This window comes from Kribbella sp. NPDC026596 (genome assembly GCF_040638415.1).
Lineage (GTDB): Bacteria > Actinomycetota > Actinomycetes > Propionibacteriales > Kribbellaceae > Kribbella.
On the sequence record NZ_JBEZYF010000055.1, the window covers coordinates 1 to 56,262 of the forward strand.

Annotated in this window: 57 protein-coding genes (1 of these 57 only partly in view); 47 read left to right on the forward strand and 10 right to left on the reverse strand. The window is 69.1% G+C overall.

Translation table 11 applies throughout. From position 1 onward, the window contains the following. Nucleotides 1–54: 54 nt before the first annotated feature. Nucleotides 55–657, reverse strand: a complete 603-nt coding sequence (locus AB0E63_RS33745) for a hypothetical protein (protein ID WP_360375202.1) — start codon at nt 655–657, stop codon at nt 55–57. 106 nt (nt 658–763) lie between these two features. Here AB0E63_RS33745 and AB0E63_RS33750 point away from each other — a divergent pair, with 106 nt between their 5' ends. The 5 genes from AB0E63_RS33750 to AB0E63_RS33770 all read left to right on the forward strand — a co-directional run bounded on the left by AB0E63_RS33750 (nt 764) and on the right by AB0E63_RS33770 (nt 6,514). Next, nucleotides 764–1,561: a GNAT family N-acetyltransferase gene (locus tag AB0E63_RS33750; RefSeq protein ID WP_360375204.1), complete on the forward strand. Its 798-nt coding sequence runs from the start codon at nt 764–766 to the stop codon at nt 1,559–1,561. 45 nt (nt 1,562–1,606) lie between these two features. Further along, nucleotides 1,607–4,093, forward strand: coding sequence for an accessory Sec system translocase SecA2 (gene secA2, locus AB0E63_RS33755; RefSeq protein ID WP_360375206.1), 2,487 nt, complete (start codon nt 1,607–1,609; stop codon nt 4,091–4,093). A gap of 75 nt (nt 4,094–4,168) precedes the next feature. Next, nucleotides 4,169–4,831 (forward strand): VC0807 family protein, encoded by a 663-nt coding sequence (locus AB0E63_RS33760; RefSeq protein WP_360375208.1) that lies wholly within the window; start codon nt 4,169–4,171, stop codon nt 4,829–4,831. A gap of 10 nt (nt 4,832–4,841) precedes the next feature. Beyond that, nucleotides 4,842–6,209, forward strand: a complete 1,368-nt coding sequence (locus AB0E63_RS33765; RefSeq protein ID WP_360375210.1) for a replication-associated recombination protein A — start codon at nt 4,842–4,844, stop codon at nt 6,207–6,209. After that, nucleotides 6,206–6,514 carry a nuclear transport factor 2 family protein gene (locus tag AB0E63_RS33770; protein ID WP_360375212.1) on the forward strand — a complete coding sequence of 103 codons (309 nt, stop codon included), beginning with the start codon at nt 6,206–6,208 and terminating at the stop codon, nt 6,512–6,514. The genes AB0E63_RS33765 and AB0E63_RS33770 overlap by 4 nt, the downstream gene beginning before the upstream one ends. 58 nt (nt 6,515–6,572) lie before the next feature. Here the strand turns inward: AB0E63_RS33770 and AB0E63_RS33775 are convergent, their stop codons facing one another. Continuing rightward, a complete protein-coding gene (locus tag AB0E63_RS33775) occupies nt 6,573–7,199 on the reverse strand; it encodes a hypothetical protein (RefSeq protein WP_360375214.1) in 627 nt (208 codons plus the stop codon). 158 nt (nt 7,200–7,357) lie between these two features. Here AB0E63_RS33775 and AB0E63_RS33780 point away from each other — a divergent pair, with 158 nt between their 5' ends. The 9 genes from AB0E63_RS33780 (at nt 7,358) to AB0E63_RS33820 (ending at nt 16,561) form a co-directional block, all read left to right on the forward strand. Then, a complete protein-coding gene (locus AB0E63_RS33780) occupies nt 7,358–7,768 on the forward strand; it encodes a DUF948 domain-containing protein (protein WP_360375216.1) in 411 nt (136 codons plus the stop codon). After that, entirely contained in the window at nt 7,765–8,001 is a 237-nt protein-coding gene (locus AB0E63_RS33785; protein WP_360375218.1) for a DUF6167 family protein, read from the forward strand. Before AB0E63_RS33780 ends, AB0E63_RS33785 begins: the two co-directional genes overlap by 4 nt. A 5-nt stretch (nt 8,002–8,006) precedes the next feature. Then, nucleotides 8,007–10,676, forward strand: coding sequence for an alanine--tRNA ligase (gene alaS / locus AB0E63_RS33790; protein WP_360375220.1), 2,670 nt, complete (start codon nt 8,007–8,009; stop codon nt 10,674–10,676). A gap of 10 nt (nt 10,677–10,686) precedes the next feature. Then, nucleotides 10,687–11,145 carry a Holliday junction resolvase RuvX gene (gene ruvX / locus AB0E63_RS33795; RefSeq protein ID WP_360375222.1) on the forward strand — a complete coding sequence of 153 codons (459 nt, stop codon included), beginning with the start codon at nt 10,687–10,689 and terminating at the stop codon, nt 11,143–11,145. Further along, entirely contained in the window at nt 11,142–12,338 is a 1,197-nt protein-coding gene (mltG, locus tag AB0E63_RS33800; protein WP_360375224.1) for an endolytic transglycosylase MltG, read from the forward strand. The genes ruvX and mltG overlap by 4 nt, the downstream gene beginning before the upstream one ends. Nucleotides 12,339–12,461: 123 nt before the next feature. Continuing rightward, entirely contained in the window at nt 12,462–13,286 is an 825-nt protein-coding gene (locus AB0E63_RS33805; protein WP_360375226.1) for a shikimate dehydrogenase, read from the forward strand. After that, nucleotides 13,273–14,745: an FAD-binding oxidoreductase gene (locus AB0E63_RS33810; protein ID WP_360375228.1), complete on the forward strand. Its 1,473-nt coding sequence runs from the start codon at nt 13,273–13,275 to the stop codon at nt 14,743–14,745. Before AB0E63_RS33805 ends, AB0E63_RS33810 begins: the two co-directional genes overlap by 14 nt. A 30-nt stretch (nt 14,746–14,775) precedes the next feature. Beyond that, complete coding sequence (locus AB0E63_RS33815; protein ID WP_360375230.1) at nt 14,776–15,822, forward strand: DUF2330 domain-containing protein; 1,047 nt, start codon at nt 14,776–14,778, stop codon at nt 15,820–15,822. Nucleotides 15,823–15,853: 31 nt separating this feature from the next. Then, nucleotides 15,854–16,561: an A24 family peptidase gene (locus tag AB0E63_RS33820; protein ID WP_360375232.1), complete on the forward strand. Its 708-nt coding sequence runs from the start codon at nt 15,854–15,856 to the stop codon at nt 16,559–16,561. A gap of 3 nt (nt 16,562–16,564) precedes the next feature. Here the strand turns inward: AB0E63_RS33820 and AB0E63_RS33825 are convergent, their stop codons facing one another. Then, a complete protein-coding gene (locus AB0E63_RS33825; protein ID WP_360375234.1) occupies nt 16,565–17,674 on the reverse strand; it encodes an ADP-ribosylglycohydrolase family protein in 1,110 nt (369 codons plus the stop codon). Between the two features lie 124 nt (nt 17,675–17,798). Between AB0E63_RS33825 and AB0E63_RS33830 the strand changes: the two genes are divergently transcribed. From AB0E63_RS33830 to AB0E63_RS33850, 5 genes are all read left to right on the forward strand, one after another. Further along, the gene (locus AB0E63_RS33830) at nt 17,799–17,999 is read left to right on the forward strand and encodes a hypothetical protein (RefSeq protein ID WP_360375236.1); all 201 of its coding nucleotides are present in this window, start codon (nt 17,799–17,801) and stop codon (nt 17,997–17,999) included. 48 nt (nt 18,000–18,047) lie between these two features. Further along, a complete protein-coding gene (aroC, locus tag AB0E63_RS33835; RefSeq protein ID WP_360375238.1) occupies nt 18,048–19,253 on the forward strand; it encodes a chorismate synthase in 1,206 nt (401 codons plus the stop codon). After that, complete coding sequence (locus tag AB0E63_RS33840; RefSeq protein ID WP_360375240.1) at nt 19,250–19,759, forward strand: shikimate kinase; 510 nt, start codon at nt 19,250–19,252, stop codon at nt 19,757–19,759. Before aroC ends, AB0E63_RS33840 begins: the two co-directional genes overlap by 4 nt. Next, nucleotides 19,756–20,856 (forward strand): 3-dehydroquinate synthase, encoded by a 1,101-nt coding sequence (gene aroB / locus AB0E63_RS33845; RefSeq protein WP_360375242.1) that lies wholly within the window; start codon nt 19,756–19,758, stop codon nt 20,854–20,856. The genes AB0E63_RS33840 and aroB overlap by 4 nt, the downstream gene beginning before the upstream one ends. Nucleotides 20,857–20,944: 88 nt before the next feature. Beyond that, entirely contained in the window at nt 20,945–22,027 is a 1,083-nt protein-coding gene (locus AB0E63_RS33850; protein WP_360375244.1) for a Gfo/Idh/MocA family oxidoreductase, read from the forward strand. On the opposite strand, the gene AB0E63_RS33855 is transcribed toward AB0E63_RS33850, so the two are convergent. After that, nucleotides 21,994–24,024, reverse strand: a complete 2,031-nt coding sequence (locus tag AB0E63_RS33855; protein ID WP_360375246.1) for a UvrD-helicase domain-containing protein — start codon at nt 24,022–24,024, stop codon at nt 21,994–21,996. The genes AB0E63_RS33850 and AB0E63_RS33855 overlap by 34 nt on opposite strands. Before the next feature lie 55 nt (nt 24,025–24,079). On the opposite strand from AB0E63_RS33855, the gene AB0E63_RS33860 reads away from it, so the two are divergent. The 3 genes from AB0E63_RS33860 to AB0E63_RS33870 all read left to right on the forward strand — a co-directional run bounded on the left by AB0E63_RS33860 (nt 24,080) and on the right by AB0E63_RS33870 (nt 26,017). After that, nucleotides 24,080–24,670, forward strand: coding sequence for a TetR family transcriptional regulator (locus AB0E63_RS33860; RefSeq protein ID WP_360375248.1), 591 nt, complete (start codon nt 24,080–24,082; stop codon nt 24,668–24,670). Nucleotides 24,671–24,689: 19 nt separating this feature from the next. Beyond that, nucleotides 24,690–25,127, forward strand: coding sequence for a type II 3-dehydroquinate dehydratase (gene aroQ, locus AB0E63_RS33865; RefSeq protein ID WP_360375318.1), 438 nt, complete (start codon nt 24,690–24,692; stop codon nt 25,125–25,127). A 221-nt stretch (nt 25,128–25,348) separates the two neighbouring features. Further along, a complete protein-coding gene (locus tag AB0E63_RS33870; protein ID WP_360375250.1) occupies nt 25,349–26,017 on the forward strand; it encodes a response regulator transcription factor in 669 nt (222 codons plus the stop codon). Here AB0E63_RS33870 and AB0E63_RS33875 read toward each other — a convergent pair. After that, complete coding sequence (locus AB0E63_RS33875; protein ID WP_360375252.1) at nt 26,014–26,913, reverse strand: EamA family transporter; 900 nt, start codon at nt 26,911–26,913, stop codon at nt 26,014–26,016. The two genes, AB0E63_RS33870 and AB0E63_RS33875, sit on opposite strands and share 4 nt — an antisense overlap. A 73-nt stretch (nt 26,914–26,986) precedes the next feature. Between AB0E63_RS33875 and AB0E63_RS33880 the strand changes: the two genes are divergently transcribed. Both AB0E63_RS33880 and fxlM read left to right on the forward strand, forming a co-directional pair. Then, the gene (locus AB0E63_RS33880; RefSeq protein WP_360375254.1) at nt 26,987–27,484 is read left to right on the forward strand and encodes a MarR family transcriptional regulator; all 498 of its coding nucleotides are present in this window, start codon (nt 26,987–26,989) and stop codon (nt 27,482–27,484) included. Nucleotides 27,485–27,490: 6 nt separating this feature from the next. Continuing rightward, nucleotides 27,491–28,687, forward strand: coding sequence for a methyltransferase, FxLD system (fxlM, locus tag AB0E63_RS33885; RefSeq protein ID WP_360375256.1), 1,197 nt, complete (start codon nt 27,491–27,493; stop codon nt 28,685–28,687). Here fxlM and AB0E63_RS33890 read toward each other — a convergent pair. Continuing rightward, nucleotides 28,671–29,342 (reverse strand): hypothetical protein, encoded by a 672-nt coding sequence (locus tag AB0E63_RS33890; protein WP_360375258.1) that lies wholly within the window; start codon nt 29,340–29,342, stop codon nt 28,671–28,673. The genes fxlM and AB0E63_RS33890 overlap by 17 nt on opposite strands. Nucleotides 29,343–29,475: 133 nt before the next feature. On the opposite strand from AB0E63_RS33890, the gene efp reads away from it, so the two are divergent. Continuing rightward, entirely contained in the window at nt 29,476–30,039 is a 564-nt protein-coding gene (gene efp, locus AB0E63_RS33895) for an elongation factor P (protein WP_360375260.1), read from the forward strand. A 29-nt stretch (nt 30,040–30,068) separates the two neighbouring features. Next, a complete protein-coding gene (nusB, locus tag AB0E63_RS33900) occupies nt 30,069–30,479 on the forward strand; it encodes a transcription antitermination factor NusB (protein WP_360375262.1) in 411 nt (136 codons plus the stop codon). Nucleotides 30,480–30,643: 164 nt separating this feature from the next. Here nusB and AB0E63_RS33905 read toward each other — a convergent pair whose 3' ends face one another. Beyond that, nucleotides 30,644–31,156, reverse strand: a complete 513-nt coding sequence (locus tag AB0E63_RS33905) for a transcriptional regulator (RefSeq protein ID WP_026163359.1) — start codon at nt 31,154–31,156, stop codon at nt 30,644–30,646. Between the two features lie 205 nt (nt 31,157–31,361). Here AB0E63_RS33905 and pyrR point away from each other — a divergent pair, with 205 nt between their 5' ends. The 9 genes from pyrR to AB0E63_RS33950 all read left to right on the forward strand — a co-directional run bounded on the left by pyrR (nt 31,362) and on the right by AB0E63_RS33950 (nt 42,166). Further along, nucleotides 31,362–31,967, forward strand: a complete 606-nt coding sequence (gene pyrR, locus AB0E63_RS33910; RefSeq protein WP_360375264.1) for a bifunctional pyr operon transcriptional regulator/uracil phosphoribosyltransferase PyrR — start codon at nt 31,362–31,364, stop codon at nt 31,965–31,967. After that, nucleotides 31,967–32,908 (forward strand): aspartate carbamoyltransferase catalytic subunit, encoded by a 942-nt coding sequence (locus tag AB0E63_RS33915; RefSeq protein ID WP_360375266.1) that lies wholly within the window; start codon nt 31,967–31,969, stop codon nt 32,906–32,908. The genes pyrR and AB0E63_RS33915 overlap by 1 nt, the downstream gene beginning before the upstream one ends. Continuing rightward, entirely contained in the window at nt 32,905–34,197 is a 1,293-nt protein-coding gene (locus AB0E63_RS33920; RefSeq protein ID WP_360375268.1) for a dihydroorotase, read from the forward strand. The genes AB0E63_RS33915 and AB0E63_RS33920 overlap by 4 nt, the downstream gene beginning before the upstream one ends. Next, nucleotides 34,194–34,688: a hypothetical protein gene (locus AB0E63_RS33925; protein ID WP_360375270.1), complete on the forward strand. Its 495-nt coding sequence runs from the start codon at nt 34,194–34,196 to the stop codon at nt 34,686–34,688. Before AB0E63_RS33920 ends, AB0E63_RS33925 begins: the two co-directional genes overlap by 4 nt. Next, nucleotides 34,685–35,827, forward strand: coding sequence for a glutamine-hydrolyzing carbamoyl-phosphate synthase small subunit (carA, locus tag AB0E63_RS33930; protein WP_360375272.1), 1,143 nt, complete (start codon nt 34,685–34,687; stop codon nt 35,825–35,827). Before AB0E63_RS33925 ends, carA begins: the two co-directional genes overlap by 4 nt. Continuing rightward, nucleotides 35,827–39,129 carry a carbamoyl-phosphate synthase large subunit gene (carB, locus tag AB0E63_RS33935; protein WP_360375274.1) on the forward strand — a complete coding sequence of 1,101 codons (3,303 nt, stop codon included), beginning with the start codon at nt 35,827–35,829 and terminating at the stop codon, nt 39,127–39,129. Before carA ends, carB begins: the two co-directional genes overlap by 1 nt. Beyond that, on the forward strand, nt 39,122–40,165 hold the full coding sequence (locus tag AB0E63_RS33940) for a quinone-dependent dihydroorotate dehydrogenase (protein ID WP_360375276.1): 1,044 nt from the start codon (nt 39,122–39,124) through the stop codon (nt 40,163–40,165). Before carB ends, AB0E63_RS33940 begins: the two co-directional genes overlap by 8 nt. A gap of 1 nt (nt 40,166) precedes the next feature. Further along, the gene (gene pyrF, locus AB0E63_RS33945) at nt 40,167–41,021 is read left to right on the forward strand and encodes an orotidine-5'-phosphate decarboxylase (protein ID WP_360375278.1); all 855 of its coding nucleotides are present in this window, start codon (nt 40,167–40,169) and stop codon (nt 41,019–41,021) included. A 122-nt stretch (nt 41,022–41,143) separates the two neighbouring features. Next, complete coding sequence (locus AB0E63_RS33950; RefSeq protein ID WP_360375280.1) at nt 41,144–42,166, forward strand: DUF4037 domain-containing protein; 1,023 nt, start codon at nt 41,144–41,146, stop codon at nt 42,164–42,166. On the opposite strand, the gene AB0E63_RS33955 is transcribed toward AB0E63_RS33950, so the two are convergent. Continuing rightward, a complete protein-coding gene (locus AB0E63_RS33955; RefSeq protein ID WP_360375282.1) occupies nt 42,108–42,989 on the reverse strand; it encodes a LysR family transcriptional regulator in 882 nt (293 codons plus the stop codon). The genes AB0E63_RS33950 and AB0E63_RS33955 overlap by 59 nt on opposite strands. Before the next feature lie 68 nt (nt 42,990–43,057). Here AB0E63_RS33955 and AB0E63_RS33960 point away from each other — a divergent pair, with 68 nt between their 5' ends. From AB0E63_RS33960 to AB0E63_RS34005, 10 genes are all read left to right on the forward strand, one after another. Beyond that, entirely contained in the window at nt 43,058–44,056 is a 999-nt protein-coding gene (locus AB0E63_RS33960; protein ID WP_360375284.1) for an EamA family transporter, read from the forward strand. An 18-nt stretch (nt 44,057–44,074) separates the two neighbouring features. Next, nucleotides 44,075–44,434 carry a hypothetical protein gene (locus AB0E63_RS33965; protein ID WP_360375320.1) on the forward strand — a complete coding sequence of 120 codons (360 nt, stop codon included), beginning with the start codon at nt 44,075–44,077 and terminating at the stop codon, nt 44,432–44,434. Between the two features lie 109 nt (nt 44,435–44,543). After that, on the forward strand, nt 44,544–44,918 hold the full coding sequence (locus tag AB0E63_RS33970; protein ID WP_360375286.1) for a hypothetical protein: 375 nt from the start codon (nt 44,544–44,546) through the stop codon (nt 44,916–44,918). 150 nt (nt 44,919–45,068) lie between these two features. Further along, nucleotides 45,069–45,383: an integration host factor, actinobacterial type gene (gene mihF / locus AB0E63_RS33975; RefSeq protein WP_360375288.1), complete on the forward strand. Its 315-nt coding sequence runs from the start codon at nt 45,069–45,071 to the stop codon at nt 45,381–45,383. Then, nucleotides 45,380–46,066 carry a guanylate kinase gene (gene gmk, locus AB0E63_RS33980; RefSeq protein ID WP_360375290.1) on the forward strand — a complete coding sequence of 229 codons (687 nt, stop codon included), beginning with the start codon at nt 45,380–45,382 and terminating at the stop codon, nt 46,064–46,066. The genes mihF and gmk overlap by 4 nt, the downstream gene beginning before the upstream one ends. Nucleotides 46,067–46,068: 2 nt before the next feature. After that, nucleotides 46,069–46,374: a DNA-directed RNA polymerase subunit omega gene (gene rpoZ, locus AB0E63_RS33985; protein ID WP_360375292.1), complete on the forward strand. Its 306-nt coding sequence runs from the start codon at nt 46,069–46,071 to the stop codon at nt 46,372–46,374. A 33-nt stretch (nt 46,375–46,407) separates the two neighbouring features. Further along, the gene (gene coaBC / locus AB0E63_RS33990) at nt 46,408–47,706 is read left to right on the forward strand and encodes a bifunctional phosphopantothenoylcysteine decarboxylase/phosphopantothenate--cysteine ligase CoaBC (protein WP_360375294.1); all 1,299 of its coding nucleotides are present in this window, start codon (nt 46,408–46,410) and stop codon (nt 47,704–47,706) included. Between the two features lie 41 nt (nt 47,707–47,747). Then, a complete protein-coding gene (locus AB0E63_RS33995) occupies nt 47,748–48,860 on the forward strand; it encodes a winged helix DNA-binding domain-containing protein (RefSeq protein WP_360375296.1) in 1,113 nt (370 codons plus the stop codon). Nucleotides 48,861–49,042: 182 nt separating this feature from the next. Continuing rightward, on the forward strand, nt 49,043–50,236 hold the full coding sequence (metK, locus tag AB0E63_RS34000; RefSeq protein WP_360375298.1) for a methionine adenosyltransferase: 1,194 nt from the start codon (nt 49,043–49,045) through the stop codon (nt 50,234–50,236). A gap of 93 nt (nt 50,237–50,329) precedes the next feature. After that, the gene (locus AB0E63_RS34005; protein ID WP_360375300.1) at nt 50,330–52,354 is read left to right on the forward strand and encodes a primosomal protein N'; all 2,025 of its coding nucleotides are present in this window, start codon (nt 50,330–50,332) and stop codon (nt 52,352–52,354) included. Here AB0E63_RS34005 and AB0E63_RS34010 read toward each other — a convergent pair. Beyond that, on the reverse strand, nt 52,351–53,340 hold the full coding sequence (locus AB0E63_RS34010; protein WP_360375302.1) for a helix-turn-helix domain-containing protein: 990 nt from the start codon (nt 53,338–53,340) through the stop codon (nt 52,351–52,353). The genes AB0E63_RS34005 and AB0E63_RS34010 overlap by 4 nt on opposite strands. A gap of 72 nt (nt 53,341–53,412) precedes the next feature. Here AB0E63_RS34010 and AB0E63_RS34015 point away from each other — a divergent pair, with 72 nt between their 5' ends. Beyond that, complete coding sequence (locus AB0E63_RS34015) at nt 53,413–54,627, forward strand: MFS transporter (protein ID WP_360375304.1); 1,215 nt, start codon at nt 53,413–53,415, stop codon at nt 54,625–54,627. Here AB0E63_RS34015 and AB0E63_RS34020 read toward each other — a convergent pair. Then, a complete protein-coding gene (locus AB0E63_RS34020; RefSeq protein ID WP_360375306.1) occupies nt 54,560–55,888 on the reverse strand; it encodes an MFS transporter in 1,329 nt (442 codons plus the stop codon). The genes AB0E63_RS34015 and AB0E63_RS34020 overlap by 68 nt on opposite strands. A gap of 97 nt (nt 55,889–55,985) precedes the next feature. Between AB0E63_RS34020 and AB0E63_RS34025 the strand changes: the two genes are divergently transcribed. Then, nucleotides 55,986–56,262, forward strand: the start of a protein-coding gene (locus tag AB0E63_RS34025; protein WP_360375308.1) for an AsnC family transcriptional regulator. 698 nt of this gene lie beyond the right edge of the window; 277 of the gene's 975 nt are visible here — the first part of the coding sequence; its start codon is at nt 55,986–55,988; its stop codon lies off the right edge, out of view.

Genomic DNA, 56,262 nt, shown 5'->3' on the forward strand with positions numbered 1-56,262 from the left:
GTCGCCCGGGAGGAGGACCCGGGCGACCGCTGGGTGAGGGCTTTACCAGTGGGCTTACCAGTGATGCGCGACGTCGATGACGAGCCTGGTGTCAGAACCTGGGCCGGCCAGCGTGAAGACGCGGAACGGGAGCCGGGCACGGACACCGAGCCCGATCGTCGTCTGCCCCTCGAAGCTGCCGGCGGAGGCGACCTGGCGGAACGTGCTGTAGCCCGCGACGTTCGTCAGCTCCTTCGGGTTCTTCGGCTGGTACGTCGTCGTGCCGGCCGAGCTGTACGACGGGGCGCGCACGACGATCTGCAGTTTCGCGCCACCCCGCAGCGGGACCAGGAAGCCGGCTCCATCGGTGTACACGTTCTTGACGTAGCGGACGTCGTACCCGGCGGCGGGCCGGCCGGCCAGCTCGACGACGAGTCGGTCGAAGCAGGCATGCCGACCGGTGCGGACGGTGGTCACCGGGGCCTGCGACATCCGGCTGTTTGCCTCGGGCAATGATCCCCAGCCTCGCGGGCACGAGGCGGTGGTCGAGGCGGTCGAGACGGTGCGGGGGGCGGAGGACGAGCCGACGATGGTCGGCGCGGCGATCGCGGCTGCGGGGATCGCCATGATGGCGACGGCGGCAAGGATCGTCTTGTGAGTGATGTGGTGGATGTTCATGATGTGGTTCCCCCTTGTATGGACAATTACTTGGACGACACCAGTTGCCAACTGGTTTGCTTTTTATCCTGGTGATTTCAGGTAGTCGATCGGGCACGATGTGCGGATGACCCCTGACGAGTTGCTCGAGGTGTTCCACCACCGGATCCGGTTGCCGGACGCCGATGCCATCCCCGGCTGGAAGCAGGAGCACGACGGCCTGGTCCATCGCTCGTACGTCGAAGGGCCGGACGGTGCCGGGTTCGTCGAGACGCCCCGCGGCCTGGGCGACGACCCGGACGCGGTGATCGCGGGCCAGGTGGAGTTCTTCCGTGACCGTGGGTTGCCGTTCGAGTGGAAGACGTACGCGTACGACGAACCGGCCGATCTTGGTGAGCGGCTGGTCCGGGCCGGGTTCAGCCGGGAGGAGCGGGAGACGCTGATCCTCGGTGAGGTCGACCGGATCCTGGAGCGGCCGTCCGCGCTGCCGTCGAAGGTGCGGCTGCGGGAGGCTGAAGGACCGGACGACTACCGCCGGATCGCCGAACTCACGAACACCCTGTGGGACAGCGGGCTGGCGCGCATCGTGGAGCAGTTGCAGGGCGAGGCACGGATGTTCCCGGACCGGCTGTCGGTGTTCCTGGTCGAGGACGCGCTGAAGGGGCCGGACGGGCCGGCGGTGTCGGCCGCGTGGATCCGGTTCCATCCCGGGACCGGGTTCGCGAGCCTGTGGGGCGGCGGAACGTTGCCGGAGTGGCGGCGGCAGAGGCTCTACAGCGCGCTGCTCGCACACCGGGCGCGGCTGGCCAAGGAGCGCGGATACGAGTTCCTCCGGGTGGACGCGTCCGAGGACTCCCGCCCGATCCTGCAGAAGCTGGGGCTGCACGCGGTCACCACGACCACGCCGTACGAATGGACGCCGTGACCTGATGAGTGGAACGACCGGTCAAGGCTGTACGTTGCCAGCATCATGGCCCTGAAAATCGCGTCTCGCTTCCGCCGGCTGCTGCAGCGCCCCGGCTCGATCGATCTCGGCCCGTACGAGCGGCTCACCCAGCTGGTCGGCGAGGCGGAGGAATCGGTCCAGTCCCTGACCGACGAGGAGCTCACCGAGGCGGTCGCCGAGCTGCGCACCACCGGCGGGCTGCACGAGGACGATCAGATCGAGTTCCTCGCGCTGGCCCGGGACGCGGCCAAGCGGGCGATCGGCGAGCGCGCGTTCGACGGCCAGGTCGTCGGGGCGCTGGCGATGCTGCAGGGCCGGATCGTCGAGATGGCCACCGGCGAGGGCAAGACGCTGGCCGGTGCGTTCGCCGCCGCCGGGTACGCCGTCGGCGGCCGCAACGTGCACGTGCTCGCGGTGAACGACTACCTGGCCCGCCGCGACGCCGAGTGGATGGGCCCGGTGTACGACCTGCTCGGGGTCAGCGTGTCGTTCATCGGCCAGGCGTCCACGCCGGAGGAACGGCGGACGGCGTACCAGGCGGATGTCTGTTACGCGCCGGTGAGCGAGATCGGCTTCGACGTACTGCGGGACCGGCTCGTCACCGATGTGGCCGACCGGGTCACGGTCGACCCGGACGTGGCGCTGGTGGACGAGGCCGACTCGGTGCTCATCGACGAGGCGCGGGTGCCGCTCGTACTGGCCGGTGCGACCCGGACCGAGGAGCTGGACGAGGACGTGGTCCAGCTGGTCCGGACGCTGCGCGCGGGCGTGGACTACGAGATCGACGGCGACGGCCGGACGGTCGCGCTGACCGACAGGGGCACGGACAAGGTCGAGGAGACGCTCGGCGGGATCAACCTGTACGAGGACGACAACCTCGACCGGCTGACCCAGATCAACGTCGCGCTGCACGCCGAGGTGCTGCTGCGCAAGGACGTCGACTACCTGGTCCGCGACGGCAAGGTCAGCCTGATCAACAACAACCGCGGCCGGATCGCCAAGCTGCAGCGCTGGCCCGACGGTCTGCAGGCCGCCGTGGAGGCGAAGGAGGCCGTTCCGGTCAGCGACTCCGGTGAGGTGCTGGACAGCATCACCGTGCAGGCGCTGGTGAAGGGCTACAAGACCCTGTGCGGCATGACCGGTACGGCGGTCGTCGTCGGGGAGTCGCTGCAGGAGTTCTACGAGGTCGACGTAGCCGTCGTACCGCCGAACAAGCCAAACGTGCGGGTCGATGCGCCGGACCGGCTGTACTTGACGTCAGAGCAGAAGAACGTGGCTTTGGTCGAGCACATCGCCGAGGTGCACGAGGCCGGGCGGCCGATCCTGATCGGCACCCACAGCGTCGAGGAGTCCGAGCAGCTGAGCGACCGGCTCGAGGCGGCCGAGATCGCGCACGTCGTGCTGAACGCGAAGAACGACGCCGAAGAGGCCGCGATCATCGCCGAGGCCGGTGTGCCGGGGACGGTGACCGTGTCGACGCAGATGGCCGGCCGCGGTACGGACATCCGGCTCGGTGGCAAGGACGAGTCGCACGACAAGGAGAAGGCCATCGAGCTCGACGGCCTCTACGTGATCGGGACCGGTCTGCACGCGTCCCGCCGGCTCGACGACCAGCTGCGCGGGCGCGCCGGGCGGCAGGGTGACCCGGGCGGGTCGCTGTTCTTCGCCAGCCTCGGGGACGAGCTCGTGACGCGGTACTCCGTTTCGTCCGGCCTGCGACCGCATCCGGATGAGAGTGGGCAGCTGACCGATCGCAAGTCGCTCGGTGTCCTCGAACAAGCCCAGCGGGTGGCGGACGGCGCGAACGCCGAGCTGCACCGGACGACGTGGCAGTACCACCGGCTGACCGGGCAGCAGCGGGCGATCCTGCTCGACACCCGGGAGAAGGTGCTCACCGAGGACCTGGCCGCCGAGGAGCTGTCCGAGCGGGCCAAGGAGCGGTACGACGAACTGGTCGACGAGGTCGGCGAGGACGTGGTGAAGGCGGCGGCGCGGCGGATCGCGCTGCGTCATCTGGACCGGCGCTGGACCGACCACCTGGCGTACCTGGCCGACCTGCGCGAGGGCATCCACCTGCGCTCGCTGGCGGGCGGCATCGTGCACCTGAAGCCGATCGACGAGTTCAACAAGTCCGCGATCGCGTCGTTCGACACGCTGATCGCGGACTCCTGGACCGATGCGGTCGAGACGTTCAAGGACGCCGAGATCACCGCCGAGGGTCTGGACGAGGAAGCCAGCGGTATCCCGCGCCCGACCGCGACCTGGACCTACCTGGTCAACGACAACCCGTTCGGTACCGAAGCCGACCGGATCCTCGGCCGGCTCCGCAACGCCATCAAGCCCGAGTCCGTCGCCGAGTCCGAGGAGATCCTCCCCGAGGAGTTCGACGAGGACGACCTCCCCGAAGAACTCCGCGACGTGGACGACGAGGACGACTTGCCGGAGGAGCTCCGCGACACGGACGACGCGGACGCGGATGAGGATGAGAAGAAGCCTGACAGCAAGGCGTAGACCTTCGACTTTGGTCTAGAGGCCCTAGCCGTCCGCCCGAAGCCGCCCACCGGCGGCTCGGGCGAGGCTCTCGGCATGACCCGCGACCGCCTGCGCTTCCTCGTCTTCGACATCGCGACACCGCTCGCGCTGTACTACGGGCTGCGCGCCCTCGGCGCGAGCAACGTGACCGCTCTCCTGGTCGGCACCGTTCCTGGCCTGATCAGTGCGGCGGTCTCGATCGCGCGCCGCCGCCGTACCGACCTCCTGGGTGTGGCGGTGATCGTCAGCATGCTGGGCAGCGCGGCGGTGGCGGTCCTGGGTGGGGACGCCCGGGTGCTGCTGGTCCGCAACGCCTGGATCAGCCTCCCGTTCGCCGGGATCACCCTGTGGTCCCTCCGGCATCCGCAACCGCTCTGCTACACCTTCACCCGCGCGATCATGCCGAGGCGGGCCGCCGTGATGGACCGGCTGTGGGACGAGGATCCGCGCTTCCGGCACGCCTGGCGAAGCATCACCGTCATCTGGGGGATCACATCGGTGCTCGACGCCGTGATCCGGGTCGTCGCGGCGTACACGCTGCCGATTCCCGTCGTACCCGCCGTAGATCCGGTGATCACGGTCGCCACGATCGTCGCGTTGCAGATCCCGACCATTGTGCTGCTCCGGCGCAGCGGGACCTGGCACGAAGTCTTCGCCCCGCGCCGCCGAGTGGCTTCCCTGACCGCGGACGATCCGGGTGTCGGTGGCGCTGGATAGGCTGCGGGGTGTGAGTGAGGGTCTGTTCGACATTCCGGGAGCTCCTGCGCCTGCTCGGGGCGGCGGGAGCCTGGCGGACATGGACCACACGGCTGCTCCGCTGGCCGTGCGGATGCGGCCGCGGAGTCTGGACGAGCTGGTCGGGCAGCAGCATCTGCTGGCGCCGGGATCGCCGCTGCGGCGGTTGGTCGAGGGTGACCAGCCGATGTCGCTGTTGCTCTGGGGTCCTCCGGGGACCGGGAAGACGACGATCGCGGCTGTCGTCTCACACCAGACCAATCGGAAGTTCGTGGAGCTGTCGGCCGTCACCGCGGGCGTGAAGGACGTCCGGCAGGTGATCGACGGCGCCCGCCGGGATCTGTCGCGGGGTACGGGCGTCGTCGAGACCGTGCTGTTCATCGACGAGGTTCACCGGTTCACGAAGGCTCAGCAGGATGCGTTGCTGCCGGGTGTGGAGAACCGGTGGGTGACGCTGGTCGCGGCGACCACCGAGAATCCGTTCTTCTCCGTCATCTCCCCGCTGCTCTCGCGGAGTCTGCTGCTCACGCTGGAGTCGCTCACCGACGACGACATCTCCACCCTCCTCGATCGCGCCCTGACCGACGAACGCGGTCTGAACGGGGAGTTCGAGCTGGCGGAGGACGCGCGGGCGCACCTGCTGCGGATGGCCGGGGGAGACGCCCGCCGCGCGCTGACCTACCTGGAGGCGGCAGCCGGGGGAGCCCGGGCGAAGGCCGCCGAGTCCATCGACCTGAAGACCCTGGAAACGGCCGTAGACCGGGCTGCGGTGGTCTACGACCGGGCCGGCGACCAGCACTACGACGTCGCCTCGGCACTCATCAAATCCATCAGGGGCTCGGACGTGGACGCCGCCATGCACTACCTGGCGCGGATGATCGAAGCCGGTGAGGACCCGCGGTTCATCGCGCGGCGGCTGGTGATCTCGGCCAGCGAGGACATCGGCATGGGCGACCCGACTGCGCTCGGTGTCGCGGTGGCCGCGGCCGAGGCAGTGCAGTTGATCGGCATGCCGGAGGCGCGGATCAACCTCGCGCAGGCGGTCGTCGCACTCGCCCTGGCGCCGAAGTCCAACGCCGTGATCATGGCCGTCGATGCCGCCATCGCGGATGTGAAGGCCGGCAAGGTCGGCCCAGTGCCGCCGCACCTGCGGGACGCGCACTACGCCGGAGCCAAGAAGATCGGCCACGGTTCGTCGTACCAGTACTCCCACAACGACCCGCGCGGCATCGTCCCGCAGCAGTACGCACCGGACGTGATCGACGGCACTGACTACTACAAACCCACCCGCCGCGGCGGCGAAGCGGCCTACGCCGACCGCGTCGCCAACATCCGCAAGATCCTCAGGGACCGGGAATGAGCCGGACCACCGACCACGTCGACGCCTTCAACCACGCCGTCACCACGGGTGACTGGGACACCTTCTCCGAGCGCTTCGCCGCGGACGCCCGGATGAGTTTCGTCGGCGTCCCAGCAGGTCCGTTCGAGGGCCGTTCGGCGATCGCGCAGGCGGACCGCGACAACCCGCCGACCGAGACCATGACCCTCCTCGAGGCAAACGACCGTACGGCGAAGTTCCGCTGGTCCGGCGGCGGCACGGGCTCCATGGAGCTGTCCTGGGCCCCTGACGGCACTGTCCAGGGACTGAGGGTGGCGTTTGAGTGAAGCGTTCGACTGGGTAAGCTGCCTTTCGGCCTGGGGGTGAAAGGTTCGAAGTGAGGTTTTACAACCTAGGTCGACATCTCCGGAAGTCCGGCCCGCGGCACAGCCGTGGGCGTCTGCCCGTCCTGAAGGTGAGTGCGGTCGCGGCGGTCGCCGTCACGGCGGCGGGATCCCTGTTCTTCGTCCCGTTCGGGGGACACGACTCGGCGAGCACGCAACCACCGCAGAGCACCGACTCCTTCGGGAGTACGACGTCGCGGGAGCCGAAGGTCGAGCGGACGTGGGGTGTGACGCGGTCGGGGCAGCGGCCCGGGGTTCCTGCCCGGAACCTCTCGACGCCGCGCGCCACGTGGTTCCCGACGACACAGCCCTCGGCAACGCCGAACTCGCCGACGCCGCCGTGGTCGGTCCCTTCGTCCACAGCAGGGCAGCCGTCGTCGGCACCGAGCAGCACCACGACGAAGCCGGGCAGCACCACGACAAAGCCGAGCACCACCGCAGCTAAGCCGTCACCGAGTACGGCCAAGCCGTCACCGAGTACGACCAAGCCGTCACCCAGTACGACCGTGCCGTCACAGATCCCGACCGCGCCCACAACACCACAGCCTTCCCCGAGTCCGACCGAGTCGGCCACGGTGGAGCCGTTGCCGACCCCGACCGGGTCCGGTACGCCGGATCCCTCGACCACCCCGGTGGAACCCAGCGCGACGGAGTCGTCACCGGCCGGATGACCGGGTTTGGTGGGCGACTGTGATGTGAGGGATGGTGTCCTGGAGCGAACTGCGTAGGAACGCGCGATAAGGTCGGGCGGTCCACGAGGTCGCAACGGGAAGGTGGCTCGTTTCCATGAGCGTCGGTGAAGTCGCGGGGCTGATAGCGGCCTGCGCGCTGCTCATCCTGGTGGGCCTGCTGGCCTACCCGATCCTGAAGCTGGGCAAGGTCTTCGACGAGACCCGGATCCTGGTGAAGGGTGTCTCCGACGAGACCGTCCCGCTGCTCGGCGAGGTGACCACCACCGTGACCACCACCAACGCTCAGCTGGCCAAGGTGGACACCATCACCGACAACGCGGCCACCGTGACCACCAACGCGGCCGCGCTGATGTCGCTGTTCTCGGCTACCGCCGGCGGCCCGCTGGTGAAGGCGGCCGCGTTCTCGTACGGCGTCCGCCGGGCGCTCGGTGACCAGCAGCGCAAGGACGTCAGTCGTCGCGTGAAGGAAGAGATGAAGGCCGAGCGGAAGGCGCGGAAGCGGTGAAGCGGATCTTCTGGCTGATCATCGGGATCGCCGTCGGCGTGTACGCCGTCACCCGGCTGAAGAAGCGTGTTCAGGTGCTCGCTCCGGACAGCATGCAGGAGTCCGCGGCCAAGCTGGCCGCCGCGGTCCGGCACTTCGGCGACCAGGTCCGCGAGGGCATGGCCGAGCGGGAGACCGAGCTGCGCGACGCCCTGGGCATCGACACCACAAACGACCGTGAGGACTACCGGTAACACCCATGGAAACCAGTGAGATCAGGCGGCGGTTCCTGCAGTACTTCGAGGACCGGGGCCACACCGTGGTGCCGAGCGCACCCTTGCCGTCGCCGGACCCGAACCTGCTGTTCAACGTCGCCGGCATGGCCCAGTTCGTGCCCTACTTCGTCGGCCAGCAGACACCGCCGTACGCGCGCGCGACGAGCGTGCAGAAGTGTGTCCGGACCCTCGACATCGAGGAGGTCGGCAAGACCACCCGGCACGGCACGTTCTTCCAGATGAACGGCAACTTCTCCTTCGGCGACTACTTCAAGGAGAAGGCGATCGAGTACGCCTGGGACCTGGTCACCCGGTCCCAGAACGACGGTGGTTACGGCTTCGACGAGTCGGTGCTGTACGCGTCGGTGTACTACGACGACGACGAGGCGATCGAGCTGTGGAAGCGGATCGCCGGGCTGCCCGACGACCGGATCGTCCGGCTCGGGATGAAGGACAACTTCTGGTCGATGGGCATCCCGGGTCCGTGCGGCCCGTGCTCGGAGATCCTGATCGACCGCGGCCCGGAGTTCGGCGCTGACCGGGACTGGGAGGCGGGCGACCGCTACCTGGAGTTCTGGAACCTGGTCTTCATGCAGAACATCCGCGGTGAGGGTGGCGGCAAGGACGGCTACGAGATCCTCGGCGAGCTGCCGAAGAAGAACATCGACACCGGTCTCGGCCTGGAGCGGGTCGCGTACCTGCTGCAGGGCGTCGACAACATGTACGAGATCGACGAGATCTACCCGGTGATCGAGCGGGCCTCGGAGCTGAGCGGCCGCAAGTACGGCGTCGAGCACGTCGACGACGTCCGGTTCCGGGTGGTGGCCGACCACGTCCGCAGCGCGATGATGCTGATCGGCGACGGCGTCACCCCGGGCAACGAGCAGGGCGGCTACGTGCTGCGCCGGCTGCTCCGCCGGGCGATCCGCTCGATGCGCCTGCTCGGCTACGAGGACCCGAGCCTGGTCGAGCTGCTGCCGGTCAGCCTCGAGCAGATGAAGAAGTCCTACCCGGAGCTGGAGCCCGACTTCGGCCGGATCAGCCAGATCGCGTACGCCGAGGAGGAGGCCTTCCGGCGTACCCTCACGGCCGGTACGACGATCTTCGACGTGGCCGTCCGCGACACCAAGGCGAGCGGTGCGCACCAGCTCGAGGGCACGAAGGCGTTCCAGCTGCACGACACCTACGGCTTCCCGATCGACCTCACCATCGAGATGGCCGCCGAGCAGGGCCTGAACGTCGACACCGAGGGCTTCCGGTCGCTGATGAAGGAACAGCGCGAGCGGGCCAAGGCCGACGCCCGGGCGAAGAAGGCCGGTCACGCGGACACCTCGGGCTACCGGGAGCTGCGCGAGAAGGGCGTCACCGAGTTCACCGGATACTCCGAGCTCGCCACCGACTCGCAGGTCCGCGGCCTGCTCAAGGACGGCGTGGTCACATCGGCCGCCGAGCAGGGCGAGACCGTCGAGGTCGTGCTGGAGAAGACCCCGTTCTACGCCGAGTCCGGTGGCCAGATCGCCGACGAGGGCCTGATCGTCGCCGACGGCGTCCGGCTGAAGGTGCTCGACGTCCAGCGGCCGGTCAAGGGCCTGATCGTGCACCGGGTCGAGGTGCTCGAGGGTCTCCTCCGGCCGGGCCTGGACGTGCACGCCGAGGTCGACCACGAGTGGCGGGTCTCGGCCTGCCAGGCGCACTCGGGTACGCACGTCGTCCACGCGGCACTGCGTCAGGTGCTCGGCCCGAACGCGCTGCAGAGCGGTTCGTACAACAAGCCGGGTTACCTGCGGCTCGACTTCGCCTGGTCGTCGGCGCTGGACCAGGCGACCCGGTCCGAGATCGAAGAGGTCGCGAACCTCGCGGTCCGGCAGGACCTGCCGGTGTCGGCGCAGTACATGTCGCTGCCGGAGGCCAGGGACTGGGGCGCGCTGGCGCTGTTCGGTGAGACGTACGACGAGCAGGTCCGCGTGGTCGAGATCGGCGGACCGTGGTCGCGTGAGCTCTGCGGTGGCACGCACGTGAAGCACTCGTCGCAGGTCGGCGCGCTGACCGTCACGGGCGAGTCGTCGGTCGGTGCCGGCGTACGCCGGATCGAGGCGTTCGTCGGCCTGGAAGCGCTGCGCTACCTCGGCCGCGAGCGTGCTCTCGTCCGGCTGCTCAGCGAGAACCTGAAGACCCGGCCGGAAGAGCTGCCCGCGAAGGTCGCCGACCTTGCCGAGCGGCTGCGCGCGGCCGAGAAGGAGCTCGAGAAGGTGCGGGCCTCCCAGGTCCTCGCGGCCGGGGCGGAGCTCGCGAGCAAGGCGAAGGACGTCTTCGGCGTCCAGTACGTCGGTCACCGCGCGCCCGACGGCGTGAACGGCGGTGACCTGCGCAAGCTGGCCCTGGACGTGCGCGGCCGGATGCCGGCCGACAAGCCGGCCGTGGTCGCGGTACTGAGCGTCAACGACGGCAAGCCCGGTGTGGTGATCGCGCTCAACGACACCGCGCGCGAGTGGCGGCTGAAGGCCGGTGACCTGGTTCGGGTCGCGGCCGAGAAGCTGGGCGGCCGTGGCGGTGGCAAGGACGACGTGGCCCAGGGTGGCGGTACCGACCCGAGTGGCTCCGACGAGGCGCTGGCGGCGGTGGAGCACACCGTCGGCCAACTCGTCACCGGCTGATGAGACCCTGATGAGACGCGGCGTGCGGATCGCGCTGGACATCGGTGACGCCCGGATCGGTGTCGCCAGCAGCGATCCGCACGGAATCCTGGCCACGCCGGTGGAGACGGTCCGCCGAGGGCCCGGTGATCTGAATAGGATCGCCGCACTCGCCGCCGAACTGGAGGCGGTCGAGATCGTGGTCGGGCTGCCCCGCTCCCTGTCCGGGGGCGAGGGACCGGCCGCGGTGAAGATCCGGGAGACGGCGGAGCTGGTGCGAGCGAAGGTGCAGGCGGGCAACGCGGAGACGGCGGTGCGGCTGGTGGACGAGCGGTTCACCACGGTCACCGCTGAACGCATGCTGCGGGAACGGGGAAAGAAGGGTTCCAAGCGACGCGCCGTGGTCGACCAGGCCGCGGCGGTCGTGATTCTGCAACACGCGCTCGACCTCGAGCGCGAGTCCGGCAACCCACCCGGGAGGCCCTTGTGAACGGACCATCGGTGCACGAAGAGCTCAACGAGAGCGAGGACCTGGGGTCCGGGCTCGGGTTGCGCTCGGAGAGCAGGGTGGAGCGCCGGGCGAGCCGGCGCAAGGCCCGGGGCCGCCGCGCGTTCGGCTGCTTCGCCGGGGTGATCTCGCTGCTGGTCGTCGGCTCGCTGGTGGCCGGCGCCGTGATCGGTTTCGGCAAGGGCAAGGACGCGATCGAGCAGATGTTCGCCGCGCCGGACTACTCCGGCACCGGCAGCAAGGAAACGGTGGTCGTCGAGATCGCCAAGGGCCAGGCGGCCGCCTCGATCGCGGACACGCTGGAGAAGAAGGGCGTGGTGAAGAGCGCCCGCGCGTTCGAGCGGGTGGCCAAGGCCGACTCGCGGTCGCTCCAGATCCAGGCCGGCACCTACACGCTGCACAAGGAGATGTCCGCCAAGGCCGCGCTCGACCTGATGCTGGACACCGCCAAGTCGATCCTGGTCACCCGGATCAGTTTCCGGTCCGGCCAGACCAAGGCCGAGGTCAGCGAAACCCTGCAGAGGTCGAAGCTGAGGCTGCCGGCCGGCGCCGCCGCGGGCGCGCTGGCGAAACCCGCTGCGCTCGGGTTGCCGGCGTACGCGCACAACAACCCCGAAGGCTTTCTCTACCCGGGCACGTACGACGTGCCGAAGGGTGCGACGGCGTACACGATCCTGAAGCTGATGACGGCGCAGTACGCGAAGAATGCGGCCGAGCTGAACCTGGTCAACACGGCGAAGAACAAGAAGCTCGACCCGTACCAGGCGGTGATCGTGGCCAGCATCATCGGCGCCGAGACGAACCGGCCACAGGACTACGCCAAGGTGTCCCGGGTGATCTACAACCGGCTGCGGGTCGGGATGAAGCTGCAGATGGACTCGACCATCCACTATGTCGTCGGTAAGGACGGCGGGGTGTTCACGACACCCGAGCAGCGCGACATGGACTCGGCGTACAACACCTACAAGAACAAGGGCCTGCCGCCGACGCCGATCAACTCGCCGACCAAGGACACGCTGCGCGCGGCGATCAACCCGGCCCAGGGTTCATGGCTGTACTTCACGCTGATCAACCTCGACACGGGTGAGACCGCGTTCGCGAGTACGGCGGAAGAGCACCTCGCGAACGTGAAGAAGCTGCAGACCTGGTGCGCGGCTCACAAGGGCAGGTGCTGACTTGACTGTATTGAACTGCCGCGCCTCCGGCACGGCGGAGTCATGGGGCTTTGACTCCCGTCCTTCCCTCGTCACTCCGGTCGCTTCGCCCCCTGCGCTCCTCAGTCCAGGACGGGAGGCCCCATGACGCGGTGTGCTGTGCTCGGTTCGCCGATCGCGCACTCGCTGTCACCGGCCATGCACCGGGCTGCGTACGCCGCTCTCGGGCTGGACTGGCGGTACGACGCCTTCGAGGTCGAAGAGGACGAACTCCGCGGATTCGTGGCGTCCCTCGGCGACGACGTTCGTGGGCTGTCGCTGACGATGCCGTTGAAGCGGGTGGCGCTCGACCTGGTCGACACCGTTGACCCGGTCGCCGAGCTGATCGGTGCGGCGAACACGATGCTGTTCGAGCCGGACGGATCGCGGTCGGCGCACAACACCGACGTACCGGGGCTGGTGAACGCGTTCGCCGAGCAGGGCATCACCGCGGCCGACTCGGCCGTCGTCCTGGGCGGCGGAGCGACTGCCGCCTCGACGCTGGCGGCGTTGCGCGGGCTGAAGGTCAGCGAGGTGACGATCGTCGTCCGGGACGTCGGGAAGGCCGAGCGGCTGCTGGATCTGGCGGCCGCGCTCGACCTGCGGACCTCGGTCGCGGACTTCTCCCAGGTCGACCAGATCGGCGGGTTCGATCTGTGCGTCTCGACCCTCCCCGGTGGCGCGGTCGACCCGTGGGCCGAGCACTTCGCCGGCGTCGCGCCGGTAGTGTTCGACGTGGCGTACCACCCGTGGCCGACCCGGCTCGCGATCGCGGCGCAGCGGATCGGTACAGAGCTGTTGAACGGCCTTGATCTCCTCGTGCACCAGGCGACCCTGCAGGTGGAGATGATGACCGGTAGGTCGCCGGCTCCTCTGGCGGCCATGAGGGCCGCTGCACGTGAGGAGTTGGGGGATCGTGAGTCTGTATGACCGCCGTACGGTACTGAAAGCCGGCGGCACCCTCGCCGCCGCCGCGTTGACCAGTTGTTCGGACGCGAAGAAGGCCAGTGCCGGCGGCGCCTCGAACAATCTGACCGCAGCCGGACCGAACTGGAACAGCTTCGCCCGCTCGCTCAAGGGCCGGCTCTATCTGGCCGCGTCCCCGGGGTACGCGTCGTCGCACCTGCTCTTCAATCCACGCTGGGACAGCGTGCTGCCGACCGCCGTGGTGAAGGCCGCGAATGCGACGGATGTGCAGAAGGCGATCAACTTCGCCCGCGCGAACAAGCTGGTGCTGGTGCCCAAGAGCGGCGGGCACTCGTACGTCGGCGCGTCGACCATCAGCAAGGGGATGCAGCTCGACGTCGGCGCGATCCGCGGGATGAGTTACGCGAACGGCGTCGTCACGATCGGCTCCGGAGCGCGCTTGTACGACGTGCACGCGTTCCTGGACAAGTACGGACGCTCCCTGCCGACGGGGACCTGCCCGACCGTCGGTGTCGCCGGGCTGACGCTCGGCGGCGGGATGGGTATTCACACCCGCGCCTTCGGCCTGACCTGCGACCGGGTGCTGTCGATGGGCGTGATCACCGCGGACGGTACGGCGCGCAACGTCAGCGCGACCGTGGACCCGGACCTGTTCTGGGCGCTGCGGGGCAGCGGCGGCGGAAACTTCGGCGTGGTGACCTCGTTCCGGATCTCCACCATCCCGGCGACCAAGCTCGGGTTCTTCCGGCTGACCTGGACGGAGTCGCAGGCGGCGGCCGTCGTCCGTGGCTGGCAGAGGTTCGCCCAGTCCGCGCCGATCACCTCGTGGGGCAACCTGCACATCGATGCCCAGAGCAACGGCACGCTGGCGATCCACGTGCTCGGCATCTCCACCACCGGCAACGCGTCCGCCGCGGCCGCGCAACTGGAGTCGTTCGTCGGCATCAAGGCGTCGTCGCGATCGATCACGGTGAAGACGCACATGCAGGCGGTGACGTACCTCGGTGGCGGGACGACCAGCCCACGGACCGGGTTCCTCGCGGGTTCCGACGTACTCAAGGGGCCGATGAACGCGGCCACGATCACGGCGCTGCTCGGCGCGGTGAAGGCGGCGGCGCGGGCCAAGACACCCGCGTCGGCGATCCTCGACCCGCTCGGCGGGCAGGCGGCCAAGCAGCCGGCCGGCGGCGCGTCCTGGCCGTGGCGGACGGCGCTCGGCGTGGTCCAGTGGTACTCCGGTACGCCCGCGCATCCGACGTCCGCGCAGCTCAAGGTCGCGCAGACCTTCATCACCAACGGGCATCGCGCGCTCCGCGCGTACTCGGCCGGCGGCTACGTCAACTACGTGGAGGCCGGTCGCTCGGTCAGCACGTACTACGGCGCGAGCCTGGCGCGGCTGCAGGCGGTCAAGAAGAAGTACGACCCTACGAACTTCTTCCACACCGCCTACACATTGGGATAACTAGCACCCTTGCGTAGCTAGTCTTCCGCCGTGAAGCTTTGGCGGGTCGTCGCAGGGGTTCTGGCCGTCGGATTCGTTGCGGCCGGCGTGACACCCGCGTGGGCGTGTGCGTGCGGCGGCTACCTGCCCGACGCGGAGTCGCGCGCCCGCGCGTACGGCGAGAACGCGCTGGTCGAGCACGACGCGGGGACCGAGAAGATCACGCTCTCGATGGCGATCAACGGATCGTCGAAGAAGGCGGCCTGGATCATGCCGGTGCCAACGGCGGCCAAGGTGGAGCTCGGTGAGACCGGGCTGTTCTACCGGCTGGACATGCTGACGCGGCCGAAGACCGTGATCCGCAAGACCTACTGGCCGTTTCGGGACCTCGGCATCATGGGGAGTCGCGGCGACTACGCCGGCGCGGCGCCCGGTGCCGGCTCCGGCGTGAACGTGCGGCAGCAGATGATGCTCGGGCCGTTCCAGGTCGCGCGGATCGACGGGTCGAGCGGTTCCGCGGTGACGGACTGGCTGCGCACGAACGGGTACGTCGTACCGGCCACGCTGGCGGCGAACCTCACGCCGTACCTGACGGAGAAGTGGGAGATCGTCGCCGTGAAGCTCGCGCCGCGGCAGGACGGGGAGAGCCTGAGTGGAGCGACGCCGCCACTGCGGCTGACGTTCGCATCGGACCGGATCGTCTACCCGATGCGGTTGAGCAAGGGCGCCACCACCACGCAGACCGTGACGGTGTACGTCGCCTCCGCGCATCGGGTCGACGCCACCAAGCTGCCGGACGCGGCCGTCAAGCCGGAGTTGCTGTACGCCGGCCGAGTCGAGGAAGACTCGTTGACGAGGCCTGCCGATTATCTGACCGCGTACACGGTCACCTATCGCGACCCGAGCCGGATCACCGACGACTTCACCTTCGCGCCGGCGGCGACCGACGACGAGTTCCAGCGGATCAACTACGTCACCAAGAACGACGGATTCTGGAGCACGATCGGTGTGCTCGTCGGTGTCATGTTGCTGCTCGGTGTGGGTGCGGCGGTAATTGCCCGGGTGCTCGTCCGGCGGTCGTCCACAGGGCGCGCGTAGGCAGTCCGGGAATCGTCTAGGCTCCTGGATCGTGCCGGCTGACAACGCGTTGCTCGCCGCAGGGATCGGCGTGATCCTCTGCGGGCCGGCGGCGTACGTCCTCGGGCCCTGGCTGATGCGGAACATCCCCGAGCCGGTGCTGGAAGAGGGCGAGACGAAGGTCCCGTACGCCGCGCTGGCCGGCCGGCGAGCGGCGTACTGGTGTGGTGGTCTGGCGGCGGTGGCCGGGGGATTGCTGGGCTGGCTGCTCGGGATGTCCGCTGTGTTGCCGGCGTGGTTGTTGTTGACCGTGGCCGGGGCGGTGCTCGGGTACATCGACGCGCGGACGCGGTATCTGCCGTCGGTGATCATCTGGCCGTCGTACCTGGTCGTTGGGCTGGCGTTGCTCGGCGCGGCCCTGGTGTCGGGGGAGTGGGGATCGTTGCGGCGGGCGGTGATCGCCGGGGCGATCGGGTTCGCGGTGTTCTACGTGCTCTGGTTCGCGTTTCCCCGAGGCGTCGGGTTCGGTGACGTCCGGCTGTCCGGGTTGCTCGGGCTCGCACTCGGCTGGCTGGGCTGGGGGCAGTTCGCCAGCGGCCTGTACGGCGGCTTCTTTCTTGGCGCCCTGGTCGGCATCGCGCTCATCGTCGGCAAAGTGATGACCCGAAAGCAGATGGTCCCGTTCGGCCCGTTCATGCTGGTTGGCGCGCTGGCGGGGGTGCTGCTGGGCGCTCCGTTGGAGCGGCTTTATTCCGGATAGTCATCACCAGCCGGGGTGGCGGGTGGTCCAGGTGGTGTGTGGGCCGTAGTCGCCATGCAAGCGGTCCGCGGTGGCGAACTCGAGCGCGAAGTCGTCGGCGAGCTGGAGGATGACAGGACGGCCCTCGACCGTGAAGACGAGCTCTGGGGGCAGGGCCGTCTCGCCGTGGAGGGCGCCAAGGATGTTGCCGCAGATGGCTCCGGTGGAGTCGCTGTCGCCGGAGTGCGTGACCGCCAGCGCGAGAGCGTCCAGGAACTGCTCGGGCTCGGGGTAGGCGAGGGCGGCGTAGACACCGATCGCCAGCGCCTCCTCCGCGACCCAGCCACCACCCAGGCGTTCGACCGTCACCGGTCCATGGGGCGCTGTGGCTGCGAGGTGGCGCGCGAAGGAGAGCGTCGTACTGGTCTCTTCATGGTCCTTGTGCAGGGCGAGTAGCGCGGCGGTGGTATCGAGAGCCGCCTCCAGCGTCGCGCCGGCGCAGATCTCGTGCACGATCGCCGCCAGGGCGCCGGAGGCGAGCTTGCCGGTCGGGTGGCCGTGCGTGTAGCCCGCGGCGGTCGCGGCCGAGTCGAAGACCCACTCGGTGGGGTACCTGTCCGGAAGCAGCCCGAACGGCGCCACCCGCATCACGCCGCCGCAGCCCTTGGAGTCGTTCACGGCCTCCGCACCGAACTGCGGGATCCGGGACTCGCCCTTGCGGGCTTCCGTCAGCGCGCTCAGGCAGGTGTTACCCGGCGCGCGCCGGGCGTAGAGCCACTGCTCGGCCTGCAGCCAGCCGTCCCGCTCGCCACTCGGGCCGCTCAGGGTCTGGGTGTCCAGCCAGCGGTCGTACCCGTGCTGTACGACCGCCACCGTGAAGCCGAGGCCGCGATCGGTCCGGACACCGGCCCGGATCAGACCCTCCATCGTGAACAACGTCATCTGCGTGTCGTCGGTGATCGTCCCCGGCGGCCAAGCCCCAGAGATGAAGTCCCGGACCCCGTCGGGGTGCTCCGCCACGATCGACCGGCCGTCCTGGAACTCCACCGGTCCGCCCAGCGCGTCCCCGATCGCCCCGCCCAGCAGGCACCCGCGCACCCGCGCCCGCCACGTCTCCTCTGCCACCCGAGTCATGCCAGAACCCTATCCAGGGTGGTGTCAGCGCTACCCCCAACTCGGGTTCCAGAGCCAGTTCGCCGGCGGCTCCCGGCTTCTACGGTCGTTGGTAGCAGGCAACCGACTCGTCAAGGAGGGCATGATGACCCCCGCATTCCGTCGTACCGCCGGGCGCCTGGCCGCGGCGGCCCTCGCCACCACTGCGCTCACCGGCGCCGCGATCGCCGGCGGTCAAGCAGCCAGTGCCTCGACCTCCTGCGACGACTCACCGATCGTGAAAACCTTCAACGCGGTCCTCACCCTCCGCGGCGGCCCGAGCCAGGACACCGAGACCTGTCGCTGACGTGAGACCGGCGTCTGGAGGGTGGGACGGGCGTGGGAGGATTGCGCCATGCTGCGCTGGCTCACCGCCGGCGAGTCGCACGGACAAGCGCTCGTCGCCGTACTCGAAGGTCTTCCCGCAGGCGTCCAGGTCACCACGGATGACGTGGCCGACGCCTTGGCTCGTCGTCGGCTGGGGTACGGCCGCGGCGCCCGGATGAAGTTCGAACGGGACGAGGTGATGTTCCTCGGCGGGTTCCGGCACGGGCTGACGCTCGGCAGCCCGGTGGCGATCCAGGTCGGCAACACCGAGTGGCCGAAGTGGGAGCAGGTGATGTCGGCCGATCCGGTCGACCCCGAGACCCTGGCGGAGCTGGCCCGCAACGCGCCGCTGACCCGCCCGCGGCCGGGGCACGCGGACCTGGCCGGCATGCAGAAGTACGGCTTCGGCGAGGCCCGCCCGGTGCTCGAGCGCGCCAGCGCCCGCGAGACCGCGGCCCGGGTCGCGCTCGGTGAGGTCGCGGCCCGCTTCCTCCGCCAGGCGTACGGCGTGACGATCGTCAGCCACGTGGTCGAGCTCGGCACGGTCAAGGCGCCGTACGGCGTGATCCCGGCGTACGACGATGTCGCGAAGCTGGACGCGGATCCGGTGCGGTGTCTGGACGCGGACGCGAGCAAGGCGATGGTCGCCGAGATCGACACCGCGCAGAAGGCCGGCGACACGCTCGGCGGCGTGGTCGAGGTGGTGGTCGACGGACTCCCGCCGGGCCTCGGCAGCTACGTGCACTGGGACCGCCGGCTCGACTCCAAGCTGGCCGGTGCGCTGATGGGCATCCAGGCGATCAAGGGCGTCGAGCTCGGCGACGGGTTCGAGCTGGCCCGCACGCCGGGGTCGCTGGCACACGACGAGATCGTCGCCGAAGACGGCACCATCCGCCGGACCAGCGGCCGCTCTGGCGGCACCGAGGGCGGCATGAGCACTGGCGAGACGCTGCGAGTCCGGGCGGCGATGAAGCCGATCGCGACCGTGCCGCGTGCGTTGCGCACGATCGACACCACGACCGGCGAGGCGGCGTCCGCGCATCACCAGCGCTCCGACGTCTGCGCCGTACCGGCCGCGGGCATCGTGGCCGAGGCGATGGTCGCGCTGGTGCTGGCCGAGGTCGCGCTGGAGAAGTTCGGCGGCGACTCGGTGCCGGAGACCGCGCGCAACCACCAGTCGTACCTCGCCAACCTCCCGAAGACCATCACGCCGCGGGAGTGGGCAGAGCAGTGAGTCCCCTCGTCGTTCTCGTCGGTCCGCCCGGTTCGGGCAAGTCGACCGTCGCCGCACTGCTGTCCGAGCGGCTGCACGCACGGCACCGCGACACCGACACCGATGTCGAAACCGCCGCGGGCAAGCCGATCTCGGACATCTTCGTCGACTCGGGTGAGCCACACTTCCGCGCGCTGGAGCGAGCTGCGGTCGTGGCCGCGCTCGCCGACTCTGGCGAGGTGCTGTCACTCGGCGGGGGTGCGATCCTCGACCCGGACACTCGTGCGGACCTCGCCGGTCACACCGTGGTCTTCCTCGACGTCAGCCTCGGCGAGGCGGCGAAGCGCGTCGGTCTCGGAGTCGCCCGGCCGCTGCTGCTGGGCAACGTCCGGACTCAGCTGCGCAATCTGATGGAGGCCCGGCGACCGCTGTACGCCGAGGTCGCCAAGCTGACGGTGGTCACTGACGGAAAGACGCCGGAGCAGATCACCGACGAGATCCTCGGCCAGCTGGGAGCCCGCGGATGAGTGACCAGCCGACCCGGATCCGGGTCGCCGCGGCCGCGCCGTACGACGTTGTCATCGGCAACAACCTGCTCGGTGAACTGCCGGGTCTGCTGGGCGACGGCGTCCAGCGGGTCGCCGTCATCCACCCACGGGCGCTGCGCACCAGCGGCGACGCGATCCGCGACGACCTGACCGGGTCCGGGTATACCGCGCACGCGATCGAGATCCCGGATGCCGAGGAGGCCAAGACCGCGGAGGTGCTGACGTACTGCTGGTCGGTCCTCGGTCAGGCCGGCTTCACGCGTTCCGACGCGATCGTGAGTATCGGTGGCGGTACGACGACCGACCTGGCCGGCTTCGTCGCGGCGACCTGGCTGCGTGGCGTGAAGGTCGTGCACATCCCGACGACGCTGCTCGGGATGGTCGACGCGGCCGTCGGCGGGAAGACCGGGATCAACACCGCCGAGGGAAAGAACCTGGTCGGCGCGTTCTGGGAGCCGGCCGGTGTGCTGTGCGACCTGGCTGCGCTGGAGTCCCTGCCGCGCAACGACTACGTGAGCGGTCTGGCTGAAGTGGTGAAGTGCGGGTTCATCGCGGACCCGGTGATCCTCGATCTGGTCGAGAAGGATCCGGCCGGCGCGAGCAGTCCGTCGTACGACGCGACCGAGGAGCTGATCGCGCGGTCCATCCAGGTGAAGGCCGACACGGTCGGGGCCGACCTGCGTGAGCGGACCACGAGCGTCGGCGGAGCGATCGGCCGCGAGGCGCTCAACTACGGGCACACGCTCGGCCACGCGATCGAGCGGCTCGAGCGGTACAAGTGGCGGCACGGTGCCGCGATCAGCATCGGCATGGTCTTCGTCGCCGAGCTGGCCCGCGCGGCCGGTCGCCTCGATGACGCGACCGCCGACCGGCATCGCGCCGTACTCGAATCGCTCGGCCTCCCGGTCAGCTACCGAGCCGACGCCTGGTCGCATCTGCAGGACGCGATGAAGCTCGACAAGAAGACCCGGGCGGACCGGCTGCGTTTCGTCATCCTCGACGCGCTGGCCAAGCCGACGATCCTCGAGGCTCCCGACCCGAGCCTGCTCGTGGCGGCGTACGCCGAGATCAGCTGACCGGATCCGGTCACATGCCGGGCACGGCCTTGTCTCTGGAGTGACACCGGCCAAGGATGGTGGGAATCCCTCGGAAAGGGCTTTCCATATGGCTGACCGGAAGTACCGGATCGCAATCGTCGGCACCGGCGGCATCGCCGCGTCGCATGCTCGCGCAGTGACCTCGCTGCCGGACCGGGCCGAGCTCGTCGCCGGCGTCGACGTCGACCTCGACCGGGCCAAGGCGTTCGCGGGCCAGTGGGACATCCCCGCGGTGTACCCGAGCCTGACCGCACTCCTCGCGGCCGGCGACGTCGACCTGGTCCACCTCTGTACGCCGCCCAGCACGCATGTGCCGTTGGCGGCGGAGTGCCTGGAGGCCGACGTGAACGTGTTCATGGAGAAGCCGCCGACGCTGTCGCTCGACGAGCTGGACACGTTGCTCGAGGCGGAGCGGAAGTCGGCGGCGCAGGTGGCGTGTGTGTTCCAGCACCGGTTCGGGTCCGGTGCGGTGCGGCTGCGGCAACTGCTCGCGGACGGCGTCCTCGGCCGGCCGTTGGTTGCCTTGTGCAACACCGTTTGGTACCGGGACGACGCGTACTTCGCCGTACCGTGGCGCGGGACCTTCGAGGTCGAGGGCGGCGGGCCGACGATGGGGCACGGGATCCACCAGTACGACCTGCTGCTGTCGATCCTCGGTCCGTGGAACAAGGTGACCGCGCTCGCCGCCCGCCAGGCGCGGCCGACGCAGACCGAGGATGTGTCGATGGCGATGGTCACCTTCGAGAACGGGGCGGTCGCGTCGATCGTGAACTCGCTCGTGTCGGCCCGGCAGACGTCCGAGCTGCGCTTCGACTGCGAGAACGCGACCGTCGAGCTCGAGCACCTGTACGGGTACCAGAACCCCGACTGGACCATCACGCCCGCGCCCGGGCACGAGGAGGTCGCCGACGCGTGGTCGACGGACCTCCCCGACGTCAAGAGTGGACATCCCGCGCAGCTGGCGGCGATCCTCGACGCCCTCGATGCCGGTACGCCGGCCCCGGTCACCCTCACCGAGTCCCGCAACACCGTCGAGCTGGCCGCCGCCATCTACGCCTCCGCCTTCACCGACAAACCCATCCACCGCGGCGACCTGACCCAAGGCTCGCCCTACGCTCAACGCATGGGCGGCCCAGGCGCACCCTGGTAACCGAGCTCCGGCGGGAGCTCGAGGTGATGCAGGACGTCCAGTCTCGACACCGCTCTGGTCAGGATGACGTAGAGGCGGTTCAGGCCGCGGGGTTCGGCGGTGACGATCTCGGCGGGCTCGACGGCGATCACGTGGTCGTACTCGAGGCCTTTGGCGAGGCTTGCGGGTACGACGGTGACCCGGCCGTCGCCGTCGGGCGGGACCGTCTCGATCCGCGCGGCCTTGAGTACGTCGGCGAGTGAAGCGATCTGGTGGTCTGCGGCGATCACACCGATCGAGCCTTCCTGGGCGAGGGCTGCTTCGACGGCGGCGACGCAGGCGGTCGGCAGATCGTCGACTCGGCTGACCGCCAGGTGGCCGTCGGAGCGGAACGACGTGGTGGGTGGCACGGAGACCTTGAGTGGCGTGAGCAGTCGGTTGGCGATCTCCACGACCGCCGCCGGGACTCGATAGCCGGTGGTCAGGGCGACGGTTGTTGCCGTCGGCTTCCCGAGGTGTGCTACTTGCGTCGGCCACTCTGTTGCGGCCCAGGGCGTCGTCCCTTGGGCCAGGTCGCCGAGCACGGTGATCGAGCCGTGCTCGCTGCGGCGGGCGATCGCGCGGCACTGCATGGGGGAGAGGTCCTGCGCTTCGTCGACGATCACGTGGCCGTACGTCGGGCCGCGCTCGAGTAGGGCGCTCAGCTCGTCGAGCAGGACGGCGTCGGCGGCGGTCCAGCGAACGCTCTTCGCCTTGCGAGGTCTTGGCCAGGCGATGGCTCGTTGCTCGTCTGACGTGAGGATGCTCGCTGCTGCGGCGGCGAGCTGCTCGGGGTCGCTGAGCAGTTCGGCGAGGACCTCGTCGGTCTTGACGATCGGCCAGACCACCTCGACGTACGGCTTGGCGGCTCGGGCCATCCGGCGTTGCCAGGCGGCGTTGCAGTTCTGGCCGCGCGCTTCGGCTTGTCGTTGGAGCGCGGCGACGATCCGCGCGATCACTCGCTCGCGGCCGAGCAGGTACGCCGGCGTCTCTGCCCGGGCCTCGGTGACCATCTCCTCGAACTCGTGCTGGTTGACCCGCCACTTGTACGAGTCGTCCGCGGCGACCACAGCTTCGTCCGGCCGTTTCACCCTGGCGTAGACGGCGTTGCGCAGTACGTCGGCCATCCGTGGATCGTGTTTGACCGCAGCGGCCGCGGGCTCGTCGGTGCTTCGGATCGCGGTGTCCAGCAACGCGTCGATCGTCGTCTGCTCGACGTCGACCTCGCCGAGGGTCGGCAACACCGCGGAGATGTAATGCAGGAACGCTCGGTTCGGCCCAAGTACGAGTACGCCGGTCCGCTTGAGCCGCGACCGGTGCGCGTAGAGCAGGTAGGCGGCCCGGTGCAGGCCGACCGCCGTCTTGCCGGTCCCCGGTGCACCTTGCACGCACACCGACACCTCGAGGTCGGTGCGCACCAGCGCGTCCTGCTCCGGCTGGATGGTCGCGACGATGTCCCGCATCGGGCCGACGCGAGCCCGCTCGATCTCCCGCCGTACCAACTGACTCGCTCCGGCCAACTGGCTCGCGCCGGCCGGCGTACTGGTGGCCAGGTGCTCGTCCTCGAAGCTGGTCAGTGTCGTTGCCGACCAGCCGAAGCGCCGACGGGTGGCGATGCCGCGCGGTTCGGCCTTGGACGCCTGGTAGAAGGCGGTCGACACCGGCGCGCGCCAGTCGATCACCATCGGCGGCCGTCCGATCGCGTCCGAGATGTGCCGGCGGCCGAGGTAGTAGGTCTGGCGGCTGTGTTCACCAGCAGCGGCGCTGTAGGCGATCAGCCCGAAGAACGGTGGGTTGTCGCCCTCCTCGCCCAGGTCCCGCGCGAGTGTCTTGAGGTAGAACCCGAGCCGCTCGGCCGTGTACCGATCGCCCCAGGTGTCCTCACCGACCACCACGTTCTCCCGCGCGCCGGCCACCATCCGCCGCAACGCTTCCCGGCACCGCTCGGCGTACTCGCGCTCTCCGTTCAGCTCCCGCATCACGCTCCTCGAAAAGTTAACCCGGTCAATCTTCTGACTAAGTTAACATAGCGCCGTGACCGGACTCCGCGCCCGCAAGAAGCAGCAGACCCACGACGCCCTCTCCGAGGCGGCGATCACGCTCTTCCTCGAGCACGGCTTCGACGAGGTCTCGGTCACCGACATCGCCGCGGCCGCCAACGTCTCCAAGCCCACGCTCTTCAAGTACTTCCCGACCAAGCAGGACCTCGTCCTGCATCGCATCGCCGACCACCAGCACGAAGCCGCGCGCGTCGTTCAAGCCGCCGAAGGTTCCCCGATCGAGGCCCTCCGCGACCACTTCCTCGCCGGCCTCGACCGTCGCGACCCGGTCACCGGTCTCAACGACCATCCCGCTGTCCTCGCCTACAACAACCTCGTCTTCACCACCCCCGCCCTCGAAGGCCGGCTGACCCAGTTCGTCGCCAGCGACCAGCAGGCGCTCGCGGTTGCCCTCGGCCATGACCTCCGCGCCGAGATCACCGCGGCCTGCCTGATCTCCGTCCATCAGGTCCTCAGCCGCCGCAACTGGCAGGCGATGAGCTCCGGGACCGCGGCCGACGTCTACCACCCAACGGCTCGGGCTGAGGCCGTCACCGCTTACAACTCCCTGACCGCTGGGCTCTAGGGTGGGGTGGGTGACGGATGTGAGCAGGCGAGTGCTGGTGCTGAACGGGCCGAACTTGGGGCGGTTGGGGTCGCGGGAGCCGGAGAAGTACGGGTCGACGACGTTCGCCGAGTTGGTGGGCGAGTGTGAGAAGGCGGGGGCCGAGCTCGGGCTCGAGGTCGACGTACGGCAGACCGACGACGAAGCCGAGCTGGTCGGCTGGCTGCACGAGGCCGCGGACGGCAAGATCCCGGTAGTGCTGAACCCGGCCGCGTTCACCCACTACTCGTACTCACTGCGCGACGCGATCGCCCAGCGCACGGCTCCGCTGATCGAGATCCACCTGACCAACCCGGCCACCCGCGAGGAGTTCCGGCACACCAGCGTGGTCGCCGGTGTGGCCACCGGCACGATCGCCGGCTTCGGCCTGAACTCCTACCGCCTCGCCCTGCGCGCGCTCACCACTCTTGCGGAGTGAGCTCTCCGGATAACCAAAGTGCCCTTTCGGGCATCTATCCGGGTGAGACGCTGGTGAAACGCGCCTGCGTCACGCTAGGCGTCGGGTCGTACTACCGGCCGTCACCGGTCTGAAGGCTGGCTGAAGGTGCGGGGGCACGATCGGAATCGACGATTTTGGGGGTTCGCGTGACTGCGGATTCGATCCGTTCCGTTCATCAACGCTCTGGGGGAGTGACGAGTATGACGACGCAACACCGTATTCCGGTCTGGGTGAAGGCGCTGGACCCGCTGTCGCAGTTCGGGCTGGTGCATGCGCTCAGGCAGCAGCCGGAGGTCGCGCTGATCAATGATGCCGACCTGGCGGCGCTGCAGCAGAGCCCGGCCGACCAGCGCACCACCCCGCCAGTGGTCGCGTTGGTCGCCGTCGACTCGCTGGACGCCGGGGCCGTGCAGGTTCTCCGGGGGGCAATCCAGCGGGGATGTCGTCGGACGGTGCTGATCGGCAGCACGATCGACGACGACGCGCTGATGACCGCGGTCGAGCTGGGGGTGTCCGGCGTACTTCGGCGTACCGAGGCGACGGCCGACCGCATCGTGCACCTGCTGCAGGCCGCCGCCGCGGGTGACGGCAGCCTGCCGCCGGATCTGCTGGGCCGGTTGCTCGGTCAGGTGTCGCGCATGCAGCGGCATGTGCTGGCACCGCGCGGGTTGTCCCACCCCGGGCTGTCCGACCGTGAGACGCAGGTACTGCGGCTGGTTGCCGACGGCAAGGACACCCAGGAGATCGCCCGCGAGCTGTCCTACTCGGAGCGGACGGTGAAGAACGTCCTCCACGACGTGACCAGCCGGCTGCATCTGAAGAACCGCTCGCACGCCGTCGCCTACGCCCTCCGCGAAGGCCTGATCTAGGAGCCCACGGAGGCTAGGACGGGGGCCGGAGTGGCCGGCGTCTTCCTGGTTCGGCGTACCTGGGCGGTGATGAGGGCGGTTAGGACGATTAGGGCGCCGAGGGCTTGAGTAGAGGTTAGGCGCTGGTCTAGTACTAGCCAGCCGAGGGTGGTTGCCATGACCGGGCTCAGTAGGCCGAGGAAGGTGACGTCGGTGGGGGACAGGTCGCGCAGGCCGCGGAACCAGAGTGCATATGCGACCGCGGAGCCGACGATTGTCAGGTAGGCGTAGCCGGCGAGGTTTTGCAGGGTGAACGCGGGTGGTGCTCCCTCGACCAGGAAGGCGACCGGGAGCAGCACCACGCCGCCGGCGACGAGTTGCCAGCCGGTCGTGGCGAGCAGGGGAGCGGGCGACGCCCAGCGCTTGCTCAGTACGACGCCGAGAGCCATGACGACTGCTCCACCGATCGCCGCAACCACACCCCACGTGTCCAGGTGCGCGTTGGCTCGGAGGACCAGCAGGCCGACACCGAAGATGCCGGCGATCGCAGTGAGGACGGTCCGCAGCGACAGGCGCTCACGCAGCAGTCCGGTCGAGAGCAAGGCAACGAGGAGCGGTTGGATCGCGCCGACTGTCGCAGCCACGCCGCCGGGGAGCCGATAGGCGCCGACGAACAGCAATGCGTTGAACGCCCCGATGTTGAGCGTGCCGAGGATCAGTGAGCGCCACCACCAGTCGCCGCGCGGCAGCGTGCGGGTGATCGCGACCAGGAGGAGCCCGGCCGGCAGTGCCCGAAGCAGGGCGGCGAGCAGCGGACGGTGCGGCGGAAGGAGCTCGGTGGTGACCAGGTACGTCGTACCCCAGAGCAGCGGCGTGATCGCCGTGGTCAGGAGAAGAGCGAGTCGATTGCTTAGCACTAAGATAAAGTATCTCAGTGCTAAGCAAGTTTCAATCCCTCACCGCTAAGCAATCTGGGACTAGGCTGGGAAGATGGCAGATCACGTCGACCTGGTGCTCGAGCAGTGGAGCGAGCAGCGGCCTGACCTCGACGCGTCGCCGATGGGCGTCATCGGCCGGCTGAGCCGCCTCAGCCAACTGTTCGACGGCGAGCTGCGGCGGAACTTCGCCCGGCACGACCTCGACCGGGCGTCCTTCGACGTACTGGCGACCCTGCGCCGCAGCAACTCCGAGCACAGCCTGACGCCGGCCGGTCTGATGCACTCGTCGATGGTGACGTCCGGAGCGATCAGTCAACGGCTTGATCGGTTGGAGGCGCGCGGCCTGGTCACCCGGGCTCCCAGCGAGACCGATGGGCGCGGGGTCCGGGTGACTCTGACCGCCGAGGGGCTGCGGCTGATCGATGCAGTACTCCCGACCCATGTCGATACCGAACATCAACTGCTCGCCGGTTTGTCGGCGGACGAGCAGAAGCAGCTCGCCGGACTGCTGCGGACCTTGCTGGAGTCCCTCGGCGACAAGCGGGACTGAGTCGCCATGGCAGTCCTCCGCAACGACTCGGCGCAGGCGGAGTCGCTGCGGACGGCCCTCGCCCGGCAATTGGTTGCTGAAGGCACCATCCGGGACGAGCGGGTGGCGGCCGCGTTCCGGGCGGTGCCGCGGCATCTGTTCGTCCCGCACGCACCACTCGAGATCGCGTACGCCGACGACGTCGTGCTGATGAAGCGGAGTAAAGCAGGCGTGGTGATCAGCTCGGTCTCACAGCCGAGCATCGTCGCGCTGATGATCGAGCAGGCCGCGATCCGGCCCGGTGACCGCGTGCTGGAGATCGGATCCGGTGGCTACAACGCGGCGCTGCTCCGGGAGCTGGCCGGACCGGGCGGATCAGTGACCACGGTCGACATCGACCCGGAGGTGACCGAGCGAGCGCGGGCGTTGCTGGACCTGGCCGGGTACGCCGATGTCCGGGTCGTGCGTGCCGACGGCGAGTACGGCGTACCCGATGAGGCGCCGTACGACCGGATCGTGGTGACTGTGACGGCGTGGGACATCGCCACGGCCTGGATCGACCAGCTGCGGCCCGGCGGGCGGATTGTCGTACCGCTGCGGGTGCGGGGACAGACGCGGTCGATCGCGTTCGACCGGGTGGGCGGCCATCTGGAGAGCCGGTCGACCACGCTGTGCGGGTTCGTCTCCATGCAGGGCGTGGGCGCGAACTACGAACGGCTGGTTCCGATCGCGGGAGACCGGCTGGGTCTCTGCTTCGACGAGGACCAGGAGATCGAGGCGCATCCGTGCGACGGCGTACTGGCGCAGCCGCCGGAGCAGGTGTGGTCAGGCGTCGTGGTGGACCGGGAGGAGCCACTGCTCGATCTGAACCTCTGGCTCGCGACCACACTGCCCGGGTACTGCGTTCTGTCCGGTGAGCTACCTGGTGTCGCCGCGCCACGCGCGGGAGCGGCGGCGGTGGCAACCGGCGACAGCGTGGCCTACTTGTGCTGCCGTCCCCTCCGGCGTGGTCCGGAGTCGTTCGTGGAGCTCGGGTTCACCGGCTATGGCCCGGATGCGCGTGACCTGATCGACCGGATGATTGATCAGCTGCGGATCTGGGACGTGCACCACCGGCGTGGTCCGGGACCGGCGTTCCAGGTGCATGTGGTCGGCGACGAGCTTCCGCCGGGCTTTCGGATCCCTCGGCGGAACAGTCACATCACCGTCAGCTGGAAGGGGTGACTCCGGGGCGCGGTGGGTTGCGGACCGTCTGCCAGAGCCCGTCGATGTCGGAGCGGTCGTCGGGCTCGGGGGTGTCGACCCAACCGCTGGCCCAGACCTCCTCGTCGCGGTCCAGGTCGAAGATCGACTCGGCGAACGCGGCGGAGCCGACGTACCGCGACTCCTCCTCCGGCTCGGCATCCTCGCCTGATGACGAGCGGCCGGTGCCGGCCGGGGTGACCAGAGCACGGGCGTACTTATGGGCCTCGAGGATGCCCAGGTCCTGCTCGTCGCACAGCAGCCGGATCGCACCGACCTCGTTGCCGTTGCTCATCAGCTGCCGCACCCGGGTGTCGAGGTCCTGCCTCGGCGCGGGAAGGTTGTTCCGCGGCGGGCGGTGCGCGGGCGGCTGGTTCGAGGGCAGCCAGGTCGCCGGCGGCTGGTACTGCTGGACCGGTGCCTGCGCGACCGGAGCGGGCTGCCCGGGGTGTTGCGGCTGAGTGAACTGACCCTGGAACCGGACCGGCTGGTTGCCGCCCTGCTGGGCCTGGATCCGCTCGAGCAGCTTCTGTACGCGCGGGCTCGGCGGACCGCTGGGCTTCGCCGACTGCTGCCTGGCTTTGTTGATCAGGCCCACGACGATCATCACCACGACGAAGATCACGAACCCCGTCATCGCTGCCTCCCGGCACCGGCTTGTCGGTCTGGACTGCCAGCCTACGGCCCACCGGGGCCGCGGAATCGGAGGAAACCGGTGTGAACGCTACAATCCGGTGTTACCGCTGATCGAATTCGAAGGGCATACCCGCGTGGCATCGACGAACGACCTCAAGAACGGCATGGTGCTCGACCTGGAAGGGCAGCTGTGGTCCGTCGTGTGGTTCCAGCACCACAAGCCGGGCAAGGGCGGCGCCATCGTCCGGACGAAGCTGAAGAACGTGCTGTCCGGCAAGGTGGTCGACAAGACCTTCAACGCCGACGTCAAGGTCGATGTGGCCACGGTCGACAAGCGTGACATGACGTACCTGTACAACGACGGCTCGGCGTACGTGTTCATGGACAAGAGCACCTACGACCAGTTGCTGCTGCAGCCCGAGGTGGTCGGCGACGCCGTGCACTTCCTGCTGGAGAACCAGGACGCCATCGTGGCCGTGCACGACGACCTCCCGCTGTACGTCGAGCTCCCGGCCTCGGTCGAGCTCCAGGTCGAGTACACCGAGCCCGGCCTGCAGGGCGACCGGTCCACCGGTGGCACCAAGCCGGCCAAGCTGGAGACCGGCTACACCATTCAGGTCCCGCTGTTCCTGACCACTGGCGAGAAGGTCAAGGTCGACACCCGCACCGGGGACTACCTCGGCCGCGTCACCTCCTGACGACCCGGCGAGAGAGCTGACAACAGAACATGTCTGCCCGTAGCAAGGCCCGCAAGCGCGCACTGGACGTGCTGTTCGAGTCCGAGGTCAGGGGACTGCCGGTCGGCGGCACCCTGGCCGACCGGGTGGCCGACAACGATCCGCCGGTGAACGAGTTCACCGTGGCGCTGGTCGAGGGCGTCGCGAAGCACAGCGAGGTGATCGACGACCTGCTGGAGACCCACTCGGTGGGCTGGTCGCTGGACCGGATGCCCGCGGTCGACCGGAACATCCTGCGGATCGGAACCTACGAACTGCTGTTCGACGACCAGGTGCCGGACGTGGTCGCGGTGAGCGAGGCGGTGGCGCTGGCGCGTGATCTGTCCACCGACGAGTCGCCGGCGTTCGTCAACGGCCTGCTGGCCAGACTGCTGCAGCTGAAGCCCACGCTGGGCGTCTGAGGGACGGAGGGGGCGAGCCCTCCGGGAAACAGGGCCCGGTGACCGTCTCGGTACGGTCCCGGGCCGGCTCTACGTCCCCGTAGTGTGCCGTTGTTCTGGGAGGCGGGCGGCCGTGGGCCAGCTGCTACGAGCCCCGACCGTCTCTGCTGCCTCCTCCGGAGCCGTTAGGCGCCGGCTGCCTCGGACTCCTCGACGTCACCCTTCGCCTCTGGGTTCAGCACACCCCAGGAGATGAAGCGCTCGGTCAGAGTCGTCGGCGACTCGTCGTAGATCACGGCGAGCGTGCGCATGTCGTCCTGACGGATCGACAGCACCTTGCCGTTGTAGTCCCCGCGCTGAGCTTGGATCGTGGCCGCGTACCGCGTCAGCGGACCGGCCTCGCTCGCGTCGAGGTGTTGCAGAGCCTCCAGGTCGAGGATCAACCGGGGCGGAGCAGCGGCCGCAGCCGCCGCGCTGGCCGAGCCAGGAAGCAGTTCACGGATGGGCACGCCGTAGAAATCGGCGAGCTCCGCGAGCTTCTGGACCGTGACGGCTCGATCGCCGCGCTCGTAAGAGCCGACGACGACCGCCTTCCAGCGACCCTTGGACTTCTCTTCCACGCCATGCAGCGACAGCCCTTGCTGCTGGCGGATGGCACGTAACTTGCCACCCAGTGTCTTCGCGTATTCGCTAGGCACGCTGGTTCTTCCCTCCGACTAGTTTCGTCATGTCCGGCCCGCCGGAACGGGCCGGTAGGTGAAACCCCCCTCGATTACACAGAGTAACAATATTCCGGCGGCGAGGCCAGCGTCAAGACGGCGTGTCACATCCGATACCATGTCAAGCGGTCCGAACGTCCTTTAAAGACCCGTCCAGAGAGGCGGGAAAGGAGGAACGGTAGCGATGAGCCCTGCCCAGAGCGCAGAGACTCCAGACGTCGCGCAGCCGCTGACACCAGCGCCGCGGACGGTTCTGGACGCTTCCGACATTTCCCGGGCATTGACCCGGATCGCCCACGAGATCCTCGAGCGCAACCGCGGCGCAGACCCGGTCGTCCTGCTCGGCATCCCCACCCGAGGCGTCGGTCTGGCCGCACGCATCTCCGCCCGGATCGCGGCGGTTGAGGGGCAGAGCGTGCCGACAGGGTCACTCGATGTGACCATGTACCGCGACGACATCGGTCTCAAACCGCCGCGTGGCCTGGAACACACCGACATCCCGCCCGGTGGCATCGACGGCAAGGTCGTCGTCCTGGTCGACGACGTCCTGTTCTCCGGCCGCACCATCCGCGCCGCCCTCGACGCGATCGGCGACATCGGCCGGCCGCGCGCCGTCCAGCTCGCGGTCCTGGTCGACCGCGGCCATCGCGAGCTGCCCATCCGCGCCGACTACGTGGGCAAGAACCTGCCCACCTCGCTGGTCGAGCGCGTCACCGTCCACCTGACGGAGTACGACGGGACCGACGCGGTCCTGATCGCGGACAAGACCACCCCGGGGGTGAAGGCGTGATGAGGCACCTGTTGAGCGCGGGGGATCTGAGCCGGGACGAGGCGAACTTGATCCTGGACACCGCCGAGGAGATGCGGTCGCTGGCCGACCGCCCGATCAAGAAACTGCCCGCGTTGCGCGGGCGCACGGTGGTGAACCTGTTCTTCGAGGACTCCACCCGGACGCGGATCTCGTTCGAGGCGGCCGCCAAGCGGTTGTCCGCGGACGTGATCAACTTCTCGGCCAAGGGGTCGAGCGTGAGCAAGGGCGAGAGCCTGAAGGACACCGCGCTGACCTTGCAGGCGATGGGCGCCGACGGTGTGGTCTGCCGGCACGGATCGTCCGGCGCGCCGCACCTGCTGGCGACCTCGGGCTGGATGACCGGCTCGGTGGTGAACGCGGGCGACGGCACCCACGAACACCCGACCCAGGCGCTGCTCGACGCCTTCACGATGCGGCGGCATCTCGGCTCGCTGGAGGGGCGGCGGATCACGATCGTGGGCGACGTCCTGCACTCCCGGGTCGCCCGGTCCAACGTGCTGCTGCTGTCGACGCTCGGCGCCGACGTGACCGTGGTCGCGCCGCCGACGCTGCTGCCCGTCGACATGACGAGCTGGCCGTGCGCCACGTCGTACGACCTGGACGGCGCGTTGGCCAAGAGCGACGCGGTGATGATGCTGCGGGTGCAGCGGGAGCGGATGAACGACGCGTTCTTCCCGAGCGCCCGTGAGTACACCCGCCGCTACGGGCTCGACGTGCACCGGATGGCGCAGCTGCCGGACGAGGCGATCGTGCTGCACCCCGGCCCGATGAACCGCGGGATGGAGATCAGCGCCGACGTCGCCGACTCGACCCGCTCGGTCATCGTCGAGCAAGTCACCAACGGGGTCGCCATCCGGATGGCGGTCCTTTACCTGCTGCTGTCGGGCAGCAACGAATCCACAGAGGAGCAGACCGCATGACCGCGTACCTGATCACCGGATCGAGCATCATCGGCGGTGAGGTGGCGGATCTGCTGATCGACAACGGCGAGATCGTTGCTGTCGGCACCAACCTCGAGACGCCGGCCGATGCCGAGATCATCGACGCGCAAGGGCTGATCGCGCTGCCGGGGCTGGTCGATCTGCACACGCACCTGCGGGAGCCGGGCCGGGAGGACGCCGAGACGGTACTCACGGGCACCCGGGCGGCGGCGATGGGCGGGTTCACCGCGGTGTTCGCGATGGCCAACACCGATCCGGTCGCCGACACCGCGGGCGTCGTCGAGCAGGTCTGGCGCCTCGGCCGCGAAGCCGGGTACGCCGATGTCTACCCGATCGGCGCGGTCACGGTGGGGCGGCAGGGGACCCAGCTCGCCGAGCTGGGCGCGATGGCGGACTCGGCCGCGCGCGTGCGGGTGTTCTCCGACGACGGCGACTGCGTCTGGGACGCCGCCCTGATGCGCCGCGCGCTCGAGTACGTGAAGGCGTTCGGCGGCACGATCGCCCAGCATGCGCAGGAGCCGCGGCTGACCCAGGGCGCGCAGATGAACGAGGGTGCGCTCTCCGGCGTCCTCGGCCTGACCGGCTGGCCGAGTGTCGCCGAGGAGGCGATCATCGCCCGCGACATCCTGCTGAACGCGCACGTCGGTTCGAAGCTGCACATCTGCCACCTGTCCACCAAGGGCTCGGTGGAGATCGTCCGGGCGGCGAAGCGGCGCGGGCTCGAGGTGACCGCCGAGGTCACCCCGCACCACCTGCTGCTGACCGAGGACCTGGCCGCCTCCTACAACCCGGTCTTCAAGGTGAACCCGCCGCTGCGGACCAAGGCGGACGTCGAGGCGGTCCGCGAGGGGCTGGCCGACGGGACGATCGACATCGTCGCCACCGACCACGCGCCGCACCCGGTCGAGGACAAGGACTGTGAGTGGAGCGCGGCCGCCTTCGGGATGACCGGCCTGGAGACCGCGCTCAGTGTGGTCCAGCACGCGATGGTCGACACGAAGCTGATGACCTGGGCCGACGTGGCCGAGAAGCTCAGCTACCGGCCGGCCGCGATCGGGCAGATCAGCGATCACGGCCGCCCGCTGGAAGCCGGTGCGCCGGCCAACCTGGTGCTCGTGGACCCGTCGGTGGAGAAGGCGGTCGAGCCACGGGAGTCGGCGTCGCTGTCGCGGAACACGCCGTTCGACGGGATGACGCTGCCGGGCAAGGTCATCGCGACGTTCCTGCGCGGTACGCCGACCGTCCTGGACGGAAAGCTGGCCCGGTGAAGGCCTTCCTGGGCATTCTCGGCACTTTGCTGATTCTGGCGGTCGCCTACTACGGCATGCTCCGGGGCTGGCGGAACCGCAAGTCCCGGCAGGCCGACCTGCCACCCCTTCCGCAGGTGCCTGCTGATGACAAGACGAAGGGTGTCGAGGGTGTCTACGTGGCGACCACGACGGCCGGCGACTGGATGGACCGGGTCGCCGTGCACGAACTGGGCGTCCGCAGTACCGCGGACCTGGCCGTCAGCGAGGCCGGCCTGATCTTCCACCGCCAGGGCGCGGCGGACGTGTTCATCCCCGTGGACCATCTGACCGGGGTCCGGACCGACCGTGGCATCGCCGGCAAGGTGACCGCGGAGAAGTCGGGCCTCGTGGTGGTCACGTGGAATCACGACGGCCACGAGCTGGACACCGGCTTCCGGCCCCGCCGCAAGGCCGACACCGCCACCCTGACCGAATCCATCGCGACTCTGATCGGAGCCGAGCAAAGATGAGCCAGCCCGCATTGCTGGTCCTGGAGGACGGCCGGTCGTTCGCCGGTACGTCGTACGGGGCGACCGGGGAGACGTTCGGCGAGGCGGTGTTCACCACCGGGATGACCGGCTACCAGGAGACGCTGACCGACCCGTCGTACCACCGGCAGATCGTCACCCAGACCGCGCCGCACATCGGCAACACCGGGGTGAACGACGAGGACGACGAATCACAGAAGATCTGGGTCGCCGGGTACGTCGTCCGCGATCCGGCCCGGGTGCCGTCGAACTGGCGGGCCACCCGCTCGCTCGACGACCAGCTCAAGGGCCAGGGGATCGTCGGGATCTCCGGGATCGACACCCGGGCGCTGACCCGGCACCTGCGTGAGCGCGGAGCGATGCGGGCCGGGATCTCGACCGAGGTCCTCGACCCACAAGCCCTGCTGGACAAGGTGTTGCAGCAGCCGCCGATGGCCGGTGCCGACCTCGCCGACGAGGTGACCACGGCCGAGACGTACGTGGTCCCGGCCGAGGGCGAGAAGCGGTTCACCGTGGTGGCGCTCGACCTCGGGATCAAGTCGATGACGCCGAAGCGGATGGCCGAGCGTGGCATCGAGGTGCACGTGCTGCCGGCCACCGCGTCGCTGGACGACGTACTCGCGGTGAACCCGGACGGCATCTTCATGAGCAACGGTCCGGGCGACCCGGAGACCACCGAGCACCCGACCACGCTGCTCAAGGAGTTGCTGCAGCGAGGCAAGCCGTACTTCGGGATCTGCTTCGGCAACCAGGTGTTCGGGCGGGCGCTCGGGCTGGGGACGTTCAAGCTCAAGTACGGGCACCGCGGGATCAACCAGCCGGTGCTCGACCGGGCGACCGGGAAGGTCGAGATCACGGCGCAGAACCATGGCTTCGCGGTCGACGCGCCGATCGAGGAGACGGTCGAGACGCCGTACGGGACGGCCGAGGTCAGTCATGTGTCCCTGAACGACAACGTGGTCGAGGGGCTGAGACTCACGGGCAAGGACGGCCGGGTGCTCGCCTTCTCGGTCCAGTACCACCCTGAAGCCGCAGCAGGGCCACATGACTCGGCGTACCTGTTCGACCGCTTCGTAGAACTGATGACTGTCCATTCTGAGCAAATGGAAGGGCGGGCCTGATGCCGCGGCGTACAGACATCGAGTCGGTCCTCGTGATCGGCTCCGGTCCGATCGTGATCGGTCAGGCCTGCGAGTTCGACTACTCCGGCACCCAGGCGTGCCGGGTGCTGCGCGAAGAGGGCTTCCGGGTCGTGCTGGTGAACTCCAACCCGGCGACGATCATGACGGACCCGGAATTCGCCGACGCGACCTACGTCGAGCCGATCACCCCGGAGTACGTCGAGAAGGTGATCGAGAAGGAGCGCCCGAACGCGCTGCTCGCGACCCTCGGCGGTCAGACCGCGCTGAACGCGGCGATCGCCCTGCACGACAACGGCGTACTCGAGAAGTACGGCGTGGAGCTGATCGGCGCGTCCGTCGACGCGATCCAGCGTGGTGAGAACCGCGAGTCGTTCAAGCACATCGTCGAGAAGCTCGGGGCGGAGGTCGCGCGGTCGCAGATCTGCCACACGATCGACGACGTGCTCGGCGCGGCCGGCCAGCTGGGCTACCCGCTGGTGGTGCGGCCGTCGTTCACGATGGGCGGCGTCGGCTCCGGGATGGCGTACGACGAAGCCGACCTGCGCCGGATCGCCGGCGCCGGCCTGCGCGCCAGCCCGACCACCGAGGTGCTGATCGAGGAGTCGATTCTCGGCTGGAAGGAGTACGAGCTGGAGGTGATGCGCGACAAGGCCGACAACGTCGTGATCATCTGCTCGATCGAGAACGTCGACCCGATGGGCGTGCACACCGGCGACTCGGTCACGGTCGCGCCGGCGATGACGCTGACCGACCGCGAGTACCAGGTGATGCGGGACCTGGCCATCGGCATCATCCGCGAGGTCGGCGTCGACACCGGCGGCTGCAACATCCAGTTCGCGGTGAACCCGGCCGACGGCCGGCTGATCGTGATCGAGATGAACCCGCGGGTCTCGCGCTCGTCCGCGCTGGCGTCGAAGGCGACCGGCTTCCCGATCGCGAAGATCGCGGCCAAGGTCGCGATCGGCTACACGCTGGACGAGATCCCGAACGACATCACCCGGCAGACGCCGGCCAGCTTCGAGCCGGTACTGGACTACGTGGTGGTGAAGGTGCCGCGGTTCGCGTTCGAGAAGTTCCCGGCCGCGGACGCCACGCTGACCACGCACATGAAGAGCGTCGGCGAGGCGATGGCGATCGGCCGCAACTACACCGAGGCGCTGCAGAAGGCGCTGCGGTCGCTGGAGAAGCCGGAGGCCCGGTTCTCCTGGGCCGGCTCGCCCGCGACCGATCTCGAACCGTTGCTAGAGGCAATCAAAACCCCGCACGACGGCCGGCTGCGGACCGTCATGGACGCGATCCGGGCCGGTGCGACGCCGGAGCAGATCTTCGACAACACTCGCATTGATCCGTGGTTCGTCGATCAGCTTTACCTGATCCACGAGACCGCGCTGCAGGTCGCGGCCGCGCCACGGCTGACGCCCGAGGTGATCAAGCTGGCCAAGCGCCACGGGTTCTCGGATCTCCAGCTGGCCGAGATCCGCGGGCTGACCGAGGACGTCGTTCGTGGCGTCCGGCAGGCCCTCGGGATCCGGCCGGTCTTCAAGACGGTCGACACCTGTGCGGCCGAGTTCAAGGCCGAGACGCCGTACCACTATTCGTCGTACGACGAGGAGACCGAGGTCGCACCGAGGGATACCCCGGCCGTGCTGATCCTCGGCTCCGGGCCGAACCGGATCGGGCAGGGGATCGAGTTCGACTACTCCTGTGTGCACGCGTCGATGGCGCTGCGCGAGGCCGGCTACTGCACGGTGATGGTGAACTGCAACCCGGAGACGGTCTCGACCGACTACGACACCTCCGACCGGCTGTACTTCGAGCCCCTCACTTGCGAGGACGTGCTCGAGATCGTGTACGCCGAGATGCAGGCCGGCCCGGTCGCCGGAGTGATCGTGCAGCTCGGTGGCCAGACTCCACTCGGGCTTGCGCAGCGGCTCGCGGACGCCGGCGTACCGATCGTCGGGACGTCGCCGGCCGCCATCCACCTGGCCGAGGAGCGGGGTGCGTTCGGCAAGGTGCTCGCGGACGCGGCACTGCCGGCGCCGAAGCACGGTACGGCGCTGTCGGCCGACGAGGCGCACGTGATCGCCGAGGAGATCGGGTTCCCGGTGCTGGTGCGGCCGTCGTACGTGCTCGGGGGGCGCGGGATGGAGATCGTCTACAGCACGGCCGAGCTGAGTGCCGCGCTGGAGCGGCTCGGTGGTGGTGAGGCGTTCGAGCACCCGGTGCTGATCGACCGGTTCCTCGACGACGCGGTCGAGATCGACGTGGACGGGCTGTTCGACGGCGACGAGTTGTTCCTCGGCGGCGTGATGGAGCACATCGAGGAGGCCGGGGTGCACTCGGGCGACTCGTCGTGCGCGCTGCCGCCGATCACGCTCGGGAACGCCGACATCGAGAAGATCCGGAAGTCGACCGAGGCGATCGCGCGCGGAGTCGGCGTCCGGGGTCTGCTGAACGTGCAGTACGCGCTGGCCGGGGACGTGCTCTACGTGCTGGAGGCGAACCCGCGGGCCTCGCGGACGGTGCCGTTCGTGTCGAAGGCGACCGCGACCCCGCTGGCCAAGGCGGCGGCCCGCGTGATGCTCGGGGCGACGGTCGCCGAGCTGCGGGCCGAGGGCATGCTGCCGGCCGTGGGCGATGGCGGCACGCTGCCGACCTCGACGCCGATCGCGGTGAAGGAAGCCGTGATGCCGTTCAACCGGTTCCGGACCATCGACGGTGCGTCGGTCGACACCGTGCTCGGGCCGGAGATGAAGTCGACCGGCGAGGTGATGGGCATCGACGACACCTTCGGTACGGCGTTCGCCAAGTCGCAGGCGGGGGCCTCGCAGCCGTTGCCGGGTACGGGCAAGGTGTTCGTGTCGGTCGCCAACCGGGACAAGCGGCACATGATCTTCCCGGTCAAGCGGCTCGCCGATCTCGGCTTCCAGATCTACGCGACTGAAGGGACGGCGGACGTCCTGCGGCGCAACGGGGTCGAGGCGGTCACGGTCCGCAAGAGCAGCCAGGGCCCCGGCCCGAACGGTGAGCCGACGATCGTCCAGATGGTCCAGGACGGCGAGCTGAACCTGATCGTCAACACGCCGATCGGCATCACGAAGGGCGGTTCGCCGCGGCTGGACGGGTACGAGATCCGGAGCGCAGCGGTGGCGCGCAACATCCCCTGCATCACCACGGTGCAAGGGCTCGCGGCCGCCGTACAGGGGATCGAGGCGCAGCAGGCCGGGGACATCGGCGTACGGTCGCTGCAGGACTGGGTGCCGAGGATCCGCGGTGTATAGGCGGGTTGTGCGGCCGGTCCTGTACCGGCTGGGCAAGGGCGACGCGGAGGTCGCGCACGAGCAGACGCTCGCCGGCCTCCGCCTCCTCGGCCGCGTTCCGGGTGCCGCCGCGGCCGGCGCCCGCCTGTTCGGATCCGCCCTGCCCCGCACGGTCTTCGGCCTCCGGTTCCCCTCGCCGGTGGGTCTGGCGGCCGGGATGGACAAGAACGGGATCGCCTTGCGGTCCTGGCGGGCCGTGGGCTTCGGGTTCGTCGAGGTCGGTACGGTCACCGCGCATCCGCAGCCGGGGAACGAGAAACCGCGGTTGTTCCGGCTCGTCGAGCACGAGGCCGTGATCAACCGGATGGGGTTCAACAACCTCGGCTCCTCGGCGTTGGCCGAGCGGTTGGCGGCGTACGGGCCGTTGGGATATCCGCTGGGGATCTCGATCGGGAAGTCGAAGGTGACGCCGCTCGACGAGGCGGTCGAGGACTATGTCACCTCGCTGCGGCGGCTCTACCGGTACGGCGACTACTTCGCGGTGAATGTGTCGTCGCCGAACACGCCGGGGTTGCGGGAGTTGCAGGACGCCGGGCACCTGCGGGAGTTGCTGACCGCGTTGCGCGACGAGGCGTTGTCGTTGAGCGCCGGTGGGCTGGGCGGGAAGCCGATCCTGGTGAAGATCGCGCCGGACCTCACCACCTCGGCGATCGACGAGCTGTTGCAGGTCTGCACCGACGTCGGCGTCGCGGGGATCATCGCGACCAACACGACCATCGGCCGGCCGGGCGTCTCGGAGCATCCGTTGGCTTCGCAGGCCGGCGGGTTGTCGGGGCGGCCGCTGGCCGAGATCGCGGCCAAGACGGTCGCACACATCCATGCGGAGACGCAGGGCGCACTGCCGATCATCGGGGTCGGCGGCATCCTCGAACCCTCCGACGCCACCCGGCTGTTCGATGCCGGCGCGAGTCTTGTCCAGGTGTACACCGGGCTGATCTACCGCGGGCCTGGCCTCATCCGCCGCATCAACCGAGGACTGACAACCCATGGAGACTGACATGAGGAACGAACCCTTCGGCACCCGGCTGCGGGCCGCCATGGACGCCCGCGGGCCGTTGTGCGTGGGGATCGACCCGCACGCTCACCTGCTCGAGCAGTGGGGCCTGCCGGACACGCCGGAGGGCCTGGCGTCCTTCACGTACGGCGTCGTCGACGCACTCGCCGACCGGGTCGCGGTGTTCAAGCCGCAGTCCGCGTTCTTCGAGCGCTTCGGGTCGGCGGGGATCGCCGTCCTCGAGCAGGCGACGATCCGGCTGCGGGAGGCCGGCGCGCTGGTGATCATCGATGCGAAGCGCGGCGATATCGGGTCGACGATGGCCGGCTATGCCTCCGCGTACCTCGCCGAGAAGGGCCCCTTGGCGTGTGACGCCCTCACCGTCAGCCCGTACCTCGGCTTCGGCTCGCTGCAGCCGGCCATCGACGAGGCGCGCGCGGCGGGTGCGGGTTTGTTCGTCCTCGCGCTGACGTCGAACCCGGAGGGGCCGCAGTTCCAGTCGGCGCGGACGGCCGCCGGTCCGACGGTGGCCGGTGCGGTGCTGGATGGTCTGCGTGAACTGAACACGAGCGACCTCCGTGACGCCGGCCCGGGCGCACTCGGTTCGTTCGGTGCCGTCGTCGGCGCGACCATTGCGTCCACTGACGAGGACCTCGACATCCGCGGCCCGCTCCTGGCGCCGGGTCTGGGCGCCCAAGGTGGCACGGCCGAGGGGCTGACGAAGGTCTTCGGGTCGGCGGTGCGGAACGTCGTACCGGCGAGCTCGCGGGAGATCCTCGGCGCGGGTCCGTCGGCCGGCGCTCTGCAGGATGCGGCGGATCGGGCGAACGACGCGTTCCGGACGGTATTGGGATACTGACAAAGCCGGTCCGGACCGGTAGAATTTGATTTACAGAAACCGCTGAATGGCGCGAAGTAATTTCGCGCCATTTGGTCTGTTTTTCTTGAATTCTGCGGCTTTGGCATGCGACCGTCATTGGCATGCCTACTGATTTCGTGTCCGGCCAGGAGATGAGCCGGCGGTTCTATTCCGAAGCGGTGCGGCCGGTGCTCGACACCGCCTTCCCCGGGTTGCCGCACAGCGCGGCGTTGCTCGGCCGGGGGTCTGAGGTACTGGGGTACGACGATGCGATGTCGTCCGATCACAACTGGGAGCCGCGCGTACAGCTGTTCCTGCGGGACGAGGACCACGTGCGCCACGCGGACGCCGTGACCGAGGCGCTGCGGCAGAAGGTGCCGGCGCGGTTCGCGGATCATGACACCGAATTCGGTGTGTACACGCTGTCCGGGTATTTCCAGCAGGAACTGAACTTCGACCTCGGCCAGGAGATCACTGCCCGGGACTGGCTGACATTCTCCGAACAGAACCTGTCCACGGTCACCGCCGGCGCGGTGTTCCACGACGAGGTCGGGCTGGCCGAGGTGCGGGAAAGGTTCGCCTATTACCCGCGTGATGTCTGGCTCTACCTGCTGGTCGCCGGGTGGTGGCGGGTTCATCCGGAGGTCAACCTGGTCGGGCGGACCGGGTTCGTGGGTGACGAGCTTGGATCGGGGTTGATCGGCGCGCGGCTCGTGCGGGAGCTGATGCACTTGTGCTTCCTGCTGGAGCGCAAGTACGCGCCGTACCCCAAATGGTTCGGTACGGCGTTCTCCCGGTTGTCCTGTGGTCCGTCGCTGGGGCCGATCCTGCGGACCGTGCTGCGGGCGGAGTCATGGCAGGACCGCGAGGCCGCGTTGATGACGGCGTACGAGGAGATCGGACGCAACTACAACTCGTTGCAAATCACGCCGGCGGTGGAGCTCGGGATCGAGCAGATGTGCGGACGGCCGTTCAAGGTGGTCTGGGGTGACTACGTCGGCCCACTCGCCGCTGAGATCAAGGACCCGGCGGTGCGGGAGATCGCTGAGCGCTGGCCGGTCGGCGGGATCGACCAGCTCAGGGAGATCATGTGGCCCGCCCGGTGGCGTGGGCAGCTGCTCGCGGTGTTCGATACAGCTCGGTGAGCAGGTCCACGGCCGTCTGGGTCGCCGGGTGCGGGTCCTGACGGTTCCAGATGAGGTGGACGTCCACCGGTGGTGCGTCGCGGATCGGCCGGTAGACGACGCCGTCGCGCCGGTACTGCGTCGTGGTGGCCTGCGGGGTCAGCCCGATGCAGCGGCCGGACGCGATCGCGGCCAGCCAGTCGTCGACGTCATGGGTGTACTCGATCCGCGGACGCGCGTTCTCGGGCCACAGGTCGATCGTGGTGCTTCCGGTCCGGCGGTCGATCACGAGCGTGTGGTCCTGGAGCTGCGCGAGGGTCAGCGTTCGCTTCCGGGCCAGTGGGTCGTCGGCGGGCAGAACGCCGTACCGCTGCTCCTGGGTGAGGAGGACGTGGGCGAACCGCTTGAGGTCGAGGTGCGACCTCACCACCGCGAGGTCGCACAGCCCTTCCGCCAGGCCACCAGTTGCCGTATTCGTCCGGACGAACTGCAGTTCGATGCCTGGATGCTCGGCGGCCCACCGCCGTTGGAACTCCGTTGTGTGCGATCCCAGCGCCGACCATGCATGCCCGATCCGCAACCGCGTGTGTCCGCTGGTCGCCTCGGTCACCAGTTCGTCGACCTCGGCCAGGATGTGCCGCGCTCGCGCCAGGACCCGAACCCCGGCGCTGGTGGGCGTCACTGACCGGCTGGTCCGATGCAGCAGCTGTACGCCGAGCTCCCGCTCCAACGCGAGCAGGTTCCGCGAGACCGCGGCCTGCGAAATCCCGAGCTCGATCGCCGCGTCGGTGAACGTCCCCGCGTCCACGATCCCCACGAGGCACCGCAACTGCCGGATATCCATGACTCCAGCGTATAGATAACGCCTTCGATGCATTTTGTGCAGGCGACCGTGGACCGGACCCTCTGAGCATGAGGCGAGACCGGTTGGCCGGCATGGTGATGATGCTCGGGAGTGGACTCTCGACGCAGGTGGGTGCTTCGGTCGCGGCGCTGGCGTTCCCGGTGATCGGGCCGGTGGGCGTGGTGGCGATCAGGCAGTGGGTGGCGGGCGCGGTGCTGCTCGCGGTCGGGCGGCCGCGGCTGCGATCCATCACGGCCCGGCAGTGGCGGCCGGTGCTGGGGCTGGCGGCCGTGTTCGCGGTCATGAACGTGTCGCTGTACACGGCGATCGACCGGGTCGGGCTGGGGCTGGCGGTGACGCTGGAGTTCCTCGGCCCGCTGGCGGTTGCGTTGCTGGCATCGCGACGGGTGCTCGATCTGCTGTGTGCGCTCGCGGCCGCACCGGCGGTGGTGCTGCTGACCCGGCCGCAGGCGACGACGGACTACCTGGGCGTGGGGCTCGGGCTGCTGGCCGCGGTCTGCTGGGCCTGCTACATCCTGCTGAACCGGGCCGTCGGCCGGGAGTTGCCGGGGGCAACCGGTTCGGCCGCCGCCGCGGGGGTGTCCGGGCTCGTCTACATCCCGATCGGTGTGATCATGCTCTGGCACCATCCGCCGACGCTCGCGGCCGCGTCGTACGCGTTGGTCGCGGGGGTGCTGTCGTCGGCGGTCCCGTTCCTGGTCGACCTGCTCACCCTGCGCCGGGTGACGGCGCAGTTCTTCGGGGTGTTCATGAGCGTCAACCCGGTACTCGCGGCGCTCGTCGGGCTCGTCGTCCTCGATCAGCACCTCGGTCCGCTCGACTGGCTGGCGATCGGGGTGATCGTGTCCGCCAACGCGGTCGCGATCTCGTTCGGTGGCAGGGCGGACGCCGTACCTCAAGTGAGCTCGAACGACGCGGCAGATCACAGCCTGGTTCCAGTCGGGGCGTGCGATGTTGTTCACGGCGTGCCCGACGGGCTCGTGACCCCGCGGTTCGGAAAGGTGTCGGCGGACGGGGAGCGACGGTCTTCCCGCGCGACACAGTAAGGAACCGAATTGCGTAAGGTGGCGGCCATCGCGGCGGCAGTGACCATGGGCGTCGGCATGCTGACGGCCTGCTCGGGCGGCGACTACTGCGGCGAGCTGAAGACCTATGCCGACGCGGCGAAGGACCTCGATATCAAGGACTCCGGTGCGGTCGGCAAGATGCTCGACCAGGCGAAGTCGGTGTCGAAGGCGGCGCCGGACGACCTGAAGGACGACTGGAAGGTCGTCATCGACTACGCCGAGAAGGCGGTCGACGCCAAGGGCGACACGGGCAAGCTGACCGAGCTGGCCAAGAACGACGGCGACAAGATCAAGCCGGCCATGGACGCGATCACCAAGCAGGCCAAGGACACCTGCAAGGTCGACCTCGAAGGCTGACCCGGCCAGGGCGGCGGCCGTCCCCGCCGCCCTCGCAGGATTCCCGTGACAAAGGTTGCGGAATGTATTCGTTTCGGATCATTTGGTGACCACCGGTAGTGTCGGACCGATGAAGCGCACACTCGCCCTCGCCCTGACCGTGATCGCCGGTGCCGCGACATTGACCGCCTGCACCGATGAACAGGCCTACTGCGTGGACCTGGCCAAGTACGCCGCGAGCGCGGTGAACGTCGACCCGCAGAAGCCGGCCGACTACGTGAAGATCCTCGACGACGCGAAGAAGCTGCAGGAGTCCGCGCCGGACGGTGTGAAGGACGATTGGGCAGTCGTGGTGGCGTTCGCCGAGAAGGCGAAGAAGGCCGGCTCGGACCGGGTCGAGCTGGCTCAGCTGAGCAAGGAGACCGGCGGTGTGATGACGGCGTACAAGGCCATCACCACGCACGCCAAGGACTCCTGCAAGGTCGACGTCCCCGCGCTCAACTAAGCGCTGGATTGAGCCCTGGATCGGCCCTGACACGGTCGATCCGGGCAGGTTCCGGGGCCTGGTTCGGCCTCATCGCCGCGCTGGGGGCTTGTGCCGCCCGTACCCGTGTTAGGTTCCCTTGCGAAGCCATACAACGGGACAGGTGAGACGGTGCCACTTCCTACTTTGACCCCGGAGCAGCGAGCGGCGGCTCTGGACAAGGCCGCGGCGGCGCGGCGTGAGCGAGCCGAGATCAAGAATCGGATCCGGCATTCGGGAGCGTCTCCGACGGAGGTGCTCCACGAGGGGCAGAAGAACGACGTGATCGGCAAGATGCGGGTCAGTGCGCTGCTGCAGTGCATCCCCGGCGTCGGCAAGGTCCGCGCCCAGCAGATCATGGAGCGGGCGGGAATCTCGGAGACGCGGCGGGTGCGCGGCCTCGGTTCGAACCAGATTGCCGCGCTCGAGCGCGAATTCGCCGAGTGAGCCAAACCGAAATCCTGACCGGCTCGTTGGACACTGGTGTGACGATGACCACGCACGCGAAGAACACGACGAACGAGCCGGCGACAGGAGGACCCACGGCCGCCGGTGGTCCGCCCGCGCGGCTGACTGTGCTGGCCGGCCCCACGGCGGTGGGGAAGGGGACGGTCGCGGCGGAGATCCGCGAGCGGTTCGGCGACATCTGGATCTCGGTGTCGGCGACGACCCGCAAGCCGCGGCCGGCCGAGGTGCACGGTGTGCACTACCTGTTCGTGTCCGATGACGAGTTCGACCGGATGATCGCCGACGGCGAGCTGCTGGAGTGGGCGGTCGTCCACAAGGCGGCCCGGTACGGGACGCCGAAGCAGCCGGTGCTCGACAAGCTCGCCGAGGGCCGGCCCGCGCTGCTGGAGATCGACCTGCAGGGCGCCCGCCAGGTCCGCGAGACGATGCCGGAGGCGCAGTTCGTCTTCCTGGCCCCGCCGAGCTGGGACGAACTGGTCCGCCGGCTGGTCGGCCGGGGCACCGAGACGGCCGAGGAGCGGGAGCGCCGGCTGGAGACCGCGACGCTCGAGCTGGCCGCCGAGAAGGAGTTCGACGTGACGATCGTGAACGCGTCGGTTCGGGAAGCCGCTGATCAGTTGGTAAAGTTGATTCGATCACCCTCCATCTCTGGAAAGAGCTGACCTTGTCTGGCAACAACCAGCCCGTCGCCATCGGCATCACCTCTCCGCCGATCGACGACCTGCTCACCCGCACCGACTCCAAGTACAAGCTGGTGCTGTACTCGGCCAAGCGGGCGCGGCAGATCAACGCTTACTACTCCCAGCTCGGCGAAGGCCTGCTGGAGTACGTCGGGCCGCTGGTCGAGACGCACGTGCAGGAGAAGCCGCTGTCGATCGCGATGCGCGAGATCAACGAGGGCGTGCTGACCTGCACCGACATCGACCCCGAGGCGGAGGCGGAAGCCGCTGCCGCGGAGAAGTCCGAGTAGCGTTCACACCGACCGGGAACGGAGTCCCAGCTGATGTCCGCAACCGGTGACCAGACCCCCGAGGCCGTTCCTGGCCCGGGGGCTTCTGTGGTTCCCGCGAAGGCCCGGCCGAACGTCGTCCTGGGCGTCGGTGGCGGCATCGCGGCGTACAAGGTCTGTGATCTGCTGCGGCGGCTGACCGAGTCCGGACACAGCGTGCGGGTGGTGCCGACGGCGGCCGCGCTCGAGTTCGTCGGGGCGGCGACCTGGGCGGCGCTGTCCGGGCAGCCGGTGACCGCTGACCCCTTCGACAACGTGGAAGAGGTCCCGCACGTCCGGATCGGCAAGGCGGCTGAGCTCGTCGTGGTGGCTCCGGCGACGGCCAACCTGATCGCCAAGGCCGCGCACGGCCTGGCCGACGACCTGCTCACCAACACACTCCTGACCGCCCGCTGCCCGATCCTGTTCGCGGCCGCGATGCACACCGAGATGTGGGAGCACCCGGCGACGCAGGCGAACGTGGAGACCCTGCGGTCCCGCGGGATCACTGTGCTCGACCCGGCAGTCGGCCGGCTCACCGGCGCCGACACCGGTCGTGGACGCTTGCCGGAGCCGTCCGAGATCTTCGCGATCAGCCAGCTCATGCTTGCCGACGAGGCGGCCCGCGCCGCCGGTCAGTCGGTTGCCGACCTGACCGGCAAGCAGGTCCTGATCAGCGCCGGCGGGACCCGTGAACACCTCGACCCGGTCCGCTACCTCGGCAACTCCTCGTCCGGTAAGCAGGGGTACGCGCTGGCCCGGATCGCGGCCGCCCGCGGCGCCAAGGTCACGCTGGTCGCGGCGAACTCCGAGCTGCCCGACCCGGCCGGCGTGCAGGTGGTCCCGGTGACCAGCACCCGCGACCTGTACGACGAGATCACCGGCCGCGCGGGTGACGCGGACGCGATCGTGATGGCGGCGGCCCCGGCCGACTTCCGCCCGGCCGACGTCGCCGAGCACAAGATCAAGAAGACCGCCGACGGCTCGGTCCCCGCGGTCAACCTGGTGCAGAATCCCGACATCCTGCAGACCGTTTCGCACGATCGCGCCCGCGCCGAGCAGGTGATCGTCGGCTTCGCCGCGGAGACCGGCGACGCGGAACACAGCGTGCTGGAGCTCGGCCGCGCCAAGCTCGAGCGCAAGGGCTGCGACCTGCTGGTCGTGAACGACGTCTCCGGCGGCAAGGTCTTCGGCAGCGATCTGAACGAGGCCGTCATCCTCGACCGCAAAGGCAGCGCCCTTCCGGTCCCGTCCGGCTCGAAGGACGCCCTGGCCGGCGTCATCTGGAACCTGGTCGCCGCCCACTGGCACTAAGAGGACAGAAGCTGTCCTCTTCAGGCTCTAGCGTCAGCGGTATGGAGCTCACCTGGAAGTCCGTGGTCGCGCGGCGGATGAAGCGGCATTACCTGACCGAGCCCGCTGCGACGCCGGTTGACGGCGTACGGGCGATGTGTGGGGCGCATGCGCAGATCCTGGCGGCGGGGGAGCTGTCGGTGGCACTTCGGGTCGCGGATGCGACGCGGGAGACCGTCCAGCAAGCAGCTGGCTTGGTGAAGACATTCGGACCGCGCGGAACGGTGCACCTGCTGCCACTCGACGACCTACCACTGTGGACCGGTGCGCTGTCCGCGTTGCCGCCCGGTGCACAGGTGCCTGAGGTGATGCGGATGACTCCCGGCCAGACTGCGGAGGTGATCTCCGCGGTCGGTGAAGCGCTGGCCCACGACGACCTGACCGTCGACGAACTCACGGACGAGGTCGTACGGCGTACCGGCGCGTGGGCCGGCGATCTTGTCATGCCCGCGTTCCAGGGGTACTGGCCGCGGTGGCGTCAGGCGATCTCGGATGCCGCCAACGCCGGTGTCCTCTGCTACGGACCGAACCGCGGCCGGAGTACGACGTACTCGAACCCGCACCGCTTCAAGCCGTTCGAGCCGCTGCCCAGTGAGAGAGCGCTCACCGAACTCCTGCACCGCTACCTCTACGCCTACGGCCCGGCCACACCGCAGCAGTTCGCCCGCTGGCTCAAGACCACGCCGACCTTCGTCAGGCCGTACTTCGACAACCTGCCGCAGGTCGAGCTGGCCGGCCAGACCGCGTGGCTCGCACCCGGCGACGACGACTTCCCCGAGGAGAAGGCGGAGGGTGTGCGGCTCGTTCCGTACTTCGATGCGTACGGCGTCGGCAGCTTCCCGAGGGAACTCCTCTTCCCCGGCAAGGCCTTCACCAGGGCCACCGCGCGCGGTCAGGCCGGCAACTACCCGCTGCTCCTGGTCGACGGCATCGTCGCCGGTGTCTGGCACCAGAAGAAGTCCGGCCGCACACTGCACGTGACCGTCGAGGCGATCACGCCGCTGAACCGCCGCCGGCGCCGCCTGCTGGACGCCGAGGTGGATCGTTTGGCGGCGATCCTGGCCTGCACCCCGTCGCTCACCGTGGGCGACGTCACGGTCGGTCCGCACGCCTGAATCCGGGACGGTGTCCCAGAATATGGTCGCGAATCTCGCATTCCGGATGATTTCGGAGCGTTACCGGGACTCCGGGGGAAACTGCTGGCATACTTCCCAAGATGCATCGCCAACCGCCGGTGCATGGGGGGATCGCGCGGCCGTGACACGCCGCGCGGCACAAGTGGATTCGAGGGAGAACTGTGGCGAGGCGCCTTTTCACGTCCGAGTCCGTGACCGAGGGTCACCCGGACAAGATCGCTGACCAGATCAGCGACTCCATCCTCGATGCGTTGCTGGCCGAGGACCCGAAGAGCCGCGTGGCGGTCGAGACCCTGATCACCACGGGTCTGGTCGTGGTCGCGGGCGAGGTCACCACGACGGCGTACGTCGACATCCCGGGGATCGTGCGGTCGCGCATCCTCGAGATCGGCTATGACTCGTCGCTGAAGGGTTTCGACGGCGCGTCCTGTGGGGTGCAGGTCGCCATCGGGAGCCAGTCGCCGGATATCGCGCAGGGTGTCGACACGGCGTACGAGACGCGGTCGGACGCGTCGAAGGACGAGCTGGACCTGCAGGGGGCGGGCGACCAGGGACTGATGTTCGGCTACGCGTCGAACGAGACGCCCGAGCTGATGCCGCTGCCGATCACGATCGCGCACCGGCTGTCCGAGCGGCTGTCCGAGGTCCGCAAGAACGGCACGCTGGCCTACCTGCGGCCGGACGGCAAGACCCAGGTCACCATCGAGTACGACGGTGACAAGGCGGTCCGCGTCGACACCGTGGTGGTGTCCAGCCAGCACGCGTCCGACATCAGCCTGGACTCGATGCTGACGCCGGACATCAAGAAGCACGTGGTCGACCCGGTGCTCGAGCAGTTCGACATCGACTCGACCGGCTACAAGCTGCTGGTGAACCCGACCGGCCGGTTCGAGGTCGGCGGCCCGATGGGCGACGCCGGGCTGACCGGGCGGAAGATCATCATCGACACCTACGGCGGCATGGCGCGGCACGGTGGTGGCGCGTTCTCCGGCAAGGACCCGTCCAAGGTGGACCGGTCGGCGGCGTACGCGATGCGCTGGGTGGCGAAGAACATCGTCGCCGCCGGGCTGGCCGACCGGGTCGAGTGCCAGGTCGCGTACGCGATCGGCAAGGCCGCGCCGGTGGGCTTCTACGTCGACACCTTCGGGACCGAGAAGGTGCCGGTGGACAAGATTGCCGACGCGGTGCGCGAGGTGTTCGACCTGCGTCCGGCGGCCATCATCCGCGACCTGGACCTGCTCCGGCCGATCTACGCCCAGACCGCGCGCAACGGCCACTTCGGCCGCACCGGCGAGGACTTCACCTGGGAGCGGACCGACCGCGTCGAGGCGCTGAAGGCCGCGATCAACGGGTAACGACGAAAGCTCCGACGACCCGGCTGTGGCAGTTGTCCACAGCCGGGTCGCCGCGTCCCACGCACTGTCGTCGCGGCGGACTAGAGTTTCCCGGTGACATCGAACGGGGACTCGCCGGAGCAGCTGACCCTGCTGCGCGACACCGTTCGCAAGTCGCGGACCAAGGAGCCCGCCGGCATCACGGCGACGCTGCCGGTCGCCCGGATCGCGGTCGACGTCTCGTTGCCGCACCTCGACCGGCCCTTCGACTACCTCGTACCTGACGACCTGGCCGACGCCGCCCAGCCCGGTGCGCGGGTGAAGGTCCGCTTTGCCGGCAAGGACCTGGACGGCTTCGTCCTGGATCGCCTCGAATCCTCCGACCACGACGGCAAGCTGGCCCGGATCCGCAAGGTCGTCTCGCCCGAGCAGGTGCTCACGCCGGAGATCGCCGACCTGTGCCGCGCGGTCGCCGACCGGTACGCCGGAGTCCTCGCGGACGTCACCCGGCTGGCGGTCCCGCCCCGGCACGCGAAGGTCGAGGGCGAGCCACTGCGCTGCACCCAGCCCGCGCCGCCTCCGCTGTCCACCTCGCGCTCCGAGTGGTCGGCGTACCCGGCTGGTTTCCTGGATGCGGTTGCGCGTTCGGAGTCGCCGCGTGCGATCTGGACCGCCGTACCGGGGGCTGATTGGGCGCTCGCGTTCGCGCAGGCGGCGGCGGTGTGTGCGGCGTCCGGTCGGGGTGCGTTGCTGCTGGTGCCGGACGCGCGTGACCTCGAGCGGTTGGCCGCGGCGTGTGCGGCCGTGCTGGGGGAGACCGGGTTCGTCGCGCTGTCGGCGGACCTTGGGCCAACGGCTCGGTACCGGGCGTTTCTTACGGCGCTGCGGGGATGTACGCGGGTGGTGATCGGGACCCGGGCGGCCGCGTTCGCGCCGGTGGCGAATCTCGGGCTGGTCGCGTTGTGGGACGACGGCGACGATTCGTACGCCGAGCCGCGGGCGCCGTACCCGCATGCCCGGGAAGTCTTGCTGCTCAGGGCTTTCCGGCAGAAGTGTGCGGTGTTGCTCGGCGGATTCGCGCGGTCCCCGGAGGCGGCCGCACTGGTCGAGTCCGGGTTCGCGAACGAGCTGATCGCGGACCGGTCGGTGATCAGGGCTGCGGCTCCGGCGCTGCACATCGCGGGCGAGTCGGACACGGACCTGGCGCGTGACCCGGCGGCTCGAGCGGCGCGGTTGCCGAAGCGGGCGTTCGAGATCGCGCGTGAGGGACTACGGTCGGGGCCGGTGCTGGTGCAGGTGCCGCGCGCCGGGTACCTGCCAAGCCTGGTGTGTCAGACCTGCCGGGCGCCGTCCCGGTGCTCGACGTGCGGTGGGACGTTGCGTCGTACTGGTGGATCGGGGCCGCCGAGCTGCAGTGTGTGCGGCCGGCCGGCGACGGATCACCGCTGCCCGGAGTGCGGTGACACCCGCATGCGTGCGGCGGTCGTCGGAGCTCGTCGTACGGCGGAGGAGCTGGGGCGGGCGTTTCCCGGCCTCGTCGTCCGTACGTCGGGGGGCGACAACATGCTCGACGTCATACCGGACAAGCCGGCGTTGATCGTCAGCACACCGGGCGCCGAGCCGGTCGCCGAAGGTGGCTACAGTGCGGCGCTGCTGCTCGACACGTGGTTGATGCTCGCCCGCCCGGACCTGCGCGCACCCGAGGAGGCGGTCCGTCGCTGGTTCAATGCGGCCGCGCTAGTCCGCCCGTCGGGCACGGTCATCCTCGTCGGCGATCCGTCCGCCCTGCCGTTGCAAGCGGTTGTCCGGTGGAGTCCCGAGGGCTATGCGACCCGCGAGATCGAGGAACGTCGTGCCGCGCGCCTGGCCCCGGCCGCCAAGCTGGCCGAGCTGACCGGGCCCTCGGAGTCCGTCGCCGACCTCATCGCCCGCCTCCGCGACCTCCTGCCCGCGCAGACCGGCCTGGAGGTTCTGGGGCCGGTAGACGTCGACGACGAAACCGTCCGAGCCGTCGTGCGAACTCCGCGCTCGCATGGCACAGCCCTGGTCCGCGCGCTGAAGGAAGCCCAGTCCACCCGGAGCGCCAAGAAGAATCCGGGATCGGTCCGGGTCCAGGTCGATCCGCCGAGCTTCGGCTAGGCAGTCGTGGCCAGGGGAGTCGACGCGGTCAGCAACTGCGTGCCTAGGGTCGTGCGGTAGTAGAGCACCGCACGACCGTCGCGGCGGGAGTCGACCACGCCCGCGTTGCGCAGGATGCTCAGGTGCACACTCAACGTCGGCGCCGACACCCCGAGTTGGTGCGCCAGATGCGTCGTCGACATCGGCAGATCCAGGTGACTGACGATCGCTGCGCGCGTCCGGCCGACGAGATCCGCGAGCGGTGAGTCGGTCGTGTCCTGCCGGTCCTCCCACAGCCGGCCGAGGCCGCGCGGCGGGTAGGTGATCGTCGGCACGTGCGGCGCCGCGGTCACCGCCAACCCCGCCGGCCAGGTGAACACGCACGGCACGAGCAGCACACCTTGCCCGGCCATCGGCTCGCCGTCGCAGCAGAACGGTCGATCGACCACGATCTGATCGCCGGTGAACCGCACCGACGGATGCAGGTTCCGGAACAACCGCTCGATGCCGCCACTGGCCAGCTCATCCAGCCGGAAGGCCAGATCCTCCTGCAGCAGCGAGCGCATCCGTCGCCAGTCCGGCTCGATCGCGCGCCGCCAGTACGTCTCCAGCGCCGAGGTGATCACGTCGAGTGCCTTGCCCGGGTGCGCGATCAGATCCGGCAGCAGCGGATGGGGAGTGTCGTGGTGCAACTTGCCGAGCTCGTCCACCACGAGGTGGTGCGGGGTGGCGGCGATCGCGGCCAGGCCGGACTCCAGGCTGGTCGATCGCCTCGGCGGCGCCGGCGTGATGAAGTCCGGGATATAGCCGACCGGCGGGATCAATGCCCTGAGCAACATCAGGTCCGGGCCCTCGATGATCGGCCGGACCTTTTGCAGCCACGGCCCGTGCACGCTCCGCGCCGTGTTGTTGCTCAGCGCCCGCACACTGGTGACGGCCTCCCAGACCGGCGACAGGGCGAACCGGATCCGGCCCACGTCCTCAGCGTTCAGCCTGATCGTGATCACGGCCCCACTCTAGCTGATTAGTTCTCTGCCTAATCGTCGACAGCGATCGGGCGGAGCCTGAGAGTTGTGCTCATGACGACTGCCGCTGCTGTCGGGGCGCCCACGCCGACCACTCTGCCCCGAGCCTTCTGGGCGCTCTGGGTGTGCCAACTGGTCAACCGGCTCGGCAGTTTCGTGCAGCCGTTCCTGGTCCTCTACCTCACCCACGACCGTCACCTCTCGGCCGGTACGGCGGGTGCCGTGGCGGCCGCGGTCGGCGCCGGAACCGTGGTCGCGCAGCTCGTCGGCGGCTGGCTGGCCGACCGCGTCGGGCGCCGGCTGACCATGCTGATCTGCTTCTTCGGCACCGCTGCCGCGCTGATCCTGCTCGGCTCGGCCCGGGCGATGGTGATGATCTGGGTGGCGGCGTTCCTGGTCGGTCTGCTCGGTGACCTCTTCCGCCCGGCCGTGCAGGCGACCGTGGCCGACCTGCTCGAGCCGGGCGAGCGGGTCCGCGCGTACGGGCTGCTGTTCTGGGCGATCAACCTCGGCTTCTCCGTGTCCACCGTCAGTGCTGGCGTCCTGGCGTCGGTTGGATATGGGCTGCTCTTCTGGCTGAACGCCGGTACGTCGGCGATCGCGGGCCTCGTGATCTGGGCGATGGTGCCCGAAAGTCGTCCGGCGCTGGAAGAGGGTGTGGCCAGGCGCCCAGTGCTGCCGGTGGCGCTGCGCGACACGGTGTTCCTGCTGATGATCCTGATCCAGATCGGCTACGCGACCATCTACTTCCAGGGGTACTCGACGCTGCCGCTCGCGATGGCGGACGACGGCCTGCCGTCACAGACGTACGGTCTGGTGATCGCGCTCAACGGCGTGGTGATCGTGCTGGTCCAGCCGTTCCTCGGCACATGGCTGGTGAAGTTCGACCGGCCGAAGCTGCTCGCCGCGTCGATGCTCGTGGTCGGGCTCGGGTTCGGGGTCGGCGCCGTGGTCCACAGTTGGTGGGGCTACGGGCTGTCGGTGGTGGTGTGGACGATCGGCGAGATCGGGTTCGCCGCAGTGATCGGCGCGGTGTTCGCCGACCTCGCTCCCGTCGACCTGCGCGGCCGCTACATGGGCCTATCCGGGATGGCCTTCGGCGTCGGCACAGTGGTCGGACCCCTGGCCGGGACGAACTCGCTCGAGCACTTCGGCCCGACCGCTACCTGGATCGGCTGCGCACTGCTCGGCGTGGTGATCTTCATCGGGCAGTACTCGCTGGCGCCGGCACTGCATGCCCGTGCCGCTGCGAACGCGGCGACCGCATGAGGTGAGCGGTCCCGACGGTCACCACGATGATCGCGGCCGCGATCCAGAACGCCCGCTCGAGCGTCACCGGGTGATGCAGGAACACACTGCCGAACCCGGCGACACCGAGCGTCGCGCCGAACTGCTGCACCGCGTTGAGCAAGCCGGCCGCTGACCCGGTCTCGTGTGGCTGCACGCGGTGGAGTGCCTCGGTGAAGAACGCGGTCGTGAACAGCCCGACTCCGACACCGGCGATCGCGAGTCCCGGGAGCAGCCAGGAGGCGGCGGCGACGATGCCGACCAGGAGTACGCCGAGGCCGGCGTACCTGAGCCTGGATCCGAAGCGGCCGACGAGCCACTGACCGGCGACCAGCGAGGCGATCCCCGAGGCGGCTGACCACGGCAGGAGCGCGAGGCTGGAGCGCATGACGCCGTGGTGGAGAGTTAGTTGCTGATGCAGTACGACGACCAGCGTCAAGCCACTCATCACCGCGAAGAACAGCGTCGACGTGAGCAGCGCCGGAGCGAACCCACGGTGCGCGAACAGGCTCATCTCGATCAGCCGTCCCCGGCTCCGGCGTTGCTGCAGCAGACACAACCCGAGTACGGCGATGCCCGCCGGCAGCAACCACCAGTCGCGTGACTGCAGGATCGGATAGACGACAAGCGCCGTACTGGCGGTCAGCAGGATGGTGCCGATGACGTCGACCTTCGGGCGCTGCGGCGAGCGTGACTCGGGGAGCAGGTGGGCCAGCGCGAGTACGCCGAGGCCGAGGGGGACGTTGACGAGGAAGACCGCTCGCCACGAGCTGACGTCGGTGATGAAGCCGCCGAGCAGCGGACCGGAGATCGCCGCGAGGCCCATCACCGGCCCGATCGTCCCGAGTGCCTTGGACAGTTCAGGCCCGGTGAAACTCGACCTGATCAGACCGATCGTCTGGGGGATGACCAACGCTGCGGTGATGCCCTGGATCGCCCGAGCTCCGATCAGTACGCCGGCTTGGGGCGCGAGAGCGCATGCGGTCGATGTGAGGACGAACCCGGTGACGCCGATCCGGAACACCCGGCGCCGGCCGAGCAGGTCGCCGAGCCGGCCACCGGTGATCAGCAGCGCCGCGAAAGGCAGGGTGTACGCCGCGCTGAACCAGGGGATGTCCGCGGTCCGGCCGCCGAGGTCGGCGTGGATCACCGGGGCTGCGACCTGGACGATCGTGGCGTCGAGGAGGTTCATCGCCTCCGCTACCAGGAGGGCGATCAGGCCCACCCATCGTGTGTTCGTCATGCGCTGAACGATCCCGGTGCGTGTTGGGTGCTTCCATCTGGTGCTGCGGAATTGGTGGAATCTTCCATGTGTGGCTGTAGTGGGCGATGATCTTGCCATGCTGGACGAGATCGATCGGGGCCTGATCCACGCGCTGCAGCTCGACGGGCGGGCGCCGTACAGCCGGATCGGGGAAGTGCTCGGTGTGTCCACGCAGACGGTCGCGCGGCGCTACAACCGGCTGCGCGCGGAGGCCGGGCTGCGGGTGGCCGGTCTGCCGGATCCGCAGGCGGCCGGGCGGTCGCAGTGGCTGGTTCGCCTGACCGCGACGCCGCAGGCCGCCCAAGATCTCGCGGTGGCGCTTGCCCGTCGGCCCGACACCAGTTGGATCAAGC

What these genes read in the sequence shown, in the direction of transcription:
- AB0E63_RS33745 (WP_360375202.1), bottom strand. Translation starts at nt 657, where the DNA reads ATGAACATCCACCACATCACTCACAAGACGATCCTTGCCGCCGTCGCC.
- AB0E63_RS33750 (WP_360375204.1), top strand. Translation starts at nt 764, where the DNA reads ATGACCCCTGACGAGTTGCTCGAGGTGTTCCACCACCGGATCCGGTTG.
- secA2 (WP_360375206.1), top strand. Translation starts at nt 1,607, where the DNA reads ATGGCCCTGAAAATCGCGTCTCGCTTCCGCCGGCTGCTGCAGCGCCCC.
- AB0E63_RS33760 (WP_360375208.1), top strand. Translation starts at nt 4,169, where the DNA reads ATGACCCGCGACCGCCTGCGCTTCCTCGTCTTCGACATCGCGACACCG.
- AB0E63_RS33770 (WP_360375212.1), top strand. Translation starts at nt 6,206, where the DNA reads ATGAGCCGGACCACCGACCACGTCGACGCCTTCAACCACGCCGTCACC.
- AB0E63_RS33780 (WP_360375216.1), top strand. Translation starts at nt 7,358, where the DNA reads ATGAGCGTCGGTGAAGTCGCGGGGCTGATAGCGGCCTGCGCGCTGCTC.
- alaS (WP_360375220.1), top strand. Translation starts at nt 8,007, where the DNA reads ATGGAAACCAGTGAGATCAGGCGGCGGTTCCTGCAGTACTTCGAGGAC.
- ruvX (WP_360375222.1), top strand. Translation starts at nt 10,687, where the DNA reads ATGAGACGCGGCGTGCGGATCGCGCTGGACATCGGTGACGCCCGGATC.
- AB0E63_RS33805 (WP_360375226.1), top strand. Translation starts at nt 12,462, where the DNA reads ATGACGCGGTGTGCTGTGCTCGGTTCGCCGATCGCGCACTCGCTGTCA.
- AB0E63_RS33825 (WP_360375234.1), bottom strand. Translation starts at nt 17,674, where the DNA reads ATGACTCGGGTGGCAGAGGAGACGTGGCGGGCGCGGGTGCGCGGGTGC.
- AB0E63_RS33830 (WP_360375236.1), top strand. Translation starts at nt 17,799, where the DNA reads ATGACCCCCGCATTCCGTCGTACCGCCGGGCGCCTGGCCGCGGCGGCC.
- aroC (WP_360375238.1), top strand. Translation starts at nt 18,048, where the DNA reads ATGCTGCGCTGGCTCACCGCCGGCGAGTCGCACGGACAAGCGCTCGTC.
- aroB (WP_360375242.1), top strand. Translation starts at nt 19,756, where the DNA reads ATGAGTGACCAGCCGACCCGGATCCGGGTCGCCGCGGCCGCGCCGTAC.
- AB0E63_RS33850 (WP_360375244.1), top strand. Translation starts at nt 20,945, where the DNA reads ATGGCTGACCGGAAGTACCGGATCGCAATCGTCGGCACCGGCGGCATC.
- AB0E63_RS33855 (WP_360375246.1), bottom strand. Translation starts at nt 24,024, where the DNA reads ATGCGGGAGCTGAACGGAGAGCGCGAGTACGCCGAGCGGTGCCGGGAA.
- AB0E63_RS33870 (WP_360375250.1), top strand. Translation starts at nt 25,349, where the DNA reads ATGACGACGCAACACCGTATTCCGGTCTGGGTGAAGGCGCTGGACCCG.
- AB0E63_RS33880 (WP_360375254.1), top strand. Translation starts at nt 26,987, where the DNA reads ATGGCAGATCACGTCGACCTGGTGCTCGAGCAGTGGAGCGAGCAGCGG.
- fxlM (WP_360375256.1), top strand. Translation starts at nt 27,491, where the DNA reads ATGGCAGTCCTCCGCAACGACTCGGCGCAGGCGGAGTCGCTGCGGACG.
- AB0E63_RS33890 (WP_360375258.1), bottom strand. Translation starts at nt 29,342, where the DNA reads ATGACGGGGTTCGTGATCTTCGTCGTGGTGATGATCGTCGTGGGCCTG.
- nusB (WP_360375262.1), top strand. Translation starts at nt 30,069, where the DNA reads ATGTCTGCCCGTAGCAAGGCCCGCAAGCGCGCACTGGACGTGCTGTTC.
- pyrR (WP_360375264.1), top strand. Translation starts at nt 31,362, where the DNA reads ATGAGCCCTGCCCAGAGCGCAGAGACTCCAGACGTCGCGCAGCCGCTG.
- AB0E63_RS33915 (WP_360375266.1), top strand. Translation starts at nt 31,967, where the DNA reads ATGAGGCACCTGTTGAGCGCGGGGGATCTGAGCCGGGACGAGGCGAAC.
- AB0E63_RS33920 (WP_360375268.1), top strand. Translation starts at nt 32,905, where the DNA reads ATGACCGCGTACCTGATCACCGGATCGAGCATCATCGGCGGTGAGGTG.
- carA (WP_360375272.1), top strand. Translation starts at nt 34,685, where the DNA reads ATGAGCCAGCCCGCATTGCTGGTCCTGGAGGACGGCCGGTCGTTCGCC.
- carB (WP_360375274.1), top strand. Translation starts at nt 35,827, where the DNA reads ATGCCGCGGCGTACAGACATCGAGTCGGTCCTCGTGATCGGCTCCGGT.
- pyrF (WP_360375278.1), top strand. Translation starts at nt 40,167, where the DNA reads ATGAGGAACGAACCCTTCGGCACCCGGCTGCGGGCCGCCATGGACGCC.
- AB0E63_RS33950 (WP_360375280.1), top strand. Translation starts at nt 41,144, where the DNA reads ATGCCTACTGATTTCGTGTCCGGCCAGGAGATGAGCCGGCGGTTCTAT.
- AB0E63_RS33955 (WP_360375282.1), bottom strand. Translation starts at nt 42,989, where the DNA reads ATGGATATCCGGCAGTTGCGGTGCCTCGTGGGGATCGTGGACGCGGGG.
- AB0E63_RS33960 (WP_360375284.1), top strand. Translation starts at nt 43,058, where the DNA reads ATGAGGCGAGACCGGTTGGCCGGCATGGTGATGATGCTCGGGAGTGGA.
- AB0E63_RS33970 (WP_360375286.1), top strand. Translation starts at nt 44,544, where the DNA reads ATGAAGCGCACACTCGCCCTCGCCCTGACCGTGATCGCCGGTGCCGCG.
- coaBC (WP_360375294.1), top strand. Translation starts at nt 46,408, where the DNA reads ATGTCCGCAACCGGTGACCAGACCCCCGAGGCCGTTCCTGGCCCGGGG.
- AB0E63_RS33995 (WP_360375296.1), top strand. Translation starts at nt 47,748, where the DNA reads ATGGAGCTCACCTGGAAGTCCGTGGTCGCGCGGCGGATGAAGCGGCAT.
- AB0E63_RS34015 (WP_360375304.1), top strand. Translation starts at nt 53,413, where the DNA reads ATGACGACTGCCGCTGCTGTCGGGGCGCCCACGCCGACCACTCTGCCC.
- AB0E63_RS34020 (WP_360375306.1), bottom strand. Translation starts at nt 55,888, where the DNA reads ATGACGAACACACGATGGGTGGGCCTGATCGCCCTCCTGGTAGCGGAG.